This is a genomic window from Desulfitispora alkaliphila, from assembly GCF_050433185.1.
Classification (GTDB): Bacteria; Bacillota; Desulfitisporia; order Desulfitisporales; family Desulfitisporaceae; genus Desulfitispora; species Desulfitispora alkaliphila.
Genome location: NZ_JBNPXS010000009.1, coordinates 1 through 57,671, shown reverse-complemented (window position 1 = coordinate 57,671; position 57,671 = coordinate 1). Strand labels below are relative to the sequence as shown.

At 39.2% G+C, this 57,671-nt stretch carries 32 protein-coding genes and 3 pseudogenes; 8 read left to right on the top strand and 27 right to left on the bottom strand.

Annotated elements, in window-relative coordinates; all coding sequences use genetic code 11:
- Positions 1 to 575: 575 nt before the first annotated feature.
- From GGQ84_RS05010 to GGQ84_RS04990, 5 genes are all read right to left on the bottom strand, one after another.
- Positions 576 to 1,853, bottom strand: coding sequence for an RNA-binding domain-containing protein (locus tag GGQ84_RS05010; protein WP_429159984.1), 1,278 nt, complete (start codon positions 1,851 to 1,853; stop codon positions 576 to 578).
- A 244-nt stretch (positions 1,854 to 2,097) separates the two neighbouring features.
- A complete protein-coding gene (locus GGQ84_RS05005; protein ID WP_429159982.1) occupies positions 2,098 to 2,397 on the bottom strand; it encodes a hypothetical protein in 300 nt (99 codons plus the stop codon).
- A gap of 1,034 nt (positions 2,398 to 3,431) precedes the next feature.
- A complete protein-coding gene (locus GGQ84_RS05000) occupies positions 3,432 to 3,668 on the bottom strand; it encodes an Rpn family recombination-promoting nuclease/putative transposase (RefSeq protein WP_429160041.1) in 237 nt (78 codons plus the stop codon).
- Positions 3,669 to 3,823: 155 nt separating this feature from the next.
- Positions 3,824 to 3,949, bottom strand: coding sequence for a hypothetical protein (locus GGQ84_RS04995; RefSeq protein ID WP_429159979.1), 126 nt, complete (start codon positions 3,947 to 3,949; stop codon positions 3,824 to 3,826).
- A gap of 1 nt (position 3,950) precedes the next feature.
- Entirely contained in the window at positions 3,951 to 4,685 is a 735-nt protein-coding gene (locus GGQ84_RS04990; protein ID WP_429159977.1) for a DUF3307 domain-containing protein, read from the bottom strand.
- A gap of 143 nt (positions 4,686 to 4,828) precedes the next feature.
- Here GGQ84_RS04990 and GGQ84_RS04985 point away from each other — a divergent pair, with 143 nt between their 5' ends.
- Positions 4,829 to 6,649, top strand: coding sequence for a CHASE2 domain-containing protein (locus tag GGQ84_RS04985; RefSeq protein WP_429159974.1), 1,821 nt, complete (start codon positions 4,829 to 4,831; stop codon positions 6,647 to 6,649).
- 73 nt (positions 6,650 to 6,722) lie between these two features.
- Here the strand turns inward: GGQ84_RS04985 and GGQ84_RS04980 are convergent, their stop codons facing one another.
- The 3 genes from GGQ84_RS04980 to GGQ84_RS04970 form a co-directional block, all read right to left on the bottom strand.
- Entirely contained in the window at positions 6,723 to 7,502 is a 780-nt protein-coding gene (locus GGQ84_RS04980; RefSeq protein WP_429159971.1) for a Fic family protein, read from the bottom strand.
- Between the two features lie 263 nt (positions 7,503 to 7,765).
- Positions 7,766 to 12,298, bottom strand: a complete 4,533-nt coding sequence (locus tag GGQ84_RS04975) for a FecR domain-containing protein (RefSeq protein WP_429159968.1) — start codon at positions 12,296 to 12,298, stop codon at positions 7,766 to 7,768.
- Between the two features lie 11 nt (positions 12,299 to 12,309).
- Entirely contained in the window at positions 12,310 to 14,184 is a 1,875-nt protein-coding gene (locus GGQ84_RS04970; protein WP_429159965.1) for a stalk domain-containing protein, read from the bottom strand.
- A gap of 169 nt (positions 14,185 to 14,353) precedes the next feature.
- On the opposite strand from GGQ84_RS04970, the gene GGQ84_RS04965 reads away from it, so the two are divergent.
- Positions 14,354 to 15,823: an HD domain-containing phosphohydrolase gene (locus tag GGQ84_RS04965; RefSeq protein ID WP_429159962.1), complete on the top strand. Its 1,470-nt coding sequence runs from the start codon at positions 14,354 to 14,356 to the stop codon at positions 15,821 to 15,823.
- A 373-nt stretch (positions 15,824 to 16,196) separates the two neighbouring features.
- Here GGQ84_RS04965 and GGQ84_RS04960 read toward each other — a convergent pair whose 3' ends face one another.
- The 3 genes from GGQ84_RS04960 to GGQ84_RS04950 all read right to left on the bottom strand — a co-directional run bounded on the left by GGQ84_RS04960 (position 16,197) and on the right by GGQ84_RS04950 (position 34,765).
- Positions 16,197 to 24,728 carry an S-layer homology domain-containing protein gene (locus GGQ84_RS04960; protein WP_429159960.1) on the bottom strand — a complete coding sequence of 2,844 codons (8,532 nt, stop codon included), beginning with the start codon at positions 24,726 to 24,728 and terminating at the stop codon, positions 16,197 to 16,199.
- 177 nt (positions 24,729 to 24,905) lie between these two features.
- The gene (locus GGQ84_RS04955; protein WP_429159957.1) at positions 24,906 to 30,092 is read right to left on the bottom strand and encodes a leucine-rich repeat protein; all 5,187 of its coding nucleotides are present in this window, start codon (positions 30,090 to 30,092) and stop codon (positions 24,906 to 24,908) included.
- A gap of 152 nt (positions 30,093 to 30,244) precedes the next feature.
- Complete coding sequence (locus GGQ84_RS04950; RefSeq protein WP_429159954.1) at positions 30,245 to 34,765, bottom strand: S-layer homology domain-containing protein; 4,521 nt, start codon at positions 34,763 to 34,765, stop codon at positions 30,245 to 30,247.
- 214 nt (positions 34,766 to 34,979) lie between these two features.
- On the opposite strand from GGQ84_RS04950, the gene GGQ84_RS04945 reads away from it, so the two are divergent.
- Positions 34,980 to 36,401: a helix-turn-helix domain-containing protein gene (locus GGQ84_RS04945; RefSeq protein WP_429159952.1), complete on the top strand. Its 1,422-nt coding sequence runs from the start codon at positions 34,980 to 34,982 to the stop codon at positions 36,399 to 36,401.
- Between the two features lie 76 nt (positions 36,402 to 36,477).
- Here the strand turns inward: GGQ84_RS04945 and GGQ84_RS04940 are convergent, their stop codons facing one another.
- From GGQ84_RS04940 to GGQ84_RS04930, 3 genes are read right to left on the bottom strand one after another with little or no spacing between them, the layout of a single operon-like run.
- Entirely contained in the window at positions 36,478 to 37,284 is an 807-nt protein-coding gene (locus GGQ84_RS04940) for a hypothetical protein (RefSeq protein WP_429159949.1), read from the bottom strand.
- Positions 37,285 to 37,310: 26 nt separating this feature from the next.
- A complete protein-coding gene (locus GGQ84_RS04935) occupies positions 37,311 to 38,684 on the bottom strand; it encodes a tyrosine phenol-lyase (RefSeq protein ID WP_429159948.1) in 1,374 nt (457 codons plus the stop codon).
- 38 nt (positions 38,685 to 38,722) lie between these two features.
- A complete protein-coding gene (locus tag GGQ84_RS04930) occupies positions 38,723 to 40,165 on the bottom strand; it encodes an aryl-sulfate sulfotransferase (RefSeq protein WP_429159945.1) in 1,443 nt (480 codons plus the stop codon).
- A gap of 157 nt (positions 40,166 to 40,322) precedes the next feature.
- On the opposite strand from GGQ84_RS04930, the gene GGQ84_RS04925 reads away from it, so the two are divergent.
- The gene (locus GGQ84_RS04925; RefSeq protein ID WP_429159943.1) at positions 40,323 to 41,030 is read left to right on the top strand and encodes a Crp/Fnr family transcriptional regulator; all 708 of its coding nucleotides are present in this window, start codon (positions 40,323 to 40,325) and stop codon (positions 41,028 to 41,030) included.
- A 104-nt stretch (positions 41,031 to 41,134) separates the two neighbouring features.
- Positions 41,135 to 42,553 (top strand): Na+/H+ antiporter NhaC, encoded by a 1,419-nt coding sequence (gene nhaC, locus GGQ84_RS04920; protein ID WP_429159940.1) that lies wholly within the window; start codon positions 41,135 to 41,137, stop codon positions 42,551 to 42,553.
- A 172-nt stretch (positions 42,554 to 42,725) separates the two neighbouring features.
- Here the strand turns inward: nhaC and GGQ84_RS04915 are convergent, their stop codons facing one another.
- The 5 genes and pseudogenes from GGQ84_RS04915 to GGQ84_RS04895 form a co-directional block, all read right to left on the bottom strand.
- Complete coding sequence (locus GGQ84_RS04915) at positions 42,726 to 43,868, bottom strand: Fic family protein (RefSeq protein WP_429159937.1); 1,143 nt, start codon at positions 43,866 to 43,868, stop codon at positions 42,726 to 42,728.
- A 111-nt stretch (positions 43,869 to 43,979) separates the two neighbouring features.
- Positions 43,980 to 45,710, bottom strand: a complete 1,731-nt coding sequence (locus GGQ84_RS04910; protein ID WP_429159936.1) for a phospho-sugar mutase — start codon at positions 45,708 to 45,710, stop codon at positions 43,980 to 43,982.
- 156 nt (positions 45,711 to 45,866) lie between these two features.
- A pseudogene (locus GGQ84_RS04905) lies at positions 45,867 to 46,157 on the bottom strand (polysaccharide biosynthesis protein); the annotation flags it as partial.
- 447 nt (positions 46,158 to 46,604) lie between these two features.
- Positions 46,605 to 46,691 carry a zinc ribbon domain-containing protein gene (locus tag GGQ84_RS04900; RefSeq protein ID WP_429160039.1) on the bottom strand — a complete coding sequence of 29 codons (87 nt, stop codon included), beginning with the start codon at positions 46,689 to 46,691 and terminating at the stop codon, positions 46,605 to 46,607.
- A gap of 92 nt (positions 46,692 to 46,783) precedes the next feature.
- Positions 46,784 to 46,855, bottom strand: coding sequence for a hypothetical protein (locus GGQ84_RS04895; protein ID WP_429160037.1), 72 nt, complete (start codon positions 46,853 to 46,855; stop codon positions 46,784 to 46,786).
- 56 nt (positions 46,856 to 46,911) lie between these two features.
- Between GGQ84_RS04895 and GGQ84_RS04890 the strand changes: the two are divergent.
- A pseudogene (locus GGQ84_RS04890) lies at positions 46,912 to 47,242 on the top strand (transposase); the annotation flags it as partial.
- Positions 47,243 to 47,339: 97 nt separating this feature from the next.
- Here GGQ84_RS04890 and GGQ84_RS04885 read toward each other — a convergent pair.
- From GGQ84_RS04885 to GGQ84_RS04870, 4 genes are all read right to left on the bottom strand, one after another.
- Positions 47,340 to 49,199 (bottom strand): polysaccharide biosynthesis protein, encoded by a 1,860-nt coding sequence (locus GGQ84_RS04885; protein ID WP_429159933.1) that lies wholly within the window; start codon positions 49,197 to 49,199, stop codon positions 47,340 to 47,342.
- A gap of 249 nt (positions 49,200 to 49,448) precedes the next feature.
- Positions 49,449 to 49,592: a hypothetical protein gene (locus GGQ84_RS04880; protein WP_429159930.1), complete on the bottom strand. Its 144-nt coding sequence runs from the start codon at positions 49,590 to 49,592 to the stop codon at positions 49,449 to 49,451.
- Between the two features lie 350 nt (positions 49,593 to 49,942).
- Positions 49,943 to 50,134, bottom strand: a complete 192-nt coding sequence (locus tag GGQ84_RS04875; RefSeq protein WP_429159927.1) for a hypothetical protein — start codon at positions 50,132 to 50,134, stop codon at positions 49,943 to 49,945.
- On the bottom strand, positions 50,131 to 50,640 hold the full coding sequence (locus GGQ84_RS04870) for a recombinase family protein (protein ID WP_429159924.1): 510 nt from the start codon (positions 50,638 to 50,640) through the stop codon (positions 50,131 to 50,133). The genes GGQ84_RS04875 and GGQ84_RS04870 overlap by 4 nt, the downstream gene beginning before the upstream one ends.
- 358 nt (positions 50,641 to 50,998) lie before the next feature.
- Here GGQ84_RS04870 and GGQ84_RS04865 point away from each other — a divergent pair, with 358 nt between their 5' ends.
- Entirely contained in the window at positions 50,999 to 53,839 is a 2,841-nt protein-coding gene (locus GGQ84_RS04865) for a Z1 domain-containing protein (protein ID WP_429159921.1), read from the top strand.
- Positions 53,830 to 54,714, top strand: coding sequence for a PD-(D/E)XK motif protein (locus tag GGQ84_RS04860; protein ID WP_429159919.1), 885 nt, complete (start codon positions 53,830 to 53,832; stop codon positions 54,712 to 54,714). The genes GGQ84_RS04865 and GGQ84_RS04860 overlap by 10 nt, the downstream gene beginning before the upstream one ends.
- 227 nt (positions 54,715 to 54,941) lie before the next feature.
- Here GGQ84_RS04860 and GGQ84_RS04855 read toward each other — a convergent pair whose 3' ends face one another.
- The 4 genes and pseudogenes from GGQ84_RS04855 to GGQ84_RS04840 all read right to left on the bottom strand — a co-directional run.
- Positions 54,942 to 55,274, bottom strand: a complete 333-nt coding sequence (locus tag GGQ84_RS04855; RefSeq protein ID WP_429160035.1) for an HI0074 family nucleotidyltransferase substrate-binding subunit — start codon at positions 55,272 to 55,274, stop codon at positions 54,942 to 54,944.
- A gap of 137 nt (positions 55,275 to 55,411) precedes the next feature.
- Positions 55,412 to 56,074: a metallophosphoesterase gene (locus GGQ84_RS04850; RefSeq protein ID WP_429159916.1), complete on the bottom strand. Its 663-nt coding sequence runs from the start codon at positions 56,072 to 56,074 to the stop codon at positions 55,412 to 55,414.
- An 86-nt stretch (positions 56,075 to 56,160) separates the two neighbouring features.
- Complete coding sequence (locus GGQ84_RS04845; RefSeq protein WP_429159913.1) at positions 56,161 to 56,763, bottom strand: DUF6557 family protein; 603 nt, start codon at positions 56,761 to 56,763, stop codon at positions 56,161 to 56,163.
- 95 nt (positions 56,764 to 56,858) lie between these two features.
- A pseudogene (locus tag GGQ84_RS04840) lies at positions 56,859 to 57,671 on the bottom strand (hypothetical protein); the annotation flags it as partial.

The following is a 57,671-nucleotide window of genomic DNA, read 5'->3' as shown; positions in this document are numbered from 1 at the left end:
GATCGCAAAGTTAATAATGATATCTTTGGTTCGAAGAGCGAATGATGTATGAGATACAGTTCATTTCTGCTGCTAAACGCTATTTTCCAAGCTTTATATCGTCTTATACCCCCTTACCTCACACGGCTCCTCTTATCATCACTCACAGAATGTAGCTAATTTCATCTCCTCCTCAGGTTGGTTTAGACATAGATTAAGCCCAGAAAGAGATGTCTGATTATCTCTTCCTGGGCCTGTCAAGGTAATAATATATTATTGATTTGTCAGTTGTGTCGAGGACAACACAACACCTCCGTCCCCGTGTGCTCCCCCCAAGAGCATCTATTCTACCATCTAGAAAATCCTTTGTCATTAACAGTAAAAACTTAATATTGGAATGTTGCTTCAAACAAATGTCCACCTTTCGAATTGGGTTATCATCATTAACTAAAATCTCCTTATACCTATTTCCAAAAACATGATAAACACCACCCCCTGGCATTAGTTTACCAAAAGGTCTTCCCCTCCACAATAAGTTAACAAGTTAAGTGCCCGGCACCGCATCCCCTAGAACCGTCCCCTTGTTCCCCCCCTGTCTACAACAACTTATAGGTTAATGTAACCCCGCCACCTGATTTGCTTATGATGTTTTTATCTATAAGACTATTCAACACCCTAATGGTCTTTGACTTATTAAATCCGGTTTTCAAATCTATATCTTTTCTTGAAAGCTCTACCTCTTCTTTTAATAATTCGTAAATAATGCTCTCATCTTTAGATAAATCTAATTGATCAATTTTAGTAATTGGAAGTATAATTCTAATTCTATTTTCACTTACCTCAAAATTAGGCTTAGAGATGCTATGAGTATACTCTTTGTTAATTCTTGCTATTCCCGTTCCAAACTTTTCAATAATATTTAATCGGTTAAAAACTCCTGCTATTATTGGGTTTCTCAACACAGAAATATTACCATACAAGTATTCGTCCTTAGATATACCTTCAGGGAGTCCCCCAGGAGAATTTATTTCTATTTTGTCTTCATACATTGCTATTTGTATATATGAGTTGGTATCCCATACTCTATGAACAATGGCATTTGCTAAGGACTCTCTGAAAGCTTCTTTGGGAATTAACTCTTTTTTTATTCTGTTATAACCATCTATTTCTTCAAAGATATAATATTGTTGAAAGATTTCTATTGCGTTATAGAATTGAGTTAATAACGATACATTGCTTATGGTTTTTCTATACAAAATTTTATTGATGTCCTTCCCAAATTTAACGACATCAATCCCTGAAAACGCTATATCATTTTGATCCGCCAACAGCTCTCCTGCAGTATTATAGTAGCCATCTTTATTATATAGATTAAGGGTTTTTAGAATGTCTAAGTTAATCCTTTCTATACCTGCCTCCTTTTTTAACACAGCTTCTAATATATTAAAATTCAAGTCTTGGGAAGATGCTTTTCTATCTTCATAATGCATATTAATCCCTTCCATAGCTAGTCTTCTAAGTTCAAATCTATCCACCTCTATGGTTGAAGTATCCGCTCTTTTGTAAGCTTTTCCTTTGTAATAATAAGGAGTGTCTTTACCTTTTTTAACTTCTACAATAATGATTGTCTTGTCTTCTACTTCCTTAATACGAATTTCAAAAAAAGGAACCGGAGCAAGAGAATCATTGATCATATTTTCAATTCTTAATGCTTCTTCTTTTGGACTCTCTCTTACACCTACCACATTTCCATGGTCATCTACACCAAAAATTATTTCTCCATCACTATAATTAGCATAGGCACTAACTGTTTTTAAAAAAGTTTTTGAAACTTCTTCTTTGAATTCCAAACTATAACTTTCGTTAGTTTGCACAACTCCACCTCCAAAATATTTATAATATGTAATGTTACCATAAATATTTCGTGTTTGCAACGATAAAGGTATCGTTTCATTCTTCGTTACATTTTGTAGCATTTTTATTTTTATAGTTGTGCAACGTTCTGCAACGAGGAAGGCTTTTTATTGCAAAATTATAAATGGTAACACAAAAGAACCGCCCCCGTGTGTCTTTACTTGAACAACCCATTTATCAAAATGGAAACTTTACTGTAGAAGTTTACTCTTCAACCAGCTTTAACAAATCCCCTAGCTCCTCATACCCTTTATCGTTAAATACGTACTTCCTTACCTCTCCATTAACCGTAGCTGTAATTATCCCAATAACTTGACCTGATTTTTTCTGAAAGGTCATGGGAAGTTCTCCAAAGAACTTTGACCCATATGATGATTCTATAAAGTCCTGCTCATTGAGGTGGATTGTCCTTATAAAATTTAGGATATTAACTTTTACTTGGTCTTCAAGGCTTAAATTTTTGGATTTGAGCAACCTCTTTACTTCTACTTCTGAATATTTCATTGGGAAGTCCCCCATTTCTATTATTACTTGTACTTTAGAATCAATATTTGTATGCAGCTTAATCGTTGTATGTAAAAGAGTTTTTCTCAATGTTCATTGCCAATACTTAATTGAATGTAAGACTGCAAATTAATATTAACATTAACTGCACATAAATGTCAGATTATTTCTAAGTCTGTTACTGTTTATAGCAATTATTTGCATTTCTTAATGTCATATTTTGAATAGAACTATTGACCTTTTTGGGTCTTTTTTTTATTCTGTTATTAAATACAACAGAAAGGAAAGGGAAGAACCTCACAAGCTCGCCAGCCCCGGTTCTTCCCTTAAGGGTTATCCCTAATCGGATAATCCACCCATAACCTTATGATAAGATTATTTTTGAATTTATGCAAGTGTTTTCAGGTGATCAAACAAAATAAGGACTAACGTTATCTCTACTATACAGATAACGTTAGTCCTGAGGTCATTACCTGTCCTTTTACCTCCTGTTATTATCCCTTATTCTTCTTTCAGCTTTCATTTTGTCATTTCCCTTCTTTATGATTTTATTACATGTAAGTTTAGTACTGTTGCGGCTTTGTGTTTGGAATACGATATCTCCATATCTACACTATACTGAATTTATCATCGTTTTATAGAGGACAGGCTTCTATGGTGCACATAACTGTTACTTCCCATAGAACGCCGGCTTTCCGCTAAGGACGATAGCGTCAGCGACCACAATTACCCTATATAAACAACTTCATGAGGCGCCAAATTTCGGGACTGCAGTATTCGTTAAAACCTTCAAGCCTCCAAGTTTGCTAGCCCCCCTAGCTGTCCCAACTCTATAATCTCAGTGTATTATGAGCCGCTGTGACTTTTACGTCTGATCACCCCATGGTTTGTTACCTCCCCATGTCCCAGATATGCTAACCATCCGAACCGGTCAATTGATGGTAGGAGACTTTCACTCCATTAGATTTTCAGCCTTGACGGCTGTTCCCGCCCTTATCTTGGCGCATTGTCAGGCACCGAGGGTTCTTATTTTGTTACTGCAGATATTTTTTAGCATCCTCTAAGCTCTTATATTCTAGTATCTCATCAATGATGATTTCCAAAGTCACTGTGTCAAGTGATATACTTTTACTGGTGTAGCTTTTGTGTTCAAAGAGGAAGTAGATGTATCCTTCCCTATTATTAATATTTACCCTAAAAAGCATATCTGAAAATACTTCTTGGAGCTCTTCATTGATAAAGCTATCTTTTTGTGGCTCCAATGTATTAATGTCAATTATATTTAACTTATTATACCATGTAGCTAAGTTTTATAACATAAAAATCACTTTTTTGCATTTTATATGCCCTATTTTATTTAGCTCTATTTTACCACTGGAGGCTAGTGTAAAAATACTAAGCTCCAAAGGTGATAAGCGTCTGTGAGTTACATTTGAAAATATGTATTTGGCAATAAGTTGATATTTACTTTCATGATATCACCTCTTCCTAATACATTATTTAGAAGCTCCCCTGTCAAATTAGCTTTAAACTCCCGTGCTCTATTCTTCATATTAACCCCTCCAAAAATGAAATACCACCGTCCCCGCGACAATACTGATTACATTTAGTGCCATTCCCAGCCGATAGCGTCTGCCCCAATATTTTCGCCCTTGGGGTACTCTTAAGTTAAGTGCTACTAGAAAAGCTGCTATTACAATAATCCCTAACCAAGCATTCACAAGACACAGTCCAATTCCAATTCCCCGAAAGAGCATCCCACCATATCTCTCTGCCCCAGTGAAAAAGGGAGGCCTCATCTCATTTAAAACAGCATTTAGTATTACTTGATTTAAAACTGACTGGCCAAAAATGAACCATATTAGGACTATCACCACCGGCAAGTCAAAGTGCGATAAGTAACCTTGTCCAATAACATTTAATCCCCTCTGCCCTAAGAAAAAGCTTGTTGCATTAGCAATAATAAAAATTACGAATATATGTAGCACCTGATCCGCAATAAAGTAACTCAATTGACCTTTAAATCCAGGTTCTTTTTTCTTTTCCACATTAATCTTCCAACCATCAATCCAGTAATGAGTTAGCCCAATCGCTATTAGAGCAGGCCAAAGCTTATCTAGATAGGGCAGAATAAGAGCCCCTGTAACTATCACCCCCACCATACTGTGGGCAGCAATCCCATACTTACTAGTTTTCTTCCATGCTACTAATTTATTAGTCTGAAGGGGAAAATCCGCAATCAGATGCCCCACCAACAAAAGAAAAAATAACTCTGATAACTCAGCCATAGTACCCCCGTTTTTAACGAAATATTTTTACTAAACTTTTACAAAAAGTTTCAGTAATATAGTATACTTTAAAAAGGTTTAATTTTCCTCTAAAATTATTAAAATTGGGTCTTTTGGATACAAAATGAACAGGAGTTGAACTTATGGAATCTAAAAAGAAGAAAAACATTCTGCTTTTAGGAATTATCTTAGGCTTAGCTGTTGTATTTTTATCTTACTTTAATCTTTTGGGGGAGTTAGAAAACTCAGCCTACGATTACCGCTTTTACCTCAGGGGAGCACAAGAGCCCTCCACAGATATTTTCATTGTGGGTATAACTGATCAGTGTCTTCAAGAGTTGGGACGCTGGCCTTGGAATAGGGATGTTCACGCAGGTTTACTGGAGGTTTTGACTGAAGCCAATGCCAGTGTGGTGGGAATGGATATTATGTTCTCCGAGCCCTCTCAGTTGGCGGAGATGGACCAAGCTTTGGTAGAGGCAACAGCCAACTCAGTCCCTGTGGTCTATCCCACAGAAGCATCTCCTGACTTAAGCAATATTCCCGGTTTCTTTTCCCCACTAGCTGTAAACTATCCCATTCCTGAATTAATGGAGGTATCATCTGCTGGCTACATAAATGTGACCCAGGATAGGGATAGCATCATGCGAACAGCTATCATGTGGATGGAATACAATGAGGAGCCTATTACTTCTTTTGATGTGAAGGTATGGGCACATTCTCAAGGCATTTCCCATGAAGAGTTATCCAGCCACTTGACAACTCAATTTAAACCAGGTCAGAACGAGCTTAGTCTTGGAGACTTTAGCTTTCCCTTGGATTCATGGGGGCGCACATTGATAAACTACAGCGGTGGACCTCACTCTTACCCTGTGCTGCCCTATCACTTAGTTTTAGAGGGTGCTTATCCCCCTTCTACCTTTGAGGATAAGATTGTCTTAGTTGGATACTACGCTTTGGGGTTAGGAGACTACTACTTTACCCCATTTGCCAAAGATGCTCCCATGTTCGGTGTAGAGGTGCACGCAAATATAGTTAATACTATCCACCATGCTGGCCCAATTAACAGTGCTCCCCTAGCCGTGAACTTATTACTTGTATTTGCTCTTAGTCTGGGCTCTATCTTTATTTACCAAGGCTTGAGACCAGTATTAGGATTTGTCAGTCTAATCGCACTATCTGGAGCATTTTATTTCATTACTCAGCACTTATTTGTTAACAATTCTATATATGTGGAGAGCACTTACCCCCTGCTTGCCTTGACTGGTAGTTTTATAGCCGCTTTGGCCTACAACTACGTGGTTGAGCAAAAGGATAAGCAACGAGTTACAAGAATATTTGGTCGCTATGTGGCTCCTCAGGTGGTTAATGAAATCCTCCAGGTTGGAGAGGATAACCTGAAACTAGGTGGAACTAGTCGCAGAATTACCATCCTATTTATTGACATTAGGGGCTTTACGCCACTATCAGAAAAACTACCCCCTGAGGAAGTAGTAGCTATCTTAAACGAGTACTTTGAAATAGTAACCACCTGTATTTTTGAAAACAAAGGGACTATCGATAAGTTTATGGGAGATGCAGCCATGGCCCTCTTTAACACCCCCTTAGAACAAGAAGATCACGCACTGTGGGCAGTTAAAGCAGCTAAAGCCATTACCGATAAAGGAGCAGCTCTCCAGAAAAAGGTTCACGAGATGTCAGGAGTAACACTCCACTTTGGCATCGGGATCAACACCGGAGAGGTCATCGTGGGCAATATCGGCTCCCAAACTCGCATGGAGTATACCGCAATCGGCGATGCGGTAAACTTAGCAGCTAGGTTAGAATCTAACGCAACGCCAGGTCAAGTATTGGTGAGTCAAGAGGTCTATCAGGAAGTGGACGGCCGCCTGCCCTTAAAACCAGTGGGCGAAATCCAGGTTAAAGGCAAGAGCGAACCAGTGATGGTGTATGAGCTAGAGTAAGCTGAAAAAAATGTCAAAAGGGGACGGTAACAGGTTATTAAAACCTGTTAACCGTCCCCAGCTGGGTTAACAGCTAATTTTGTTTGATAATATTCAGCATAAGCTCTAAACTATTTTTCTCCTCAATGGCAATTAAACTTATAAATTTAGAGAGGTCTCCTCTATCCGCCTCCATTAGTGCTCTGTAATAGTCCTCTCTATTTTCATTTTTTATTACCACAGGAAGGAAACCGTGCTTCATTAGAATAATATTCATTAAAATTCTTGCAACTCTTCCATTGCCATCATCAAAAGGATGTATTGCTACAAACTGGTGATGTGCAATTGCAGCTATTTCTATGGGGTGTTTCTCAGATGTATTGATAAATTGAACTAGATTTTTCATTTCTCCAGGTACTTTAACAGGGTCACAGTATTTATGTATTTCTCCGTTCATTGTTATAACATGATTAGGCTCAGTTTTATATCTTCCAGGATTGATTTTCTTCTTTACCTTATTATCACTTGGTCCCACCATGACAAAGTCTATTCCTTTTAACAAAAGTGCATGAATTTCTTTAATTAAACCCTCTGTTATTTCCCTGTTATCTTTAACTATATCCTTTATAAAATCAATTGCATCTGAGTGATTTTGCACCTCAAGATATTCTTTTAATGTTTTACCTTTTGATGTAAGGCCATGTTGTAAAAAGAAAGCGGTTTCCTGTAGCGTTAAAGTATTACCTTCTATAGCATTTGAGTTATAGGTCCACTCAATTTTATATTTCTGGTCTACAATCTCCATTATTTCCGGAGAAAGAGGTCTATGACAATCAATTTCATTTTTTAATTTGTCTATTTCCTCAAAAACCATTCCTCCACACCCCTTTAAATATAACTTGCATCTCGTCCCATTTATTGCCATTATATCAGAGCCAAATATATATTACAATATGGCGACTTCTTCTTAATATTATAGCTGTTGATTCTTTTAACTATCTTAAGGCATTTGTTTATAAGTTCGTGTAAATTATATCTTGTCCTGCTTTTTCAGGGAATAGTGAAAAAACGGTTCTGCTGGCAGCCTCTTAAAAAGCTGTCAGCAGAACCGTTCCACTGTAGTACGCGGCAGTAATCTTATTCCTCCCTATACAGTAGTAACTTAACTAAAACTATTTCTACATCATCATCATATATGCCCAAGGTACTTTCCTTATTAGGTTCAAAGCTTCCGTTCTCTAAATACACAAATTTAGTTACATCAGTTTCATCAAGAGAATATACTGCATCTGTTACTGTTTGATTATTAATTTTAAAATTCATGGTTTCCAAGTTAATCTCTTCATTAAGCTCTAGAACCACATAGTCAGTGTTAAATTCATACACATCATCAACTAGTACTAAGAGTTCTCCTAGCTCTTCTAGATTATCTGTACCATATACTGCCTCAACAACTGTTGTTGGTTCTCGTCTTTGTAGCGTTACATCATCTACCACAACCTCAAAAGTTGTAGTAACCTGATCAGGTAATTGCAAACCAGTCATACTTTCACCTAGATTTAATTTAACTTCATATGTACCTGGCATAGCATCTTGTGGTAGTTCATACCCTGATAACCAGTCAATATGGGTAATTTTTTCTTTTAACAAAACTGTTCCCTCTGGGTTTTTTATGACAAACTCCATCTCAAGGGGTTCACGAGTATCAGTTATTTCAGTAATAGATCTAAGCCCGTGAACATATTTATCATCTTGGTCTTCGTTTCTTAACGGAAATTGGCTAAAATCGACCCATTCACCAGGCTCATAATACTGGAATTCCGTTTCTAAGCAATCAATAACTTCATCGCTTAAAAATAACTCTAAATCCTCCTCTAACATATATTCTCCATCATAATAGTACTCACATATAATAGGTGTAAATCTATACTCCCACTCATTTCCAACACTCTCAGTCCTTATTAAAGTAGGCATAAAACTATCTGCATAGCTCCCCTTAGATAAAATCATATCCTTGTCAGTAGGTACAATCCAACTAAAAAACTCTAGATTAGGATCCACCGTATAACGTCTAATATCTTTCTGATAGTACTGTTCAAAGTCAAGGTCATAGGTATAACTAATCTTGGCAGTATTATTTGCATCAAACTCTAGTGAAGCATCTTCAACAATATCTTGATCTAATAATCTTAAAATATAATAGTCATCTTGACTTTGCCCATAGACTCTAAAACTATACAATCCCTCATCAAGCCAGATTCTATTGTGTTCAACTTCTTCATCATATCTAAACCCTTTTAAAGAAATTTTCAAATCACCTATAGTTATCACAAAGTCAATGCGTTCAAAATCAAATGCTATATTTGAACTAAATTCTACTTTCCCATTATTTGATTCAGCTCCTATGGCGAACAGTTCCGCTTCTAACATTTCTGCTGTAATTTCACGAATATATACAAAGTCTTCAGTTGCTCTTCCCTGTATAACAACTGTATCACCCACACTTACATCTTCGATAACAAATACCCCGTCCTTATCAAAGTATGGTTCGTCAAACATGTATTCTTCATATCTATCACTTATATGAATATAGTCAATGTAGTGTGCTTTATATCCCTCTGTATCTTCTACCGTGAACCTAATGTTATTTTCATCTATAACACCAATAGGCTCATCAATATTCAACTGTAGCTCAATATATTGGACATCTTCCTCAATTATTACTAATATTTCTACAGGTTGATAGTTCACCCCTTTAACAGGGTATGCACCTACTGTATATACCTTACCCTCTTCAAGTCCCCCTAGCTTGAATTCACCTGCGTTACCTATGGGCACATCATAAATCCAGTTATTATGTTCATCAAGTACTGCAATCCAAACATCACCTTGCTTCAGAGATTCATCCCCTGGAACAATTACAGTACCCTCCACCTGGGGCTCTGTTAATTGAAAATCCAATTCTGCAAGATCAGCTATCCCACCTTCTACCATAACCGTTTTTCCAACTGAAGGTGTGTACTCAGAATCTATGCTGGGCATTGCTCTCAAAATGTAGCTACCATCTTCCAAGCTACCTATTTTGTAAGTTCTTCCAAATTTAGTCCAGTCAACCATTACACCCTGATATTCATTTGTTTCCAGATTAAGTATTCCTATGTATGCATCTTCAAATGCCCCTCCAGCAGGTCCTATTACTTCTCCCCTAATCTGAATTTCTGATAGAGCTATTCCCACATTTTCTGAATCAATTGTAATTCTTTTTTCTTGAGATTGAGCGTAATCCACACTTTCTTGGGGACTTGCCTTAATTATATATTCACTTTCCGGGTACAAACCCCATAAGCTAAACACCCCTCCAGGACCAACAGGCACCTCTTTAATCCAATTTTTATCTGTGTCAAATACAGTTACCCAGGCTTCTCTCGGATTTAAGAATTCTCCTGTAGGTGTTTTTACATTCCCCAAGACTTGAGGTTTATTAAGATTTAGTGTTATTTCAGTATCGATATGATTGTCTTCCACTATGACAGCTATTCTTTCTGAAGGCGCATGCATAAAAGAGCGCGCTTCTAATTCATATTCTCCATCCTCTAGTCCCCATAACTTGAATGTTCCATTAGGAAATATTTTTGTTCGATAAGGGCGCGGATGATCACCTGGTAAAAATACATTTACCCACCCTATTTCATTATCAAGTAGCAATTCTTCTTCTGGAGTTAAAACTTCTCCTATACTTTGTGGATATGAAAGCTCCAATGTAACATGTGAATCTACCGTCGTTCCTCCTTCTACTGTAAAACTTACTGATGTTGAAGGGGCATACGGGGATTCATAGTTAGGCAATGCTTGAATATAATAGTTTCCATCCTCTAATCCTCTAATAAAAAATTCTCCATTTTCAGTTATTGGAACTCGAAAATAATCCTCCCCACCAAATCTGTCCTCTATTTCTTTTCTCACCTGCACTTGTCCTTGCTTCTCATCTAAATATGTTCCCTCTGGTGTCAGCACATTACCAACCATTTGCGGTTCTAAAACCGGCGTCTTAAATGGTTCCGCATCAAAAAAGTTTCTTCCATTATAACTAACACTAAATAAAATGCTAAATGGTGTTCTATCGGGCTTCATTTCAATAAACTCAAAGGTAGCGGTTCTAGAGCTAGCATCCCAAACATATTCAACTTCATGATGCTCCTCAATTGTACTGATAAAGTCTTCATCTACACGAACAAATTCGTCCGTTTCTATTTCCGTCCAAGCAGCTTTAAACAGGAAGTCATCCTTGGTAGGAGCAGATGATGGAGATTTATTCAATTGAACAACAAAAACTCCATTTTCAACTTCAAAGGATTCCGCATCGATTATCGAACTACCCCCAGAGCTACTTCTTCTAGGCGTCTCACTCTCCACCTGTTCTTGCTGCTCACTTTCCTCTTGTAAGATATTCTCAACAGTTTCTGGCGTGGCCTCACTCCGTGCTTCTTCTAGAGATTCCTTTATGCCCAAGCTTTCCGCTGCTTCACTAGTTTCTTGCCGAATTACTTCTGCTTCCTCTTGTTTTTGCTGCAATTCCTTCTGTCGCTCTGCCCGCTCTGCTGCCCTTTCTCTCTCCTCTTGCCTAATTGCCTGGGCCTCTTCTCTAATTTGAGCTTCTATCTCTTCGGGAGTTATTTCCGATGGTGCCTTGTCAATAACTTCTCTTAACTTAGTCAACCTCTCTTTGCTTTCCGCCACTTCCTGTCTTTCTCGTTCAGCTTCTTGCACTACCTCACGCTTTATCTCTAATTCTCTTTCCATCTGACTCTCTAATCGCTTCAGTTCTTCTAGCCTATCCCCAGTTGCTTCCTCTTGTAGTTCTCTCAGACGCTCTAACTCCATGGTCAATTCAGCTAGTTCCTGAACTCCTTCTTTTAATTGCTGTTCAACCATTTCTAAAACTATTGTCTTTACTTCTGACTCTACTACAACATAGGCCACAGGTACATCTTCCACCAAGTTATCCTTTTCCCAATCATCCACAGTCATAACATCTACAGGTTCAGCTGCTGGCGGGGGCGCGTCAACGCTCACCCTGGTCTGTTGGTGCGGGTTTACCAGCACTTCTTGTGCCATACTAGAGTCCCCAATTCCTCCTGGGGCTGCACTTGTTTGCTTAGGACGCACTCCTACAGCACCAGCATATACTCTTACTACTGTGTCGTTGTCACTATATGCATCTACAGCAAATGCAGTTCCCCTGACTCCCGCTACAGCAGAGGGTGTGTTAACCTCAAACCTGGAATTTCTCTGAGAGATATCGGGAATTCGATACCAAGCTTTCCCCCACCCCACGTTTAAAAAGGTATTATCTCCATCTCCAATTGTATCCCGATAAAGGGACTCTATCTCAACTCGGGAATCGGGAGATATCCGACTTATACTGCCATCGTCAAATCTAATTTCTACTCTGCCGTCACTTCCCGTGGTTATGCGATCACCCTTTGTTAGTTCCGCGCCTTTTTTGGCAGGCAAACTAAAAGGCTGCCCTGAAGCTTGGACTAACACAGATCCTTCTGTCTTAGTTATAATTGCCCTGCGCTCTATTTCACCCGCATATGAAACATCCATATTAAAAGAAAGAATTGCTATAAATATGCCTAGTAATAGGAACAAAAATTTCTTTTTCATTACACCTGCACCTACTCTCCCTTAAGAATTACTGACCGCAATGTTCCGTCCCATTCAACATCTAACCCCAAGCTCTCACCCACAAAGCGCAGGGGCACTAGTGTCCGACCTCCTTCAACCCTTGCAGGCACATCCATTTCTCTTTCCACTCCATTTACAGAAGCAATCGCCTCATCAACTGTCAGCTCTACACTCAAATCACCCAGAGTGGCATTAACTCTCCTCAATTCACCGTTCCAATCCACCTCTGCGCCCAATGCTTCAAAAATAACTCTCATGGGCAATAGTGTTCTACCACCCTCCATCACTGGTGCCACATCTGTGGAAACCCTGCGATCATTGTAGAAAATAGCTATCTCTCTAATATCAGTAGAATAAATGCTCTCCCTCAAGTCAGTGGCAACCCCGCTCTGGTTATAAACCACCACATCTCCTGTTCTAGTCTCAAACCAGATATTACCCAAATTATCACAGCTAATATCCCTGATATCATTACCTGTCAAATCTCCTTTGAGCTCAACATTATGCCAACTTCCGGCATGGTAGTAGGCAACCCCTAAGGGCGTAGCTATCCACACACGATCCTTTGCATCTACCGCCAGAGCTCTTATGGTATCAGAAGCAATTGCACTATTTCCTGTATTAAATACACTTCCTTCCTCTCCATGCAACAGTTTGACTACCCCTCCGCCCCAGGTTCCTACCCAGAGGTTTTCATCTCCATCTATTCCAAGGGAGCTTATATCATTCACGGGCAAGATGCTGTTATCCCTGTGGTAATTTATCCAGTCATCTCCATCAGCTAAGTATGCTAAGCCTTGACCGAATGTCCCAATCCAGTACCCGCCATTGCTATCCACTAATGCATCTGTAACCACATTATAAGGAATATCTATCCCATCTAGCTCTTCTAACTCACCAAAAAGAACGTCATCTTGCCCTGGCTTCTCTGCCCATTTACCCGTCCAGGCATTACCCTTTTTATCAACCGCAACACTTTTAATAATCTCACCCTGCTCAGAAACTGTTATCTCTCCATCTGGAGACAAACATGCCAGTCCCTCAGCAGTGGCTATCCACACATTATTGTCTTGTCCAATAGCTAAACAGTTAATATTGTTTGAAGGCAACCCACTATCACTGGCACTATAGCTTATCCACTGTTCTTCTGAGTTTCTATGGACAAGGCCCCGATTGGTTCCAAACCAAATACCCCCGTTACTATCCGTGACAATAGAGGTTACATTTCTACCTACGAGCCCGCTATTTTCAGGTGTGAACATGCTCCAATTGCCCCTATTATCTATATAGATAGCACCGCTTTCCTCTGTACCTAACCACACTCCCTCTGTATCGGAAGCTATTGTATGTATTTTATCTATGGGAAACTGGCTGCTTTTATCAGCAAAAGTAGTCCATTTGCCCTCACTATCCAGGCAAAACAGTCCATTTCCCCAGTCTCCAATCCACAATCGACCCATATTATCTAGCCCTAAGGCTCTCACATCGCCTTTTTCTAGAGGACTATTACTCGTATTATAATGTGTCCAATCTCTGTTTGACTCCAAGTGCATGAGTCCATTATCAGTGCCTAGCCAAAGGCCACTTCCTTCATCAAGTGCTAAAGCATACACCTGATTAGCATCTAAACCACTATTCTCCTTGGTATAAAGCCTATACACCTGTGGATTGGCTAAAGAGCGAAGCACCAACCCCCTATTAGTTGCTTCCCAGGCATAATTACCCCATATTTCTACATCATGGGTATAAATGTTACTGCTATACTTACTCCAGTTGTCACTTGCTTCTTCCGCTGTAGCATTGTTAATAAAAATCATCATTAATGCCATTAGTGCTAACGCTAAGATAATTAACCTCTTCTTCATGCAGCCTCTCCCCCTTATTGACATAAAAAAACCTTTAAATAGGCTCTAAAAATATAGTATACTTTAACAAAGATCAAATTCCCTGCAAAATCATTCCAAATAGGACTTCCTGTTGGAAATTAATTCTATTTCCTTATTATAATTCTAAAATTTATAGGTGGTGTAATTTATGAATATTCCTGAGCAGCTAGAGAACTTCTTTTCCATTGGCTTAGCCTTATCTGCGGAAAAAGACAAAAATAAGCTGTTAGAGATGATTTTAACCGAAGCTCGTCGCATTACAAATGCCGATGCTGGCACCCTCTATCTTGTAGAAGAAGACTATTTAAAAATAAAAATCATTCAAAACCAATCAATGAATACCTTTAAGGGCGGTAATGGCGAAGAAGTAACTCTTCCACCTGTCCCCATGGAATTAGACTACGTTTCCGGGTATACTACTCTAACAGGTAAGACTGTGAATATTCCCGATGTATACCATGCTAAAGACTTTGACTTTTCAGGCCCTAGAAAATATGACGAAATGACTGGCTATAGAACCAAATCTATGCTAGTAATCCCCTTGAAAAATCACTTAAGTGAAGTCATAGGAGCCTTACAACTAATAAATTCTGTTGATAGCTCTGGCAATGTGGTTCCCTTTAGTCCAGACCTACAGCCCATTGTGGAGTATCTCTCCTCCCTGGCAGCTATAACTTTGACAAATGTACAGTTAACTAAGGATATAGAAAATCTATTTGAATCCTTTGTGCAGGTCATGGTAACTGCCATTGATGCCCAAACCCCCTATAACGCTACCCATACTCAAAAGGTGAGCAAACTTGCTGGACTTATAGCTGAAGAAATAAACTCCTGTGATACAGGAGTCTTGGCAGATGAAAGATTTGATAAAGATCGCTTGTACCAGCTCACCATGGCTGGTTGGCTTCACGACATTGGCAAGATTGCCACACCTTTAGAGGTAATGAATAAACCCACTCGTCTAGGGAATCAGCTTCCCATCGTATTGGGTAGGTTGGAGCTTGCCATTGAACGGACTAAGAGTAGCTCTCTAGAAAAGCAATTGGAGTTATGGAAACAAGGTATGACAGAAGCAGCTACAACGGAAGAAAAAAGATGCCAAGAGGAAGTTGCTCACTTGGAGGTAGCTAAAGAGCTAGTCACAAAGGCAAACAAACCTTCTACCTTTGTGGATCCAGAATTAAGAGGTAAACTAGAGGAATTAGCTCCCTATTTAACTGAAGCAGAGTTAAGCTCTTTGTGCATTCCTAAGGGAACACTAACTGAAGAAGAGCGAAAAATAATGGAAAATCATGTGGTCACATCAGAGAAGATGCTTGCCAAAATACCATTTACTAAGAAGCTAGCGCAAGTGCCAAAGCTAGCCTGCATGCATCATGAGCAACTAAATGGCCAGGGGTATCCCCACCAGTTAAATGAAAGCGAAATCCCACTCGAAGCTAGAATATTAGCTATTGCAGACATCTTTGATGCCTTAACTGCCAGCGACCGTCCCTACAAAAAAGGGATGCCCGTAGAAAAGGCTCTAGAAATAATGGGCTATATGGTGGAAGAAAGAAAGTTAGATAGTGATTTGGTGGAGCTGTTTAAAAAGAGGAAGGTTTGGGAGAAGGGTTAGAAAAATATCCTGCTGCGGGGATGGTGACAGGTTGCAAATGAACACAACACCTCCGTCCCCTTGTTTTCCGTTCCCTTGTTTTCGTTTTTGCAATTTCTGGCACCAGTTAATTCATTGAAATGGAAGTAAGGCCTATACCTTTACTTCCCTCTCACCTTACTATTTTCTATTTATCAATCCTGCTTCAACTAATAAGTTTCTGATAGCTGTTGCTGCCTCTGAGAACCCCCCAACCCTCGAAGGGTGTTCTTTTTTCCCCCAGCCCCTTAAGAGCTTGATAGCTCCTAAGGGTTGCTGGGGGGTTGATTACATTAGCAAATTTATGCTCGCATTGTAAGACACAAAAGTACCGTCCCTGGGTGTCTGTGGTTAATCATTTATCCAATAAAACAAAGTCGACTTCCCCTGTCTGTTTACCTTCCTCAATAGTTACTTCGTCTATTGAAGAAAATATATATCCATCCTTATCAGCACTTATAGTAATACCTGTACCTGTTGGCACATTCCAGATGGTGTATGTTCCATCTCCATCCGTTGTTGCTTGAAGTGTAACACCATTCACATTTATACTTACTGTTGCTCCTTCTATTGGGCTGTCTTCACTATTAGTTATTGTTCCAGATATACTTCCTGTACGTTCTACAGTTAGCACTCCATTGTCCACGCTGAAAGATGTTAGGTCTCCACCATCTTTGGTGCTTGGAGTTTTGTCATTAAAAGCTCCTAAAAAAGGCTCGATCATGTTTTTATTGGCATAGTTTTCGCTTAGATATCCTCGATTTATATATCTATTGCCAATTCTTCCAAAAGATATCTCTTCATTATTGTCTCGTATTATTTCAGGGTTTAAAGCATAGTTCCCTACAATATGACTTCTAGAATTAACTCTGCCAACAATACCTCCTACCTCTTCTTCTCCTTTTACATTTCCTAATGCAAAGCAATTTATAACGGTTGATGCATTTCCACTACCAGCATAAGTCAGTCCGACTAAACCACCGATTTGACTTGTACCTGTTACATCACCACTGGCATAGCAGTTTTCTACATTGCTTGTATGTGAGTAGCCTATCAAACCACCTGCAATGCTAACACCTTCAACATCTCCTGTTGCATGGCTGGCATTAATACTAGAATAATTAAAACCAACAAGGCCACCTATATATCTATAACTTCCTACTACTTTGCCGTGAGCGCTGCTGTCCTTTACCTCAATATAGGCGCCATCGTTATTGCCTATTAAACCTCCAACGCGTTCTTGACCAGAAACATTCACATTAGCTACAGCATTATCTACAATAGTGTTAGATCTATTTTCCCCTATTAACCCACCTGCAAAGTCGTTTCCAAATAGTTCTCCAGAAACTGTTATATCTCTTATATGCCCAGAGTTATATCCAGCAAGAATGCCTGTATAATCCTGTCCTCGAACCGTAGCACCAGTAATATTTAGATTTTGGATCTTTGGATTACTATTAAACCTCCCAATATAACCAAATAATCCGACATAATCTTCATCCGGTCTATTGATGTTTAAATTAATAATGCTGAATCCGCCGCCGTTAAATTTACTCATAAAACGATTAGATAGAACCTCATCACCTATGGGCTCCCAGCCCTTGCCATCATTCCAGTATGCACCACCGCTAGATGTTGCATTGCCTAAATCGATGTCATCAACAAGGTTAAAGTAGGTGTTTTCATGTTCGCTGCCAAGGTAGTTTCTTATGCTATTTAATTGTTCAGCTGTTTCAATCTTGAAAGGACTGGCTTCAGTTCCTGCTCCTCCGGCAAAGTCAATCTCTATTACTGTTACAACCCATTCTTTTATTGTTGTTCCGTCTTCAGCAGTAACTACATATATTACCGGTGAACTAAAGTCATTACCTGTACTACCACTTTCTTGTTGTGTTCCTTCAACAGCGGCTGTTGCTCCTGGTGACAGTGAGAACGTTGCAACCAAATCTGTCATATCTGTTCCATTTCCTACTTTTATAGTAATTATGCCCTCTTTCGAGTCAATGTCAAATGGTTCAGCTTCTTCCGCAAAGCTAAATTCTTCAAATTCAGCTGCACTGCTAATATGGTCATAGCCCTGCCATCTTAAGAATGGATATCCTTGATTTTCTACGGAATTGATGCCCCAAATGTTGCTAAAATCCCAGTCGGTGTAGGTGATCTCTTGCTTCATCTCACCTGTTGTCTTAGGTATGCCTCCACCTGCATGTTGGGAGTTATCTTGATTGTAGTAGCTACTATTAACAGTTCCCCTTCCGTGATAGCCTACCATACTACCTATATTTGAGGTCGTTCCAGAAACTGATGCAGTGAAATAACTATTATTAACATCACCAACCATCCAACCTGCTAAGCCTCCAACATTACTGTCAGTGCCTATTACATTTCCTAAAGCATAAGCATCAGATATGTCTCTAGTTCGAGCATAGCTATTATGAGGCCACCAGCCTATTTGGCCCACTATCCCTCCTATTTTAGTATCTCCACTGATATTTCCACTAGAATATGCATTACTAATATTTGTTGTTGAATAACCAACCAATCCTCCTACTCGATAATTGCCAACAACATCACCAGTTGCAAAATTCCCAGATACTGAAATTGACGAGCTTCCTATTAAGCCACCCACCATTTCATTCCCCTCTACATTACCTGTTGCATAACTATTGCTTACAGAATTCTGTGATGCTGAGCCGGATAGACCCCCTACACTATTAGCTTCAGGAGCAAATACATTCCCCGTTGCGTAACTATTGCTTACTGAAGTTCCTCCTTGTCCGGATATTACTCCTATAAACCCTCCTATTTGACTCACAGCACCCGTAATTCCCGTCACATCTCCTGACGCGCTGCAGTTAGTAATCGTCAATCTAGTACCTCCATGCCCCAAAAGTCCTCCAACATATTGAGTTCCAAAAACGTCTCCAGAAGCTGAACTATTTTCTATTCGTTGTCTATAATCAGTCCAAGCATTCCCTGTCCAGTGTGCACCGGATGTTGCTCTTCCTATAAGGCCACCCACATACCTTTCACCATGAACCGTAACATCCGTACTTACTGAAGACATCTGCCCTACAAACCTGCCAGCAACAGGGCCTACATAATCCTTACCTGCAACACTTCCTGCCTCTAAAGTTAAGTTATGAACACCTGGGTCATATACTAAACTGCTATATTTTGAAATAACACCAAATAAACCCACATCATTTTCTTCTGGCCTATTTATATATAGATCGCTAATTGAAAAACCTGCACCATTCAAGCTACCCATAAAGGTGTTTCCTTCACCACCAATAGGCTTCCAACCCTTACCATCATTCCAGTAGGTGCCACTTGCAGTAGAAGTGGCCTCTCCTAAGTCAATATCATTTAGAAGAATAAAATGTGTATTGGCATGGTCTGACCCCAAGTACTTTCGTACATTATCTAAGTGTTCTGCAGTAGCTATTTCATAAGGACTTGCTTCTGTGCCAAGACCGCCAGCAAAGTCAGGATTGCTTGCTACATTAATAGTAACAACCCACTCTTTCTTTGTGCCGTCTTCAGCTGTTACCACATAAGTTACTAGACTACTAAAGTCATTTGCTGTGACACCGCTTTCCTGCCCAACACTTCCCACTTTTATTGACTGAGTATCTTCTGATGTGATAACGGTGGCAACTAAGTTGGATACATCTGTTTCATAAGGCACCTCTACAGTGATTGTGCCTGCTTGTGAATCGATAACTGTATCTCCTATTTGATCCGTTATGCTATAGCTTAAAATCTCAGCTTCGCTGTTTAAAAATTGGTGAGTTATAAACACTGTCGCTACTTCGCTTTCTGTTTTGCCTTCGGATTGAGCAACTACACTTAAAGTATTAGCTTCATTCAGAGTTAATGGCACTTCAATGGCGTAGTTTCCTTCTCCGTCAGCTTTCCCAGTTGCTATTGATGAACCGCCAGTTATTCTTACGTCAGCACTTGTTTCTGCAGTTCCTTCTATAACAATAGTTTCTGTATTAACGATTTGAGACTCTGTTGTAATTGTCGGTGTCACTGTTTTTTGGGGCGCTTCTATCTCAGCCCTTGTAATCATTCCACTTGTTGCATTGGTATAAAATGCATAAAGTTTTCCGTTAAGTTTTACTATAGATACAACATCATCTACTACTTCAATTTCACTGAAGGTAATCTCAATCCCACCATAATCCACATGTAAGTTGCTGCCTTTTGTACCTCCAACCACAATGTTCTCATTATTTACTTCAAGAGAATTGGCTGAGCCTGAATATTCCCTTACATTAGCATGGGAATCAATAGTCCCACCACCTGAAATAGTAAACTCTGTCACTATTACATTGTCACCTACTTTATAAAGGGCATAAATTTTTTCATTATCACCTGTTATAAAATCGTAAGTTTCAATATTTTGGATAGTTGGAGAAACAATTATCTCTGCGTTATCATACATTTTATTTACCCAAATAGCAGGGTGGTTCTGTTGGTTACGTAGAATATAAAGAACATGTATTTCATCATCTTTATCAATAGTTATATGCGATCCATCATTATAACGATCCCATGAACCACCATTATTGTACACTGATTTGATAAAATCACCAGTTACATTACTTGCATACATGATTTCATTCCAACTATCATTTATCCCTCTTGGGTCAGTATAGGTAATATGAACATATCCACTACTGTCCACGGCGATATCAGGTTTAGAACAATTACTATCTCCGTTAGACACAATATACTCCACTTCTGTGGAAGTGTTTCCGTTATACATTCTATAACCAATCCCATTATAACCATTGGGTGCTGGTGTAGTATAAACCACATGGGAATTATCCGCATTATCAATGGTAAATCTTCCTTGTGTTCCAGTACCTATTTTTACTTCACTACCCCAGTTCCCTTCGTTGTCCTGTTGATTGTAGTAGATATTTCCACTTCTTGTATAAAGAACACCAATGAAGTCTGATCCTGCTTTTGCATCAAGTAATTGCCCATGCGGTTCTGATGTACTAGATTCCAACGACACTGTTATCATAACTGCTTCCGCTGGCATTTCAAATGTGTAGCTTTCTTCTGCTATTACTTTGGTTGTTGCTACTGTTCCATTATTTACCTGAATTGAAGCAAATTGCTTGCTTGCTTCAATGTTGGAGATATTTACTGTTACAGTTTCGCCTGCTTTTGCTTCATTGGCAGGATTTGTTTTTACATCAGCTGTACCACCTGTTACATTTGCACTAATTGCAAACTTTTGTGATGGAGCCACTGCACCAGGTTTTGGATCCTGCTGATTGTTTTGTAAATAGGGATAAGTCATGCCTTCGTCCATAGCCCAGATTTCGTCAAAATCCCAACCTTCAAACGTTATTTGCCGTTTCATCTCTACCGTTGTTATACCATAAATTGGGTCACTGTTAGCTGATTCTAATTGGCCTGTCGTCTCCCGATCCCAGTAGGCACGTACTTCATAATTATCACCACCATTATGATTAGTCCCAATCAGACCTTTACCGCCGACCTGCCCTGCCGCGTAGGCATTTTCTAAAACAGAGCTGAAATGATACCCATGGCCGATTAAGCCTGAGCCAGAAGGAACATCGGCAACGGAATAAGAGTTTTTGATAGTGCTATAGTAATTAAATCCTACCAACCCTCCTGTCCTACTTCCTTTAATCACGCCACCCGCATAGGATTCATCAATGAGACTTCTACTCATACCCGCAAGTCCACCTGCATTTGTACCCGTTACATTGGCCTCTGAGGATGAGCGAATAATAGTTGAACCGGTTCCAACAAGCCCACCTACATACTCTGATCCTGTAACGGAGCCTGTAACATGAACATTTTCAATCTTTGAACCGCTTAAACCATCGCCTCCCCACCCTCCTGACACTGCTCCAACATAATTTCCCCCAGTGATATTAACTTCTATAAGCTTTAAATTTTTCACTACACCTTGTGAATGCAAACGTCCAAAAAGGCCTACTGCAGTTGTATCAGGCCTGTTAATATAAAGACCTTCAATTTTGAAGTTGTTTCCGTCATATTTACCAAAGAAATTGTTCTCTAGCTCATAATCACCTATTGGCTCCCAGCCTTTTCCTTCATTCCAGGGTGAAATACCTAGATTAATGTTAGCAATCTGTTTGAAATACTTATTTCGGTGTTCCGAACCTAAATATTTTCGCAAATTATTTAAATGCTCTGCTGTTGCAATTAAGAACGGTTCTTCAGCTGTTCCTGTTCCACCAGCAAATTTTGCTTCTGGAAGTGAGATATCTACACTTAAGTTTTCTTCAATCACCAAATCCAGCACCCTTATGTCAACCTTATGATTGCCTACATCATGTTCCCAAATAATATCTTGTTTGCCAGGTGTACTTGATTCTATGTAATCTTTTATTTTACCAATTACATTTGTTGTGCTTGCTTCAAGGATTTCATAAGTTGAGGTTATATTATTAAACTTATCAGCACCGGCTGTTGCATCAAGCTGTATTGTAATGGTTGCTGTACCATCATTATTATCCGTTGCTGTTGCACTAGATTTACTGGCTGTATCGGCCAAATCTCCATAGGTGAATTTCACCCTTTGCTCTTGATTCATATTTGGAGTAAAATTGTTGCTATTGAGTAACTGCTGAACAAATGCCGGTTTTGTGATAGAAGGCGGCGCTGAATTTGTTCCATAGAGTATGGCTGTTCCACCTCCAGCAACTTGAGTAAAATCATTATCACTAATACTAGCAATAGTTATTAACTCATTTACCTCTAGCCCTATACCATAGGTCACATTAACAAACTCGTTCTCATTAACAGTGGCATTACCTCGGTAAAACATCACTCCTATTTTGTCCTGTGCATCTTCAAGGGTAATTTTAGAGTCGGTAATAGTAATCTTGCTATCAGGACTAGGCCCCATACCGACAACACCCTGAATATAATCCGTGCTACCACTATAGGAAATTTCTAGACCGGTCAAAACTACATTTTCCCCTTCAACAAAAACAGCAGTATTCACAGCTGACACCCCTGGGTAACGGTATCCCTGATTATCTTTAGGCTCAATTTTGCCATCTTTAATAAGCACATTATCACCTGTAACTACTACTCCATAGCCTGCAATGGTATTTCCTAGTAGGTTAATAGAAACCTCCCGAGGTATATTTAACTCTTCACTTAGATCTATGCTTTTCGTCAAATTAATTGTTTCCACTTCACTATTATCCAGAGCATCCTTTAACCCTGCTTCACTACTAACCAATGCTTCTGTTGCTGCAAGCACCTGCACTTCAGCTTGTAGCCCTTTACTACTCTTCTGTAAAACTTCTTGATCCAAGGTAATTGTGCCAACACCTACTGTATCTAAGCTGCCATATACTGTAGCCGTAACGGTACTTGCATCATTGCCTACAGACTTTAAGTTTAGTCCGTCAAAACTTCCCCCTAACTGGATATGGCTTTTGTAAACTGCCTCAGTTACCGTATCATTACTTATTTTTAGTGTGAATTTTGTGTCAAATTGATTATCCATATATACTTTATTTGGTGTAACTGCCACACTTGGTTGTTTTGGGGGAGGCACAACCACTGACCCACCCCCTGAAGACCCCCCTGGTCTTCTAGGCTGTGTCTCCGGCTGTAGATTTTCAGGCAAATTTATCTCATATTCTGACTGGTCAGCAGCAGTTCCCCCTGCTTTAATTATTCTGCCTTCATTTTTTACATGGGTTGTAGTATTGGCTGTTACTAACTGGATTTCTGTTTCTTTTGATGTATTTATTATTACATCTTTTGCTTGCTCGTCTATTTGCAGGTCATTAATTTGAGTTTTGCCTTGCATAGTCACAGTAACATTACTGGCTTTTACGTTAATATTATCAAATATGCCCTCAATGATTACTTCCGTATTCTGTGCATCTTGTGCCACAATTACTGAGGCACCCCTATCACTTATCATAACAATCCTCAGTCTACCGCCTGCTTTTTGAACTATTATATTCTTATAGTCTCCTCCGTTAATGTAAATACTGTCTGCTCCACCACCTCTGATGTAGGTATCTCCTTTAACTGTAACATTGTTTAGTGTTACATCTCCCTCTCCTACTTCTTCCGCTATTATCAAATCACCAGTAATATTTACATTTTCCAAAACTACCTGATCTAATTTTATGTACACATCTCCTTCAAAGATACTTGCCTCCTCTGCTGGACCATATGTACCTGCTTTGTCCAATATCCAAATGCCTTCCTCTGGTGTTTTACCTTCTTTTATTACTCTGTCTAAAGACACTATTGCTTCTGCTCTGGTTATAGGTTCTGCTGGCTTAAAGCTCCCATCTGGATATCCTCCCATATAACCAGCCTCTACTACTGCTCCTATTTGCCCCTTGCTCCAAGCTGGCATCTTATGACTATCGCTAAAGTCATCTGCATCATCTGCATCATCTGCATTGCTTGTTAATCCTGTTAGCTTAACCATAATTGTTGCTGCTTCTTGTCTGCTTATGGGGTTATTTGGTCTCATTGTTCCATCAGGGTAGCCTCCTATGTATCCCGCCCCCTGAGCCCTTCTCACTGCTTCTGAAAACCAATCACTCTCTGAAACATCGCTGTATTCAATGGGCTTTTCATAGGTATAGCCGAAGGCTTTATTTACTAATACCATAAATTCTGCACGGGTTATTGCATTATCAGGTCGAAATGTTCCATCAGGATATCCTGTAGCCAGGTCACTATCAATCCATTCAGTTATTACCTCCCCTGCCCAGTGTGAATCTATATCAGAAGTGTTTGATGCAATAGCTCCTGTTAAAGCAAATATAGTAATTAGTGCTATCACCAAAAAATTTAACCACATTCTTCTACTTGATTTCTTCACCAATTCCCACCCCCTATTTTTTTATCTAAAAACAAAGCTCCCACCATAACTTACATTAATTTAAAGCAAAAAACTATCACCCCTAAGGGTGATTTAAACAAAAAAGCTCACATATCTAAAAGGGGACTGTTCTTCTGACAACCCCTTACAAATTGTCAGAAGAACCGCCCCTTGACATTATCTATTTATCAATGTTGCTTCAACTAATAAGTTTCTGATAGCAGTTGCTGCCTCTGCATGAGTGAAGGTTCCTTTAGGCGCAATTAAATCTTCTGTTCTTCCGTTAAACACACCCGCACTTAGGGTCTTTCTAGCTGCATCGTAAGCCCATGGTGCTAACTCATTTGCATCCTTGAATTGGGCAATTCGATTATTATCTAGCTCAGCTAGACCTACTATATCCATGGCTCTTGCATACATGGTCATAGCTTCCTCTCTTGTAATGGTAGCATTTGGTCTAAAGGTGCCATCTGGATAGCCATTAACTATTCCCCATTCATTAGCTATTGCAATTCCCTTCTCCCCTTCTAGCAGATGCTCTCCTCTGTACAAGCCGAGGGCTCTTACAATATAGGCTGCAAACTCCCCTCTATTGATAGCCTTATTTGGCATAAAGTCGTCTACGTCCAAAATTATCAGTCTAGCTGCCATGTCATTAACTGCTTTTTCTGACCAATGATCTTTTACTGTATCAACTGTTGTGGGATTCCAAATCACAGAATAGGTTGAGTTAGTTAAAGAGTTTAGCTTTGCTTGCAACCTCCCATCCTTTTCAAACACTTCTGTAGGTATATGGCTGTAATATCCATCAGCATCAAAGACAACACCTGTGGTTATCTTGCTTAGCTCAACATCTCCTGGAATTTCTAATACTCTTTCTACAAAGCTATTAAACCTGTTAATTGATACTGTTTCAACACTACCATCCTCTTTAGTAGCCCTTGCAATAATATTAAATTCTACCGGCGATACAATGAGCTCGTTATGCCTTTGCCTTGCCATTTCTTCATATTTCTGAACCACTTCATCATCTATGGTTGACATTTGTACTGCTACTTCAATTGCTCTAAGCTGTAACACACTAACTCCTAGCTTTTCAGCCACTGTTTCTATGGCAAGCTCTTTTGCCGGTATATTGTATTGGATGTTGTTTCTATTGACTGATACGGTAAAATCATTATCCTCAAGCTGCTTTACTATATCTCCTGTTAAAGCTACCCTTGCTATTTCAGAAGTGGTATCAGTAACAGGTATTTCTACAATATTGATTGCTCCTTCTTCTCGTTCCTCTAATACTTTTACTATTTTAGCTTCAACAATATCTGAATCAACAGCTATTTCCACCACTTTTTTGCCGTTTTCTTCTTTATGTGTTTCTGTACCTGCTTCCTCTTCTTCATTATTTATAATCACTATAGCAGGTGGTGTGTCATCTTCTTGTTCAGGCTGTGATGGTGTCACAGTCCTACTACCTCCACCTCCGCCAGAAGGCGACTGTGGTTGAATGTTATATGTCTGCCCATTAACAAAATCCGCAACTAAAAGGTTACCTGATGTGTCCTCAATAGCTGTTCCGGTGGCAATTAAGTCTAATCGCAATGTACCTGTTCCTGTAACGCTGTCAACTAACACATCGTAGGTTTTGCCATCTATTTTTGTTATAGTTGCTATTGCTCCTGTTACATTGCCCGTGGTATATAGCTTAAAGTCATCAACTGTTACACCTACTACAATTTCGTTGAATTTAACTCGATAGACTACACTGCTAGCAGATGTTTGAGCACTTTTGGGATTATGTCTGCTTATTTCCTCTACATAAGGCGGTTCAGTATCTGGAATAAACTTCATAACAGTTGCGCGCGCACCGTTGCCATCGTCTCTGTATGCCACATAAGGGGTGCCTGAGCTGGTGTCTATAGCTAAGACCATATCTGATGTATTCCCTGCTGAAAAATCTGACTGCCCTACTGAAGCCCAATACCCACCATTCCAATTCATCACTGTAACTTTTCTATCGCTCATACCTGTATGTGCCAAATAGTAGTTTTCCTGATGATTTATTAAGTGAATGTGATAGCCGTTGTTTTTGGGCATAAATCCTAGTTTTCCTATATTGATCCAACTGTTAGTGGCGGCATCTAATTTGATGACAGTTGTTCTGCCAGATTTGTTAAAGTCCCCATATGCAACCATTGGCAAAAGGTTATTTCCATCATCATAGCTGGTGATGGATACTCCACTATCCACAAATGCAGATTCAATTCCTAGTGTACTTACATTTTGCCAGAACCCATTTTCAAATTTCATTATCCTTAAGCGCCTGTTGTTTGGTGGAGACTCTAGACTTTGAAAAGCTGTATAAGGAGTTCCGTCTATTATTGTCATAGATAAGCTTCCCACATTGCTAGGCGAGTACCCATCTGAGCTTCCTAAAGTTACCCATGTATCTGTTCCTGCATCATATCTTTTTACAGTAGCTCGATGTAATGTTGAGTTATCGCTATAAGACAGGAATGGAACACCTTCTTCTACTATCAGCTTTAATCTAGAGACCTGTTCTCCAGTAAAGCCTGGGCTACCAACATATACCCATCCATCGGCATCACTGTATTTTACCACTGCCGCCTTATAATCATATTCATAGCCCCTGTAAGCCACATAGGGTGTACCGTCCTCTGTTATATACAGGGAAATTACATCTGCAGCTCCTGATGAAAAAGGTCCACCTCCAACCATTTGCCAACCTTCCTGTACATCATATTTTACAAGTACAGCCTCGTTATCTTTATAGGTTTCGGAATATGCAAGGTATGGGACACCCTCATGTATTTTAAGCGATGTATAATTAATATAATCCTCTGTAAATCCTTCCTCTCCAATACTGGTCCAAGGTGCACCTGTTGATGTGGTAGCAGTGGTGGTCATAAAGGATTTGTTTCCTGCATTGTTTATCACCACCACACCAAAGTGATACTCTCGGTTAAATCTCAAACCCTCCAGTACTATATGGTCTATATCTACCGTATCTGCTTGATACAAAGTTGCATTCTCTACACTTGCTAGGCCAGTCATAGGCGTTGTTGAGTAATATACACTGTATAAAAGTTCTTCTTGTGGTGTTACCTCATCAGTAGCCTTTTCCCACACTAAAACTGCCGCTTTATCTGTAATGCCAGCTACCTTAAAGGAAGATGTATTTACGATGGGTGCGTTTACTATCCATTGTGCGTACAGAGTAGTATCTTGTGTGATATTAAATTTATCTCCCACTGCATAGTTAGTTCCGCTGCCATCAGCTTCTGTATTCCAGCCCACAAAGGTATACCCATCTTTAACTAAGCCCCCGGTTTTGTCTAAAACTGTTACTTCTGTTCCAGATATATATGGACTATTTCCATCTATCGGAGCTGTTCCACCTGTACTGCCGTTGTCATTATAAGTCAAGCTGTATGCTATTACTTGGCGCTCCCATTTGCTTTCAGAAGCATTCCAAACATAGGTTCCAGCTTTTTTTCCTTCATTATCATATGCTTGCTTAAAGCCTAGATTAAGACCCATTGATTGTTCAGCAACTATATTAACATCGGCTCCTATTTTAACTTGAGTTAATGTGTTTCCATCAAATGCTTGGTTTTCTATATTTTCTACGCTAGCTGGTATTTCTACTGACGAAAGTGCGTTAGCTGAAAACATATGTGAGGTAACGGTTTCTAAACTGTTGGGTATAGTAACCTGCATCAAATTATTGTTGTTAAATGCCCACGCTCCAATAGTTGTGACACTATTAGGAATTATGAGATGTTCTATATTATTAATTTCAAAGGCGCCTCCCTTTATCTCTACAACACTGTCAGGAATCTCTAGGGAAGTTATTTGATTATAACCAAATGCTGATGCACCAATGGATTGCACATTATTACCCATTGTAACTGATGTTATTTCATTTCGATTAAAAGCTCCATCGCCAATGGTTATAACATCATCTCCTATTGTAACTGTCCCTTCAATTCTATGGTCAATGCCTTGCTGAAAATCAAGATGTTTATGAAAAGAGTAGGCTCCTATCTGTACTACCCCTCCTCCAATAATAACTTCAGAAATGCCTGGCACATCATAAACTGGTTTGTTTGTGTCTAAAAAAGTGTAATCTGTCATTATACCTGTACCCGATGGATCAGTTTTTGTCACTGTTAAGGTGCCATCAACTAATACACCTGTTACCCCTCCTCCAAAATCATAGGATACTATTGTTACCGTGACAGTAGCTGGTGCAGAATCTGCTAATCCATCGTTAGCCACGAAACTAAAATTATCTTCTCCTTCTGAATTTGAATGTGCAGTATATTGAAATGTTCCATCAGGATTTAAAGAAAGAGAACCCTTTGCTGGCGGTGTTACAAGTGCAAAAGTGAGAGCGTCCCCATCTATATCCGTCCCTGTAACTGTTCCACTGTATTGCTCCCCAGGGTTTACTGAGAAATTCTTTGGGTTAGCTACAGGAGCATCATTCACTGGCGTAATAGTTACAGTAACCGTTGCCGGCTGAGAGTCACTAACTCCTGCTTTATTGGCTACAAATTCAAAGGTATCCGTATCAGTAAAGCCTAAAGTAGGCTGCCGATGTGCTGTATAAACAAAGCTTCCATCTGCATTAAAGGTTAGCGTGCCATAGGAAGGTCCACTCTCAATAGAAAAGCTATCAGCATTTGTTCCACTCACATTACCATTGTAGGTACTACCTTCTGCTACAGTAAATGAAGAATGTGTGGCTGCTGGAGGATCACTCCACATTAGCTCTCCATTTGATTTGATATATATGTCGTCTTTAATGTTTAAAGCAGGGCGAACTCCACAATTTTCTGTAACTATAATAGATCCATGGAAACCTCCATCTCCCCCTAGCTCTGTTGCCGATGGCAAAAATATTTTATCATCTGTATTACCCTCATTATTGTATACAGAACTAGTTACAGTAGCATTTTTGAAATCGCTGCTAAAGTGATTGTAAAAGTCATCGTTTAACCATTCTCTAATATCACTATTCTCCCATTGCTTATCAGCAGGTGAATTAAATATGTGTTTTCCGATTATTTCTTTAGATATTAAGGTTACAGAATTACTAGGGTATCCTGGGTGGTTTTTAGCCACAACTACCCATTCAACAGGCTTTACTTCTCCATCACCTGTATAGCCATCTCCAGTTTTATGTTCCCAATTATTGGTGTCTTTAATTACAGTGCCTAAAGGTGCGTCTGAAAGCAAGCCAGTATAAGGTGCTGCGACCACATTTTTTAATGGCACTATTAATAACAAGGCAAAAATAAAAATTGCAATTAGTCTGCATTTATTTGTTTTTCTTTTCATCTCTTCCCCCCCTATTTTCTTATCTAAAAACAAAGCTCCCACCACAATTTACATTAATTTAAAGCAAAAAACTATCACCCCTAAGGGTGATTTAAACAAAGAAAGCCCCAAAAATGGGGCTTTCTTTGTTTAAACATTATTTGACCAAGTTGTCAGGAGAACCTTCCCCGTGACAATCTGGAATGACTCACTACAAAATAAGCCTGGATTGTAGTAGTTATACTCACTTCACCTCTAGACACTTCCACATCGTAGCTATCTCCAACCACAAAGCTAACCGTAGCATCTACTCCAATCTCTTCTGATATTGCATAAACCGCCTCTTGCACAGCTGCCGTCTTTTCAGTTTGGCTCGTCATATCAGATATTTGCAAGTCACTGTAATCAGCTTCTCCTATTGCGTTAATAGCTGCTGACACCATAGCCGCATCAATCTCATTACCACTAAATATACTTCTAAAGGCATCTTGGTCACCTCTAGTAAATTCAATTTCAAATTGTAAATCCCATATCTCTTCTTCAATTTGACCCTGAAGGTCTAAGATAATATGCGTCGGCACATTGCCCCACTCAGCAAAATCAACTCCAAATGCTTGGTTAACTGCATCCATGTCTGCATATTCCACAGAGCCATCAGTTTGTATTTCCAAAGCACTAAACTGGATATCATCTGTAGCATAAACAGCTTCTGTTACAGTTCTTTTTATTTTTACTGTAGAGCTATTCGGGTCTAGTTTGAACGGTTCAGCTAAAGCCTCACCATAAGTAATACTATCACCATTAGCATCAGTAAAGGTGTAGTTGAACACTGCACTTCCCTCTTCAATGGTCACTCCTGCTCCTCTTATAGGGGCTACCACTATTGTTCGAGAAGCACTTATTTCTGGGTCAGCATCAAGAGTTGCCGTAATAGAAGCAACTCCTGGGGCAATAGCTGCCACTCTACCATCTTGATTGACGATTGCAACCGCATCATCACTAGAGCTCCAGGTCACATCACGATCTGAGGCATTATAAGGCATAATGTCTGGATATAACCAGCTTTCATCACCTATAGTGAAGGTATCCATATCACTCCAAATACTGATTTCTTCTACAGGTATTTGGAAGTTGATTGGCACGCCGCCCCAGTCCATGTGATAATCGTCATCATATTCTGCTGTAATAGTCCAGAAATCATTAATATCCATCACCCGATAGGGGCTAGATTCTGGGTCTAATTGAGCAGAAATGTGGTAGATAGCATTGTTTGCTCCAGGGGTAACTGCATCAATTGGCACTTCCATGTAATCATAGTCCTCTAAAATTAAATCATCTACCGTTAAGCCCTCTACTTCCTTGAATAGGTTTAATGTAAACCCATCATTGGAAACATTGCTAACAAAAGCTTGATTTGGAACCTTAGTCTCTGCTAGTGACAGCACCTGGGCAAACCCTCCCACATGCTCGTCATCACCTGTGGCTCTAACTAAGTGATAGTAGCCCACATCTGCTTCAGTGGTTATATATGTTCTATCGGTAGCGCCACTGATTGCAGCTTTTTCATAGGTCATTGGATTTACCCTGTACCATTGATAGGTCATATGCTCATTAATGTATTCAGGCTCATCATCTTCAAAGCTCCTCGCAGTAAACGAAGCCTCCATTCCTCTACCCACATAGGGCTCCATCACACCACTGATATGCATGCCCCAATCAAGACTCCAACGGGTAAATGCTGAAGCTGTTGTAGATCGTGGAGCTTCAACTACATTTGAGGTGTAGCCTTCCTTTGGACCACCATTGACCAGCAAGCGATACTTGTAGTCACCAGGAACATTGTTGAGCCACACATAATTATAGTCTACAATTAATGGCTCATCGTTTCTAATATAATCTGACCAGCTTGCTCCCTGATCCTCAGAAAACTGAACCGTATAATTATCGGCATCAAAGTTACTGGGGTCAGTAAACCTTAACCTAACCTGGGGATCGATGGGGTTTCCTGAAATACCATGTCTGCGGCTAAAGTGACTCATATGAGCATATAGTCCCCCTATCTTCCCATCCTCTGCTTCAAATACAGGGAAACTGGGCAAGCTTCCACCTTCTCCCGGCTCAAAATCACCCACCACATCATCAGGAGGAGTTACAACCACAATCTCCTCGTACTGGGCAACCACTGTCAAGTCCCTAGTAATATTTGAAAAATCAGCAGGAAACCAGCCGATAAACCTATATCCCTCTCTACTGGGCGACCCTGGCGCTGATGCACCTTGCCCGTGCTTTACTACCTGTGCTTTCAGCTCAGTACCATCGTAGTTCTCAAATATCACTGTATAGGTTTTCATTTCCATTTCTAGATCCAGGGACATATCTTTATCTACTGTCACACTATCTGTAACATCATTATAGCCAGCTGCCCTGACCGTATAAGCATAAGTGTCTTCTTCTAATTCCACATCTACTCGTCCACTGCTATCAGTAGCTAGTCTATCTCCATCGATTTCTATTACTACCCTGGCAATGGGAGCTCCTGTTTCTGTATCAGTTACATTGAATACCACCTCATGTAAGTCAACATAAGCTACAGTAGCCTGATCTCCTACTACATCCACCTTAGATTCTAATGCACTTTGAGCATTCCTGCTTGCCAGTCTAACTCCCGGTGCTTCTACTGTAATTCTTTCACTTACCTGAGTTCCTGCTGAAACCTCTACTCGAGCATTTGCAGCCGTGCTCGATAATCTCACATTGCTTACACTTGCTCCTCGCATGGCTACTCTCACTTCTGGCTTGTTGACGGTAACATTTCTTACAGTTGTTTCCCTCAATCTAATAGAATTGCTTGAGCCTCCATCAATAGTCAACTCATCAAAGTCAGTTCCTTCAGCAGTAAATGTGTCTACCTGTTCTGCAATGGTAACTGTTCCCGTAGCCTGCAAGTCCTTTATGGTAACCTCATCAGCTTCTACATCTATATTGCCATCAATAATAGTTTGGCTTTTTCCTGCTCCAGCAATCTCTTGACCTGGAATTGTTATTACAAAGCTTCCTTCGTATGTACCACTTAATATATTAATTTGAGTTTTAGTAGGATCCTGCAGTGCTAATTCTAGCTGCTCCGCATTGGCAACCGTAGCCACAGGATTTGGATTAAAGACAATCTCCTTTTGTGCTACAGCAGAATTGCTCATTCCCGATTTCATGCCAATTGCCTTTACTGTAACAGTACCACCGACATCTGCATCCGGTGTGGTTACTGCAAAGGGCTCCTGGTAAAGAGTTGAGGATGATGCTGGTGTTGAGCCATCTGTAGTATAGTATATTTCCGCACCATCAGTTGAAGTGGACAGCATAACCATAACTTCAGCATCATAGACCACACTAGTTACATCTGTAGGCGTTGTGGTAATAGTAATAGGACTGACTCTGCTGACTGTTCCTCCACCGCTACCAGAGCCTCCAGTTCTCCCAGGCGTACTAGTTCCTGTGTCCTCTCCTTCTTCTCCAGGGTCTGCTTGAGAAGGTCTTTCAACCACTATTGCACCATCTGCAACATTAACCTCCACTCCAGTTGCCCCTTCTGCAACCTGAATGCTCTGTACAGATCCTCTAACAACCTCAATCTCCACATTAGATGTTTCTACAGTTATATTAGCAAAGCTTCCAGCCAGCCTAACTACTGAGTTGGCAGGTGCTTCTATCTTAACATCCTCAAAGCCTGATCCGCTAATACCATCGCTTGTTTCTAAAAACGCTCCCGACTCTAACACAGTAGATTTAATATTAGTAGAACCCTGGGCCACTACTCTCACTGCGCCATCGGCTTTATTAACTCGCACACTATTTAGAGATGAGTTATTAATATATATGCTGTCCTGGCCGCCACCCTCTATATAGGTAACCCCTGTAACATTAACTCCTTCTATCGTCACATCTCCACTGCCTATGCCAGCAGTTAAGTACAGATTACCTTCTATAGTCATGTTTTCTAGCACCACATCAGCAGATCCCACAACCACATTTCCAGCCACTGTCTTATTACTGTAAGCTCCAGCTTTATTAAAGACCTCTTCCGCTGCCCTGCTCAGAGTAATAACAGTTTCTGCCCTAGTGGTAGCCTCTCCCGGTTTAAAGGAGTTGTCAGGATATCCGCTCATGAAGCCCGATGCTACAACTGAACTAATAGCCTCCTTGCTCCAATCGGGAAACTGCAAATAATCGTTGAAGTCAGTTAAATTATATTGACCTTCTAGTTTGAAAAGCCTAGCTAAAATTGTGGCTACTTCCTGCCTGCTTATTTCCTGATTTGGCCTAAAGGTATTATCCTGGTAGCCTGTAATATAGCCTGCGGCATATGCCCTCTTCACCTGTTCCGCATACCATGCACCATCAGACACATCAGAAAAACTCACATTGCTTTCTTCAGTAAATCCGAATACACGGTTTACAATAGTCACAAATTCAGCCCTACTAATGTGCTGATTGGGTAAAAATGTTCCATCCTGGTATCCAGTTACTAAGCCTCTTCCAACCCAATTGGTTATCTCTTCCTCTGCCCAGTGTTTTTCCACATCTATCAGAGTGCTACTATTAGAGCCGGCTAAAGCTACACCTGGTAAAAATATACTGAAACAAAAGGCTACTAATATTGCAACACTCAACCACTTGTTCCTTTTAAGTCTCCTCATAACCTTCCCCCTTATAGTTTTTTTAATGAATAAATGGATTACTGGGCTCATAATTAAGTCTCCTTATCACCCCCTTTCACTCCAAGTTACATTAACCACAAACAAAAAACTATCACCTCTAAGGGTGATTTAAACAAAAAAACCCCCCAAATAGGGCTTTTGTGGTACAATGTAAATTGAACTTTTTAGTTTATTATTAGGAGGGTACTCAAAGTTGATTAATAGAAAGTATGATCGATACGTAGTATTGACATTGGGCATATATTTTGGCTGGCTACTTACTTTTCCCTTTTACGGGCCTGTTTTGCATCAGTCTATTGAATTCTATCAAACTAATGATTACCCACTAGCCTCCATTTTTACATTTTCCCATGCTATAACCTTAATCTTAGGAGGATTGATACTTAATAATGTGTCTAGATGGAGACAGATTATGCTGACGGGGTTAATCGCTTCTCTAGTTACCAGTATTGTCCTCATCTTTGCTCCCCCAACTATTTGGGCTCTAGGAATGGCTATTCTAGGAGCTTCTGCTTCTTTATACCTCCTGGGATGGAGCTGTATCTATTCATTTGGCATTCCCTCCATGGGCCATTTGAAAAAGGTGGCTCTAATGATAATCATAGCCAACATAATTTATATTGCTTTTAATAGCCTAGCACCTTTTATGCATCCGTCGCTTCTTATAGCACTTGCACTAATTCCTCTAGTGGCAGTCTTGATTTTTCAGTTGCTAAACCCTATTACACTTAAATCTGAAAACATTTCACTTTCAAAAGGAGAACCAGCACATCTTCCCATATCCTTAGTTATATTCTTTTGTGTCTTCGTACTTGGATTGTATCTAAATGGGGGACTCATGTATACAATCATGCTACCACTTTTAACAGAAGGGCTTCCCTCTTATGTTAAATTTGTGCCATATATAGGTGTACTGCTAATCATGTATTATTTTGGAGAACGTTTACAGCATTTCTTTTCAGTTTATATTGGTCTTTCTTTAATGGGATTAGCCTTTGTAGCTTTTGCTTTATTTGACAAAACACTACTTGGCCTTATGGTAACCAGTAGCCTCATTGAAGCATCATTTGCTTTTATAGATCTTTTTGTCTGGACCTCTTTGGGAACACTAGTGTTAATTTACGGGGCACCCTATCGCTTCTTTGGTCTGGTTATAGGCTCTATGGCGCTTAGTATTATTATAGGAGATCTAGCTTCCAGCAGAATCCTTTTAGTTGAAGAAAATTACCGCCTATTCACTGCTATTTTTGCTGCTGCCGCCATCTTTTTTACTTTCTTAATTGCCCCTTGGCTAAACGAAAGGATGAACAGGGACTTTTCCCAGCAATTTACAGACCAAAAAGAGGATGAAGATGACAACAACGCAGATGACAATAATCCGCTTAACACTCTGCTAACCCAGTTGCTTCCCGAACAGCAGCTCACCCCTAGAGAGGTAGAAGTTGTCTCACTGATTCTTCAGGGAATGAAGAACAAAGAGATAGCAGCAGAGCTTTTTATCAGTGAAAATACCCTCAAGACTCACTTGAAGAATATCTACAATAAGTTTGGCATCACCCAGAAGATTGATTTGTTTTCAATGGCTTTGGGAACAAAAAAAAGCTCACATATGTGAGTTTAAAGGTGATTTAAAAGAGGGCGGTTCTTCTGGCAATGTTGCCAGAAGAACCGCCCTCTTAACTATATCGACATTATATTTCAGTATAAACTTGATGCCTTCTTGCTCTTGACCTATACTTCAATAGCTCACTTTCAGGTATATCTTTTGGATTAAAAGGTTTTATTACATAAGGGTTTTTCATACTACCAGTTGCATCAACGATCATTTTTGCTGTTTTTTCTATCTCTTCTGGCGCCATATAGCTAGTACCTGATGGATCACTTTCATTGCCAGTTATGGGTGCTATCACTGTTTCAAATCTGTATTCGGGAAACTGGGTAGTCAACTTCATGCTCTCTTCTATTTCTCCAAAATCTATTTCTTCCCCTAGAAGCTCGCTGTATAATTCCCTTGGCCCTAAGACATTCATTATCGCCCTATCTGCTAGACCCTCATCAAGAACCTTTTGTAAAATTACACTATTCTTCCCATTAGTTTCTACCTCTAATTTGAAGTTATTATTCTTCAAATATCCAAGTACCTGAATAAATTCTTCAGAGTATTCACTCTGACCTAAAGAAACATGGATGCCGTTTATCCACTCTTTGCGAAGTGTACCCACACTGAAAAATCCTTCTAACTGTTTTCCAGAATGCAGATAGGCAATAATGGCCCCAAGCCCTTGGTAAATTGAGATCCCGTCGGTGAAAACAGGAAATGTTATTCCATCTGGTGTACGATAGATTAGTTTCCGATTAGCCTTATAAAACTCTTGAAAATCTTCTTTCCCATCACCTTTTACATCTTTCTCAACAAAAGCAATCCCTCTATCGGCCATAAATTGCTTTACAATCTTGCAACGGGAACATCCTGCCACGCTAAAAATAGTATTCCCCATATATTAGCCCCCTTTTATTTAGGATATCAAGAGATTGGCTCAAACCTAGCTGTAAAGAACCTTAATACTGGAGGCTCATATACCATTTTTAACCCTTGAATTTGGTCTCGCTTTTCATAAAGCTCAATTATAGAGTCTGCTACTACGTCTAGGTGAGCATAAGTGTATACCCTCCGAGGTATTGTTAGCCTTACCAGTTCAAGTTTTGGGTAGTAGTTATTTCCGTCTTTGTCCCTACCCGCAGATACAATTCCCCGCTCCATGGCCCTTACTCCTGAGTCTATAAATAATTCAGCTGCCAGTCGCTGAGCTGGAAATTGGTCCTGGGGGATATGAGGCAAAAACTTCTTAGCATCTAGAAAGATAGCGTGCCCTCCAACAGGCTTCACAAAGGGTACCCCTGCCGCTTCTAGTTTATCCCCTAAATATCTAATTTGGCTGATTCTGTGCTCTATATAATGGTAGTCACAAGCTTCATAGATACCTCTAGCCATTGCTTCCATATCTCTTCCCGCCATACCACCATAGGTTAGCAATCCCTCATAAACTACGACTAGCTCTGTTGCTCTCTGATATAACTTTTCGTCGTTAAGGGCCAAGAAGCCACCGATATTTACTAAACAATCTTTTTTACCGCTCATTGTACAGCCGTCAGCGTAGCTCATCATAATTTTGAGAATGTCTGCTATTGTCTTATCCTGATACCCCTCTTCTCTTTCCTTGATGAAAAATGCATTCTCCACACACCTTGTAGCATCAAACATCACTTTTATTCCATGCTTCTCTGAGATCTCTTTAACTTCCTTGATGTTTTGCATGCTGACAGGCTGGCCCCCTGCCATATTTACTGTTACTGCTAAACAAATATAGGGGATTTTATCTGCTCCAACCCTATCGATTAACTCCTGATATTTATTCAAGTCAATATTGCCTTTAAAGGGGAGCTCTATTGTTGAATCGTGGGCTTCATCTAAAACTACATCTACAAAGGTAGCTCCATTAAGCTCTTGATGAGCTCTTGTTGTTGTGAAGTACATGTTCCCAGGGATATAATCCCCCTCTTTTATCATTATCTGGGATAAGATATTTTCTGCACCTCTCCCCTGGTGAGTAGGAACAACATATTTAAACCCATATACTTCTTGTACCGCCTTTTCTAGGTTTACGAAGTTTCTGCTTCCCGCATAGGCCTCATCCCCAAGCATCATGCCAGCCCATTGATTATCACTCATGGCGGTTGTACCGCTGTCTGTCAGCAAGTCAATATACACATCTTCTGTGTACAGTAAAAACGTATTATAGCCAGCCTCTTCCATAGCACGCTTTCTCTCTTCTTTAGTAGTAATCTTTAGCGGCTCAACAACCTTAATCTTGTATGGTTCTGCAGGATACTTTGACATACAAACGCCCCCTCATTTTGTTTTATTTTTAGATAAATTTACTCATCATCTTCCTCTCCCGCCATAACACATAAAGCAGTATCTCCTTGATAAGGTATTACTCCATCAACTTCAGTTTCTTTCTTTCTACCAATAGGAGCAGCACCGGGCACACGAAAAGTCTTTACATCAATTGGCTCTATTGGAGTTTCCTGAGGTTGCTCCAATTGTGGCACCCACTGATACGGAACCCTATATGCCCTGTATACCATATTAATTTTCATATGTTTGCCCCAATAGGGACTAATGTACTCCCAAACTAATTCGTGATCTGGTGTCACTTCAATAATGCGACCACCTGAGCCTTCTGTAATCAATGTATTGCCATTGGGCAACCGTTGGGCCCCGCTGATAAAGGGACTATAGAAGCGATTAGAATCTACAGGATGTAGGTACCCAGCCTCAGTAGGGGTATATTGCCATACAATTTTCAGTGTAACCGGGTCAATTTCTAATACTCTTGAGTAGTCACGAAGGGCATTCAGCCTACCTGTAGGCGAGCATGGATTTGGCAGTCCATAACCTCCCCATCCTCCGTTATCAAACACTAGGATATTTCCCTCTCCTGGTACCCCCCTGGGTATCATATGAGCGTGATGGGGACCAATAATCCACCCCAATTCCTTCAACTCTTTGCTAGTATCATAGTCAGGTCCAATTTTCCAAACCACATTACCAGTTTTTTTGCTTATGATTGCGATAATATTTGTTTCTCTTCCGTCCCAAATAATATTATCTGGATGAAACCGCTCATCCCCAGCATCGTACCACTTATTAGGCCCCAGTACAGACATGGAGTTAATGTGCATCCAATCACCCATTCCACCACCTGCACTTCGCATATTTGGGTCTCGAGCTAAAATATTCTTTGCTGCTTCGCCAAAGCCATACTCATCAAAGTGCTCGTTACAAACCCACTCCCAAACGATATCTCCATCCCAAGTAACTTCAATAATAGTATCATCTAAGAGAAGCTTATCTGAGATTTTAGGGTTCTTTACATTTTTGTGGCATAGGATTAATGTATTACCCTTATCAACTTGCGGATTCATACCTGGTGTATAATAACCTACAGGATTACCTTCCCTTTGATAGTCATGATGCTGCCTACACATCCACTGGGGTTCTTCACCTGGATCTTCGATAAACTCATATTGATTAAACTTCCAAACTATATTCCCCTCCCAGTCAACCTGCACCAAATCACGCCGATCCTGCATCCCAAAAGCATTATTTCTCTCACCTGTATGTCCCATCACATAGCCACCGGGTAGCAGTTTATTCGGGAAACCATCCAAACCCTTCCAAAGCTGAACCTCTGCACCATTCATATCAATTAGAAGTGCACCCAGTTCTCTAGCCTGAAAAATAGTGTAGCCATTCCAGCTCTTATCAGGATTGTAAACAGTAACTCCAGTTGGGTACACGCTTGGGTAAGTCATAACATCCCCTCCTATTCTATATTTTTTATTTTGTTATCTTAATTCTAAAGTACAAAACAAATCCAATGTGTAGTTATAGCTACAAAACAGCTTTAAATTTTATAATTAGTATTGTAAGATATAATTAGTTTACTGACCTTGGAAGGAGTAGATATATATGGATGAACGCTATGTTGATGTTCTTACAAAGTTATCTTTATTGCCGTGGATTGACGGGCAACCTGAAAGTTTTAAAAATTTAATCTCCATGGGATCGAAAAAGGTTTTTAGAAAAAATGCTACTATAATCGATCAGGATGATGTTTCTGAAAATATATATTACTTACATAAGGGAAAGGTTAAAGTAATCCTGTTTACCACTGCTGGGGAAGATCGCCTTTTTTGGTATGCTTCCGCTGGTAATATAATAGGCGACGTGCCTTTTTTTCACTGTCTACCATCAAATGCAGCTATCGTTGCAGAGGAAGACTGTATCGTCTATTGCTTTAGTAAAACTGTTTTCTCAGAAATCATTAAAAATAACCCTCAATTTGCGAGTTACCTCTTAGAGGCAATGGCAAAAAAAATTAGAGTGCTGGTTAACCAGCTTCAGGACATAACTTTTAACGATCCTACAGTAAGGGTGAGCAAGTTTTTGTATCTATTATCGCAGAAGTTTGGACAATACTGTGGAAGCAGTTCCATAGAACTAGACTTAAATCTTACCCACAAAGAAATTGCCTCTATTACAGGTGTTCATCGCGTAACTGTAACCAACGTCTTTGCCAAACTAAAGAACCAGGGTATAATCAATAAGTCTAAAAAGGGAACCCTTGTGATATTAAAGCCTGAGATGCTATATGCATACGCTTTTGAAGACTATTAAAATTTGTGAATGTAGTTACAATTACATATTTATAAAAATTTATTCTATATAATTAAGTTACATTTATTTATAGTGTAAAAACTTAAATAAAAGGAGGTCTGCTAATGAAAAAGAAGCGTGAAATGTCTCTGTTTCTTGCCTGTCTCCCAATTTTAGTTGTAATATTTATGGCACTTATGTCTGTAACCACATGGAAAGCAGCAATGCACACACCCCTCATGGCCAGTGTTATTACCGCAGTTTTAATAGGACTTTATATGGGCTATAGTTGGAATGAGTTAGAGGATGGGTTAGTGGCAGGAGTTGCTCGGGCTCTGCCTGCAATCTTCATCCTAATGATTGTGGGGACAATAATTGGCTCGTGGATCATAAGTGGAGCTATACCTGCACTAATTTACTATGGTCTGAATATCATCAATCCAAGTATTTTTGTTCCTGCAGCAGCTTTAGTTACCGGCATCGTCTCTATTTCCACAGGTACATCGTTTACATCCATTGGAACCATCGGTTTAGCTCTTATGGTAATGGGTGAAGGATTGGGTTTCCCAGCACATTTAACAGCTGGTGCAGTCATTTCCGGTGCTTACTTTGGAGATAAACTATCTCCCCTCTCGGACACTACTAACTTAGCACCAGCGGTTTCCGGATGTACTCTTTTTGAGCATATTGGCCACATGCTCTACGATACTATCCCTGCTTTTATTGTTGCATCTGTTCTTTATTACTTCATTGGTCTACAATACGTATCATCCGCTGCTACAGAAATGGCATCGGTAATTGCCATCAATGAAGGGTTAACAGAATCATTTTTTATCCACCCAATTTTGTTGGTTCTACCCGTCATCACCATTGCTTTAGCAATAAAAAAGGTTCCCGCCATCCCTGCTCTTACAATAGTTTCTATTCTAGGTGGTTTGTTCGCAGTTGTATTTCAGCAAGCTGATATTGGCCAGATACTTAGAGCAATGACTTTTGGATTTACTGCAGAAACTGGTGTAGCACAAGCAGATAACCTTCTCTCTAGAGGAGGGATAACATCAATGGGTGGCACCATAATCTTGTTGTCAATCGCAACAGCGTTGGGGGGAGTATTAGAAAAAACAGGAGCTTTAGAGACTATCCTAAACGCAATAATGAAAAAGGTGAAAAATACAGGGCACCTACTCTTATCCACACTGTTAAGCGGATTAGCTATTGCTTTTGCAACCGGCGCCCAGCTTCTTGCTATTGTGCTGCCTGCTAGAATGTTCGTTCCAGCTTATAAAGAAAGAGGTTTACATGTTAAAAACTTATCTAGAGCTGCTGAAGCAGCTGGTACCGTTGGTATCAACCTGGTTCCTTGGAGTGTTCCAGCAGTATTTGCCTATAACGTCCTAGGTGTAAATCCAATTCACTTCATCCCATACATTTTCTTCGCCCACTTTGTAATACTATTTAATGCCATTTACGGCTATACCGGGATATCTATTGCCAAAGAGTCCACTAGCATACCTCCCTCCTCAGGAAAGGGTGCGTCAGTGTAAAATGTAAAGGGGCCGGTTCTTCTGACAATGTTGTCATAAGAACCGGCCCCTTTACACTAAATGCTCTCTAGCATCTTGGTTACGCTATCTTTCAGCTCTGCTATGCTTTTTGTGGCGATCTAATACAGTATCAAGTTAAGTGCCTGGCACCGTCTCCCTCAGATATTTATCATTAATCCTTGTTGAATATATCTATATATCGCCTATATACAAATACCTTATTACGCTTCCGCTCATTTAGTTTACTCAGAATTCCTTCTTCACATAACCTTTCAAGTAGACGCCCACCTGTGGCAACACTTGTATCAAGCTTTGTTGTTACTTCTTCAATACTAATAGTAGGCTTATCAAACAAACCTTCATATATAATCATGGCATTTTTACTAGTGCGTCCCATTGAATTTATCTTCCTCAAGTCGTCGTCACGAAGAGCAGTAATCTGTCTTGCTATTTTCACAGCTTCCTGAGCTGTTTCAATTACACCGGTCAAAAAGAACTTTAACCATGTTTCATATTCACCTTTCGCATGGATATTGTATAAACAGTCATAATAAGCCTGCTGATTACGCTTAATAAATTTTGATATATATAAGGTTGGTTTATGTAAGATATCTTTTTCAGCTAAATAAAAAGCTATTAAAAGTCTTCCCACTCTGCCATTGCCATCTAAGAATGGATGAACCATTTCAAATTGGCTATGTAGCAGTGCTGCTTTTACCAGTAAAGACATTCTATCATCTTGATGCATAAACTTTTCAAAGTTGTCAAGGCAGTCATCCAAATAATCTACTGAAGGCGGAATATAGCTAGCTGTACTTATGGAATAGCCGCCAATCCAGTTCTGAGACTTCCTAAATTCACCAGGTGTTTTGTTTTCCCCCCTGACACCCTCCATAAGTATAGCATGTATTTCTCTAATTAACCTCAAAGAAATGGGGAGTGTGCTTAAACGTTCAAAACCGTAGTTTGTTGCTCTAATGTAGTTTTCGATTTCCCTGACATCATTAGGAACTTCGTCCATCATGCCGGCTTCTGCCTTTATTAGATCTGAAAATGTTGCTCTTGTACCTTCTATTTGAGAAGAAAGAGTTGCTTCCTTTCGTGCATACATATATACAAAATAGCTTGGTGAAATAAGATTGTCTGTAACCTCATCTAATCTACCTATAAACCTGTTTGCTTCAGATATCAAATAAATCAGTTCGTCATCATATTGAATTGGTGGATTTTGTGGCGGAAGTGGTGCTGGTACGAAGCAATAATACTCAGATTTCCCACCGCCAGATTTTATTTTTCGCCCTGCTCTGTTTTCCATAAAAATCACTTCTTTCTCTCATTTTTAGCTTTAAAGTGATTATATATTATTTTTATTTTCATTTCAAGGCCTCATTTGCAAATAAGCCGCCTGCAATAAGTTAAATAGTTACTAATTACTCTCTAGCATCTTAATAAAGCTACCTTTCAGCTCTGCTAACTTCTTTGTAGCACTGTCCTCACTTTTCTCACGGACGCCAAAGTAGATTTTTATCTTCGGCTCGGTGCCAGAGGGTCTGATACAGAACCAAGAATCGTCTTCTAGTATATATTTGAGCACATTGGCAGCTGGCAAATTTGTGCTGGTTACAGTGTCTTCCCTTAGGGATATTTCCTCTTGCTTTAAGTAGTCAATGGCAAGGTCGATTTTCTTTCCGTTAACTTCCTTTAACCCTTCGCTTCTGAAGGTATCCAGAATCCGCTTAATTTGCTCTTGCCCTTCCTTGCCTTCTAGCACGAAAGATGTTAAATCCTCTTTATAATATCCAAGCCTCTTAAATATATCCTCCAGCTTTTCGCTTAGTGTAAGCCCTTGGGTTTTATAAAACAAAGTCATTTCTGCTGCTATTTGGCATGCTTGAATGGCATCTTTATCTCTCACAAAGTCCCCTATTAGATATCCGTAACTTTCTTCATAGCCAAAGAGAAATTTCTTGCCCCCCTGCTCATAAAACTCCTTTATCTTTTCACATATGTACTTAAATCCTGTGAGCGTGTCAATTGCCTCAAGTCCGTAGTACTTAGCTATATCCCGGCCAATTTCAGAGGTGACAACAGTCTTTATGACCATACCCTGTTCAGGCAATGTTCCATGCTCTTTTTTCTGGGATAGGATATAGTCTAGCATCAGTGCTCCCAGCTGATTTCCTGTAACAAAGAAGTATTCTCCATCCTTATCCTTTACTGCAACACCAAGCCTATCAGCGTCAGGATCGGTTGCCATCAATATATCTGCATCTACATCTTTCCCCAGCTTGATTGCCAATTCAAAGGCATCCTGTTCTTCAGGGTTAGGGTATTTCACAGTAGGGAACTCCCCATTACCTTCGCTTTGTTCTGGTACTAGATACACGTGGGAGAAACCCATATCCTTTAAAATTCTCACCACAGGCTTACCCCCGGTGCCGTGAAGAGGGGTGTATACCACCCGAAAGCCATCTGAGTACTCTGTTACTATATGGGGATTTAGGGATAGGTTCTTGAGCTTTCGATTGTACTTAGTTAGTATTTCATCTCCAATGTATTGAAACAGTCCCGCTTTTACAGCTTCATCTAATTCCATTGCAGCAATCTCTAGCTCATTATCTACTTTAGATATTTCATCAATTATATTATTGGCCGCTTCATCTGTCACCTGGCCACCGCATTCACCATACACCTTGTAACCGTTGTATTCCGGTGGGTTGTGGCTAGCTGTTATTACTATTCCCCCAGAAGCCTTCAACTCCCTAACAGCAAAGGATAGAATAGGAGTAGCTGCTATCTCAGAGAATACATAGGCCTTGACTCCATTTTGCGCAAGAACTAGTCCTGCTTCAGTTGCAAATTCCTTTGACATGCGCCTAGAATCATAGCCTATTGCCACACTGAGCTCTTTCTCCCCGCCTTTTTGCTTAAGATAGTTTGCTAGCCCTTGAGTGGTTTTTCTCACAGTATAGATGTTTAGTCTATTGCTACCTGCTCCCAGTATTCCGCGCAAACCACCTGTGCCAAACTCAAGCTCTTTATAAAACCTGGCCTCAATTTCTCTCACTTCACCTTTAATCATCTCTAGCTCTTCCTTCAGGTTATGGTCCAAACCAGGGATGCTCAGCCACTGATTATATTTATCCATATAGGTCATTTATTCATCTCCTCTCCTTGGTTAAAGGATGGTTCTTCACATTAGACGGTTAATTTGTTCTCAACTACTCTAAACTCGGGAATGAACTGCTGTAGAAGCATCTCTGTTTCGTACTGATTGCTAGGAAGATTTCCTAAACTAATATTGTATTTAACTGGCTAAATCCATGATCTTTACAGGCTCTCCCATGTCTAATACAAATATTTCGCCACCCTTAGCCATAGCTCCTGTTTGGATCACTAATTGCACAGCTTCAGGGATGGTCATGAAGTATCTCACCATTTCTTCATAGGTTACAGTTACGGGTCCACCCTCAGCAATCTGCCTTTTAAAGATTGGGATCACGCTTCCCCTACTGGCTAGAACGTTACCAAATCTCACAGCTGCAAAGTTTGTTTCGCTAGTAATGTCCAAGTGTTGGATAAACATCTCAGCTACTCGCTTTGAAACGATAATTATCTAAACTAGCTATGAACTCAATACTTGTCAACCCAATTTCACTTTAATACAACCGCATTAATACAACATAAACTAAAGATGCTGTAAACAGAAATGCTAACCCTATAACAATAGCCTGGTTAAATACAGATGAGTCCATATTTCTTTTTACATTTCGCCTTATCCTTCTATAATGCTTATAGATCATTTTCTTCAACTCCATATGCTAGAGATTAGCTTAAATATATCACAGTGTTGTTAGAAAATTTGTAAATATATGTCGAACAACTTGTTCCCCAGGGCAAAACAGGACTTTTCGTTGTGAACCTCCCATCACTAAAGTAACGGGCTTCTAGTATTGCTACTAGAGTTTCCTGCTTCTCAGATCGACTTTACTACATCGCATTCTCCACAGGCTTTAGTTCGGATAGTCCCTACCCTACATTTATCTTTTTATCATGCCAGCATTCGTAATCCTTCTTGTAATATGTTTCGAGCGGCATTTATATCTCTATGGTGATGACTTCCACAATCAGAACACATTTGACTTGACGGAAAAAAACTGTCTATTTTAATGTAACTTTTACCATACTAATTAGCTTTATATCCTAACTGTCTTGTGAATTCAGACCAACTTACATCATCCCACTTACATTAAGGTCTTCACTGACTATAACTTGGTTTTCGTTTATAATCCGTGAAGACAATTTATGTAAGAAGTCTTCTCTGGTGTCAAAAATCTTTTCGTGAAGCTTCCTTATGGAAAGTAACTGAACTATATCGTGATCATGGTACAAGTGAGCAATATCATAGCGAGCTCAAAACAGACCTTGATTTAGAACGACTTCCTGCTGGAAAATTTGCTACTAATAATCTTGTGCTTCATGCGGGCATTTTTGCCTATAACCTACTTCGAATTATGGGTCAAGAAAGTCTTCAAAAAAAATGATGCACCAATTCGAGGAGGTGTAAAACGCCGTTGTATTCGCACAATTATTCAAAACATTGTTTATTGTGCAGCTAGGTTAGTTCGCCATGCACGTAGCATATATTTTAATAATAGAATGCAAAATTTTGCTGAGCGTAATTCATAAATTCATTTTGAAATGTAAATGTAAGTCAAAAAAACCGAGTTTGTTTAAATAAAAAAACTTTGAAATCTCACGGATTCAGGTAATAGCTTGGTTTACACTAACTGGTAAGTTTATTCTCTATAATCCTGAATTCGGGAATGAACTGCTGTAGAAGCATCTCTGTTTCGTACTGATTGCCTGGAAGGTTTCCTAAGCTAATATTGTAATTAACTTCTTCTATCAGCTCTTTGTTTAAGCCATTGGGCTTAGCCACAAATATTCGCTTATGGGTAGTTGCATTAACCCCTTCTTCAGCGGTTAGTAGTTCTTCATATAATTTCTCGCCCGGTCGCATGCCAGTAATAACTATTTCTATGTCTTCACCCGGTTCAAAGCCAGACAGTTTAATTAAACTCTTGGCTAAATCCATGATCTTCACAGGCTCTCCCATGTCTAAGACAAATATTTCGCCACCCTTAGCCATAGCTCCTGTTTGGATCACTAATTGCACAGCTTCAGGGATGGTCATGAAGTATCTCACCATTTCTTCATGGGTTACAGTTACGGGTCCACCCTCAGCAATCTGTCTTTTGAAGATTGGGATTACGCTCCCCCGACTGGCTAGGACGTTGCCAAATCTCACCGCTGCAAAGTTTGTTTCGCTGGTTATGTCTAAGTGTTGGATGAACATCTCAGCTACTCGCTTTGAGGCTCCCATTACACTGGTTGGATTTACTGCTTTATCCGTGGAGATTAAGACGAATTTTTTAGCCTTGTATTTGTCCGCAGCCTGAGCTACATTGTATGTGCCCATTACATTGTTCTTGATTGCCTCTTCTGGATTATTCTCCATCAATGGTACATGCTTATGAGCTGCTGCGTGAAATATTACTTGAGGTTTATGTAGTTTAAATATTTCTTCAATTGCTTTCTTATCTCTTATATCCTTTACTAAAGGATATAAGTTTAGGTGAGGATTATTCTGTTTTAATTCTAGCTCTATGTCATAGAGATTATTCTCACAGTTATCTAATATTAAAAGTCTTTTAGGAGAAAAGCTAGCAATCTGCCTGCAAAGCTCAGAGCCGATAGAGCCTCCCCCCCCTGTGACTAGCACTACTTGTCCCTCTAAATACTTAGATATGCCTTCCATGTCTACTTTGACCTGCTCTCTCCCTAGCAAGTCTTCCACTTGCACTTCTCTAATCTGATTTACAGTAACATTACCTTCTATTAAATCATACATTCCGGGAAGTATTTTTATCTCCGCATCAGTTTCATGGCATATAGCTACAAGTTCTCTTACTACCTTCCCCTCTGCTGAGGGAATTGCCAATATAATTTCTTGAATGCCGTATTTTTCGACTAAATTCTTGATTACACTTCTATCCCCCAAAATGGGTATGCCAAGAATTTTTAAGCTCTGCTTTGTTGAATCATCATCTACAAATCCCACAATATTGACAGCACTTTTATAGTGACGCATCAGTTCTTTGGCCACTATAACCCCTGAAGAACCAGCTCCTACTATTAATACTGGCTTTCCTCCTGTAGGGAGGTCGTATTTAATCGCATGCTCTCTAACTAATCTCCATCCTAATCGCGAACCACCTATGACAACTATATTCAAAAGCCACATTAATGCGAAAACTCCCCTAGGCAATGGCAAGCCTCCACCTGCCATGAGAAAATATGATGCAGATATACTAGCTGTTAAAGCTACTGTAACAGCACTAATTACAGCTACCAGCTCTCCTATACTAGCATAGCGCCAAACTCGGTTATATAAACCAAAAAAATAAAAGCATGCTATGAATATTACTGTAAAAATAGGAGCTAAGCTGTAAAAGGACTCCATAAATTGCCCTGGTATTTTTTCATAGCTTTCAAACCGAATCAGCAAAGCTGTGAAAAAGGCTATATTAATTAAAGCTGTATCAATTGCCATTAATGCGCCTATTCGCTTAAATTTATCCATTATAACACCCCATAGTATTTTAAATATTAAATCGTACTAATATGACTATCACATAAACAAATTAAGCTTTATGTAAATTCCTGTCGAAAAACCTCTCCTTTGCAAAATGGGACTTTTGTTAGCTTTTCATATGCATTTGTAATCTTTTCTATTAATTATTGTAGTATTTATATTAGCACTTCTACCTAGAAGTAGCTATCACCTATTAGGGTGATATAGAGCTTTACTCAAAAAGTCTATCTGTTCAGCTCAGCTAGCTGAATAAACTGCTGTTGTTGAGCCAAAGGAGCTGTCGTCATATTTCTCCCCTTTTGCGATTAAAGGAGTGCCTTTGCCGCCAAGAAATTCTTTAAAGATCCTTCTGACGGTTTTTGCTTCCTCTTCATTGATCACAAGGTTCCCTTCTTCATCCTCGTCATAACCCAGGAAGTAGGTTGTCGGTATATGGGGAATTCCGCGTGAAAATCTCTTCTGAACACCCCAGGGCTCACTCTGCAGTATGCTGCCACTTTTATACCAAGCTCGTTACTTTCTAGTGGGCTTTGGTTCAGTTCATCAAGGGTGCCCAAAGGGTCTTAACCCACATTCCTTTTTCGCTTTGATCCACAACAAAAACTCCTTTCTGATAGAGATATGTTATCTATCACTCAAAACCGGTTAAAATTCAACTGCTATTTCCGGTTTGAAAGGAGTTTTTTATCTTTTTCCAAGACCGAAATACTATCTTGGAAGGTTTTTATGGTTTACTTCTTCTTAGTTTTCTTAGTCCAGCCATTTCTTTTAATGCCGCATTTAAATTCAAAGGTAATTTCATAATTGTGGTAGAGGATACCCCGATCTACAGTTTTAGCAAAAATATCATCCCTGAAGTTGTTGTCATTGATATCATCATACTCCTGTTGTATAATTTCCTGCTCATATATTAAGTGTCTCATAGTGGTATCGTAAATAGCATCAGCCTTCGCCTGATGACGGGCCTGCCACATTCTCCGCAGAAGAACTTGTTGGAGAAAGGCGCTTTCCCGCTATAGGTTTGCCTGTATTTGTTATCAGGGTCTCTGAGCATTTTATTTCTTCGCTTAAGCTCCTGCTGCACTACGTTAAAATCTTCTTCTGAGATAATAGCTGGTACAGTTTTTTGTGCAAGACAGTGTCCTTGATATTTTTCTTGTTTTAAAATCTTGTACACCCCATCCCCAGTCCACTTTTTATTTCCTCTGGCAGTGAGTATGCCATCTTTCATTAGCCCTTTTGCTATGGTGGGGGTGCCTTTGCCTTCTAGGAACTCTTTGAAAATTCTCCTCACCACTGCTGCTTGTTCTTCATCGATGACTATATTGCCATCTTTATCGGTGTCATACCCCAGGAAGTAGGTGGTAGGCATGTGTACTCGCCCTTGCTGAAAGCGTTTCTGCACTCCCCATTTGGTATTTTCCGACACTGACCTGGATTCTTCCTGTGCCATCGAGGATAGGACGCCATGATGACGAAAGGATAAAATGGGCAAAAGTGTACTTTTTTTGACCTACTATTAGTGAGTTATTGAAGGGGGTTACTAATATAAGGAATGAATAATTAAAGTTGGGCGACAAAATAGCCAAACATATGATTTAAATGTTAAGCAATATCACTCTAAGAATTTTTTAATAAAACATGTATATTTTTATCGACTTGTGTATAAACTTTTAGTAATTACATTCGGCGGCCAAACTTTTCTATTCAGGCCAAAAATAAAAGTTAAATTTTTTTTAAAATTATTTTTCGGCCAAAAATATATTTACTGGCCAAAGGAGGATTATATGGATAAATTACTTATTGAAATGTTAGACCGTATTTTTCAAGGGCTAAAATGCAAGAAAATTTCTGAAGAAGAATTAGATCAAGGTGTTGAAAAAGCTTTGAAGATGTATAGAGAGTTCTTTCCAGAAATATGTCTAGATAAACTTCGTTCACAAGTCAAGGACTATATACATGAAATTATGTATGTAGCCCATCCCGTAGGGTCAATTTTACATGATAATAAAATTAAACCTTCGGAGTGGTGGAAAGATGAAGGTCTTCAATGGAATCATTACCGTGCATTTGAAAGTGTACTAACACATCTTCCATTAGAAGTTCGAAATACTTTAGATAAAGACACTGATAAAATTTTGTCGCATTTACCCAACCCAAAAAGTAACGACTTTTTTTCAATACTTGGCTTAGTTGTTGGCTTTGTGCAAATGGGTAAGACCACAAGCTATACTGGTGTCATTAACAAAGCTATAGACTGTGGATATGACATTGTTTTAATATTGGCGGGATTAACAAATGACTTGCGGGATCAAACTCAAAAGCGAATAGAAGAAAGTGTTATAGGTATAAATACAAATAGCCAGACAAAAATTGGGGTTGGACCTCTTCTAGAATCCGCCAATGATGTAGTTGCTAGTACAACACGAAATATCACCAGAGTTATTAACAACGAAAAAGTAATAGTTTCATCTGGAGACTTTGATCGTGAAAAAATTGGATCTGTGGTATATAAACAGGGAAAGAAATATATTTTTGTAATAAAAAAAAGTCCTGGAAATTTAACTGCTTTTAGTGATTGGGTAAAAAACCAAGTTTTTTATGATCAAGAAGTGAATAAGGCTACTGGAGTTTCTCTATTAATGATTGATGACGAATCTGACCATGCTTCACCAAACACGGCTATAAATGATATGTCTTCAACAAATCGTCACATTCGAAGTTGTATAAATCTTTTTTGTAAACATGTTTATATAGGCTATACCGCAACAGCTTTTGCTAATATATTAATTCCAGCATCTGAAAACGGTAAAAATCACTTTAATCAATTACCAGACTTATTCCCTAAGGACTTTATATTTCTATTAGAGCCCCCAAGTAACTATATGGGCCCAAGTGAATTTTTTGAAAGTCCTCTCTCTGCTAGGGCTGTAACGCCATATATAAGATTTCTAACTGATAGCTGGGAGGATGTTACAGACGAAGAAAGTAGGTTAGTTACCCTTCCCGCCTCCTTAAAAAGTGCAGTTCTTTACTTTTTAACTACAGGCGCTTTAAGGAATTTGCGGAAAGGTTTAAAAAAGCATCATTCAATGCTAATTCATGTTGACCCTTATAAGCCGACGCATAAAAGTATAAGGTCACATGTAGCGGAATATGTAGAGCATTTACGCAAAGTAACCACTGGTGAAAAAAAAGATGCTTCCGTTTGGAAAGATTTATACGCATTGTATCAAGACATCATTCGTACCTCTTCAGCTATTAGTTCAAGAATGCATTATAATCCGTCTGTTTTGTTTGACGTCAGTTTCTCTTACTCAGAAGTCAAAGAAGAGTTTATAAACTACGTAAATTCTCTCGACACTGATGGAGATTATAAGGTGAAAATCATGGAGATCAACTCAGATAGTGATGATAAATTAAAGTATGATGAACATCCAGAAGGTTTAAATGTAATTGCCGTTGGAGGATATGTGCTATCGCGAGGTTTCACTCTAGAAGGATTAGTTGTTAGCTATTTTAGACGGGTCACTCCACAAATAGATACTTTACTTCAAGCTTGTCGCTGGAATGGCTTTCACGATGAGTATAGAGATTTAATAAGAGTATATACAACAAAAGAACTATATAATTTGTTCTGCACGACTACAAATATTACTTCAAATTTAGCAGAACAATTTAGAGAGATGGCAAAAAATAAAAAAACTCCAGAGGAGTTTGGTCTTACTATTCTAGATATCCAAGCACATGCAATAGATAAAAATGGCAGAAAGAAAAAGTTAAGGCCTACTTCTGCAAATAAAATGCGAAATGCAAAACGTATTTCTATTGACACAGATTCCTTTGAAGGAGAAGCTCTAGATATTTCCACTTTCATGCTTAATGATAATGCTCAAATAGAGCGTTTAAATGATACCAAAATGATTATAAATAATCTTGGGTTAAATCAGATGGAAGTAACAGATGATGATGGAGCCTATTACTGGAGACACGCAAATCCACTAATAGTTGCAGATTATTTAGAAAAATTCCCTAGCTGCTCACTTGCTCGTATGAAGCAACCACGCAAGGTATCCGCTTTTATTAGAAAGCAAGTTCAGTTAGGAAAGTTAGACGGTATAGACATTGCGATAGTTTCATTAAAAAGAAATGGAGGTCAAAAAATAGAATTAGCAGAGGAGGTAGTAGTAAATTCTGCAAAACGAAAATATGTTGACTACTATGAAGCTGATAACATTATTGAAGTATCTGGCGGTCATACATTTACACCACGACACATATCATATGGTCTTTCAAAAGAAGAAATTGATATTGTTGAAGCTGATTCAAATAAATCATTTAAATCTTCAAGCACTCCTAATCTAACACAAACCATGGATGTAAGGGAAAGGCGAAACGCGGGTATGCTTTTAATATATTTTTACAGTCCCGATGCGCTTAACGAAGGTTTAAAAGAAAAAAACTGCAATAAAAAAATTACCGAACCTTATGTTGCTTTATCTTTAGTGTTACCTGGCACCCCTAGTTCTCCACAGAAAGTTTATGCAAACAGTGTATTTCTGAAAAATTATTTAGAAAACATAGCCAAGGGTTATTATAAAAAAAAGGGAGAGTCAGCATGCCAATAGTAGAACAACTAGGCACTTTGTTAACTAAGCAAGTTGATGGGGATATAGTAAGTAAAAAATTACGTGGTAAGCATCGCTTTTATTTGGCCTACAGCGATCTCGATAAGGAATTTACATTTTCGTATCAATGTAGTAAGCCAGTTAACAACTTCAGTCCTTTTAAATGTAAAGGATTTTCTGTAATCCCTTCTTCTACAAAAATTAACTGCGTAAGTGTCCCAGGATTTGAATCTGTCTTTATGCGCGTGATGGAAGACCTCTATTCGGGTTCAAAAGAAATTGAATCTGAATATGTTGATCGTTGGATTATGAAAAGACTCAAAAGATGGAAATGTTTTTTTGAATATCACGAAGCAGAAAAGATGAGTAAAGAAATGCAGATGGGGTTATTTGGTGAGCTTAAGACACTTATAGACTTATATGAAGCTGGAATTTCTGATGCAATACTGTATTGGAAAGGGCCGGAAAGATCAGAACATGACTTTATATTACCCCATACTCACTATGAATGTAAGGTAATTGCTGCAGATCGAAACTCTGTAACAATTCATGGTGTTGCCCAGCTTTTTTGCGATACCCAGCTAATTTTACGCGTTTACAAGGTAGCGTTAGATGAAGGTAGCCAAAGTATTCATGACTTGGTAACTTTATGCGAATTATTCATTTCCCCAAAGTTTGAGGATCTATTTGAAGATCTATTGGGCAAGTACGGCTACATTCCAGGTCAAAAAGATGTATATAATTTTAATATAAAAGAGTGTATCGATTATAATGTGAAAGAAGGTTTCCCAAGGATATCAAGAATAGATGGGATAGACAATGTTGAATATAGCTTAAAGTTAGATTCATGTAAGGAATTTCGCATAGAAAGCTAACCCATTTTAATAGAGCACTTCTAGAGGAAGTGTAGATGTTTCTAATTCTGACTCCTGCTTCATTAAGTGGTTTACTATTGGTTTCTTATTCTAAGAGTTAAGCCTTAAAAAATTCCTACTTTTAAGTTTATCATACTGTTTTGGCAGAGATTAATAGATAATATAGTAAACTCACTTCTAAGCAGCTAAAGCTTTATATTTTTTGAGTTTCGGCTGCTTAAATTTTTTTACTCATTGTAATCTTCTAGTGCCCCTAATAAATAAACTGCATCTTCTAAAAAACTTTTGCTTGCTAAGTAAATCTCTTCTGCCACTTCCATATTATAAGCATGTGAGGTACTATTTCTAAGTTCGTGATACCTAACCCATGAGGAAGAGTCAGGTATCAATTTTTGTTCTACAGCATTTCTAAACAATTCTCTACTTGTTGCTCCATTTAATTGTCCTGGCATAAGATTCAACTCAAGCCACTGTTTCATAGATTTCCAGCAAAGTGCAAATGTAAATCCAAAGTTTTGAATAACCCCAGCTTGAATAACTTCTCTTTCATCAACTGATATATTATCAGCAGCTAATCTTTTTTCTGCAAACTTCAGTGCCCTCAGTTCAAGAATACATGGTTGGACCCAATGTTTACTAATAGTGTTTCATTCCCCAAGAACCCTATACTCTTTGTATAAAAATCTCAGCTGATCGATTACTTTCTCCCCATGATAATGGCCACAATACCATTTATCAAACGCCAGATTTTCAAAATCGTATCCAGCCATTCTTCTGTACTGTTATCAACGGTGCTCTGATCGACCATCGAAAGGAACCATTCTCTCGGTTCATTTCGAATCGGCGCTGTGTGGCTAAGAACATAATCCACATTCCAGTTCATTTCAGATAGCCTGTGCTCTACTTTTTTCTTCACTTCATCAGTTGGCTGTTCATCTTCAAACCACTTGAAACCTCTGGTGAGCCTATAAAATTTATCGACACTGCATGCGCCACCGATAACGATGGCCTTTTTCTTATCCCCATCTACATTAAATGAAAACACCTCTCCGTCTTTTGCAAATAGAAGGCTTGGGTAGTCCGGCTCTATCAGAACCTTCCCTTCATTAAATGGTTGTTCTATATAAGTTGAAATATTCCCAGGATCACGTTCATGGTTGCCTCGTACAAAGAAGAAAGTAATAGGCCAGGCTTCCAGCTCTTCCTTCAAAAGTGCATCCCGCTCATTTTCATAATAGTTGACTCCAGTATCGCCAAGCACAATCATTAAATCATCTTTTGTTGTTTTGTATTTTTCGCAGAAAGCTTGAATCCGTTCAAACCTTCCATGCGTATCTCCTGTTATATAAATCAATTTCATTCTCCTTTTTGAAATCTAAGACATTTGGTGAGAATTTTCGACCTCTAACGTCCTATCATCAGCCTACTCGGTGAGTTGCTTTATTACTAGCTATCTCCTAGCAACATTTTATAAACCTCTATATTCTTAGCATTAATTCTTTCAAACTCTTTTTGCTGCTGTTCTTTTTCTTGAGGTGTGCGATTATCAGTAATACCCCATTCAGCCATGACTTCTTCATGAGATAGTAGCTCAACAGTACCATTTTCTATCTCTTCAAGACGCTCCTTTAATATTTGCACTTCTTCAGCCACCCTTTTAGCCACAGCTTCAGCAGAGTAACCATAAAACGTCATTTCATGTAAAGCATGAGCTGCTATTGCTGCGGCCCCATATACTTCAATTGATTTATCTAAAACAGGTAAGCCGTTCCATTCTTCCCACGGGGTCATCTCTAGTGCATAGTAATTTTCATCATCTTCCTTCACACCAAATACCTCGAAGATAAACTCCCCTGGAGTAAAGCAGTCTTCTATTTTTGCCACCACTAAAGTAAATTGTGACTTAGCTAAGTTGGTGTTCATAGACTTTAATTCTTCAAATACCTGCTTATAGGCTTTATAAGCACCTTCCTTAAGCTCATATTCCTTATCGATTATTTCCCATACATCATCGTAGTTAACACTATTGAGTAATTCCTTTAAAAGCATCGTTTCACCACCTTTAAAATACTAAGGTCTAGCCCTTTACTTAACATTACATAAATTCCCTGTAATTATCAACATCAATTACTCCCACAGCCCTTCTATCCTTTATCCCAATAATACCGCCTGTCGTAAATTTGTTTCCCCCGAATTAGCTTTAGCTTGCCAGCTTGTAGCAAGGGCATTAAAACCCTCTTGTTAAATGAATTCTTGCTCTCGATACCTAGATACTCCCTCATTTCCTTTGACATTTTTGCTTCCTGGCAGAACTCCTTAATCATTTCTACTTCTTTTGAAATGAGCAGCTCTTCTAGGTTAATATCTGCCTTGGTCTGCTCGAAATTTTCAAGATACTCTGCATATGTCATATGGCAGCCATAGTTAATGCCAAAGATAAATTGATAGCTAATCTGCCCTTCTGAGTCAATCTTGCCCTTCTTCACATACTTTTCAAATAAATCCTCCCGGAAGTAGTCCTGGCCATTCTCCTTAATATAAGTCTCGTCTTTTGCTTTTTTAGTTGTGTTAAACACACTCTCCCCAGGTTTTATCCGTACATCCATATGGTGATATTTCGGGAAGTTTATCGGCTCCATTGCAGCACTTACCTTCATCAGGTTATCTAGTTCTTTTGTATATTGCTCTGCTTGGTCCTTGCGCTCATCATAGGATTTAAGCTGATTTTTAAGCTTAATAATTTCACCTGTTAGAAAATCAATTTTTTGCGTATCTCTTCCGTCTTTAGCTACTTCTCCATCAACAGCATCATAAAGCTTTTGGTATAGTGCTTCCATTTCCCTCTGGATTTCTTCTTCATGTATTAGCTCATCCTGGGTGAGTTTTAGCTTTTCGATTTCTTGTTTTACTAACTCGGTAAACCTCTCATTTTTCTGTATTTCCCACAAGGTAGTCAT

Coding starts and splice junctions, on each gene's coding strand:
- GGQ84_RS05005 (WP_429159982.1), bottom strand. CDS start 2,397: ATGAAATATTCAGAAGTAGAAGTAAAGAGGTTGCTCAAATCCAAAAAT.
- GGQ84_RS04995 (WP_429159979.1), bottom strand. CDS start 3,949: ATGAAGAATAGAGCACGGGAGTTTAAAGCTAATTTGACAGGGGAGCTT.
- GGQ84_RS04990 (WP_429159977.1), bottom strand. CDS start 4,685: ATGGCTGAGTTATCAGAGTTATTTTTTCTTTTGTTGGTGGGGCATCTG.
- GGQ84_RS04985 (WP_429159974.1), top strand. CDS start 4,829: ATGGAATCTAAAAAGAAGAAAAACATTCTGCTTTTAGGAATTATCTTA.
- GGQ84_RS04980 (WP_429159971.1), bottom strand. CDS start 7,502: ATGGTTTTTGAGGAAATAGACAAATTAAAAAATGAAATTGATTGTCAT.
- GGQ84_RS04975 (WP_429159968.1), bottom strand. CDS start 12,298: ATGAAAAAGAAATTTTTGTTCCTATTACTAGGCATATTTATAGCAATT.
- GGQ84_RS04970 (WP_429159965.1), bottom strand. CDS start 14,184: ATGAAGAAGAGGTTAATTATCTTAGCGTTAGCACTAATGGCATTAATG.
- GGQ84_RS04965 (WP_429159962.1), top strand. CDS start 14,354: ATGAATATTCCTGAGCAGCTAGAGAACTTCTTTTCCATTGGCTTAGCC.
- GGQ84_RS04955 (WP_429159957.1), bottom strand. CDS start 30,092: ATGAAAAGAAAAACAAATAAATGCAGACTAATTGCAATTTTTATTTTT.
- GGQ84_RS04950 (WP_429159954.1), bottom strand. CDS start 34,765: ATGAGGAGACTTAAAAGGAACAAGTGGTTGAGTGTTGCAATATTAGTA.
- GGQ84_RS04940 (WP_429159949.1), bottom strand. CDS start 37,284: ATGGGGAATACTATTTTTAGCGTGGCAGGATGTTCCCGTTGCAAGATT.
- GGQ84_RS04935 (WP_429159948.1), bottom strand. CDS start 38,684: ATGTCAAAGTATCCTGCAGAACCATACAAGATTAAGGTTGTTGAGCCG.
- GGQ84_RS04930 (WP_429159945.1), bottom strand. CDS start 40,165: ATGACTTACCCAAGCGTGTACCCAACTGGAGTTACTGTTTACAATCCT.
- GGQ84_RS04925 (WP_429159943.1), top strand. CDS start 40,323: ATGGATGAACGCTATGTTGATGTTCTTACAAAGTTATCTTTATTGCCG.
- nhaC (WP_429159940.1), top strand. CDS start 41,135: ATGAAAAAGAAGCGTGAAATGTCTCTGTTTCTTGCCTGTCTCCCAATT.
- GGQ84_RS04915 (WP_429159937.1), bottom strand. CDS start 43,868: ATGGAAAACAGAGCAGGGCGAAAAATAAAATCTGGCGGTGGGAAATCT.
- GGQ84_RS04910 (WP_429159936.1), bottom strand. CDS start 45,710: ATGACCTATATGGATAAATATAATCAGTGGCTGAGCATCCCTGGTTTG.
- GGQ84_RS04900 (WP_429160039.1), bottom strand. CDS start 46,691: ATGTGTTCTGATTGTGGAAGTCATCACCATAGAGATATAAATGCCGCT.
- GGQ84_RS04885 (WP_429159933.1), bottom strand. CDS start 49,199: ATGGATAAATTTAAGCGAATAGGCGCATTAATGGCAATTGATACAGCT.
- GGQ84_RS04875 (WP_429159927.1), bottom strand. CDS start 50,134: ATGAGACACTTAATATATGAGCAGGAAATTATACAACAGGAGTATGAT.
- GGQ84_RS04865 (WP_429159921.1), top strand. CDS start 50,999: ATGGATAAATTACTTATTGAAATGTTAGACCGTATTTTTCAAGGGCTA.
- GGQ84_RS04860 (WP_429159919.1), top strand. CDS start 53,830: ATGCCAATAGTAGAACAACTAGGCACTTTGTTAACTAAGCAAGTTGAT.
- GGQ84_RS04850 (WP_429159916.1), bottom strand. CDS start 56,074: ATGAAATTGATTTATATAACAGGAGATACGCATGGAAGGTTTGAACGG.
- GGQ84_RS04845 (WP_429159913.1), bottom strand. CDS start 56,763: ATGCTTTTAAAGGAATTACTCAATAGTGTTAACTACGATGATGTATGG.